Here is a 56,610-nt window from a genome sequence, read left to right on the forward strand (position 1 = left end):
AATACATCGAGTACTACAATACCAAACGTATAAAAGTGAAACTAAAAGGCCTGACTCCGATAGAATATCGAACTCAGGCCTTGAAAGCCGCTTAACAGAAATGTCCAACTTTACGGGGTCACTTCATAGGCATCGGCTTCGTGTTAGTTATTATTAGCTTAAGATGGTTGAACTAAAGTCAGAGCTTTACGAGAAACTTCGTGGGCTGCTTTCGTTAAGTTCTGTTTTTCTAACGCGTCGGATAGGTATCCGTAATCTGATACGTTTGAGCGAAGTGCCAATGCCTTTTCAAAATGGTTTTGTGCTTCCGCCCATTTCTGTTCTCTGAGGTAGAATTGAGCTAATGCGCTATGCGCTTCAGCATTGCTATCATCCTTACTGATAGCACGTTCTAACATCACTACTATTGGATGGTGATCGGCCAGGTTAAGCTCAGGTAAAAGCATGTAAAGCTCATTTGAACCATTCTTCGCAATGTTCTCTTTAATCACTGTGAACGCTTCTGAGTCAGCTTTACGAGCTATCAGTTGTTTAACAAAACATGACACTAAGTGTGAGCTTTGTTTCTGTTTTCTAGAAAGCCTATTCCAATGGCTGATTAAACCTTCGCTGCCTTGTTGTTGTGCGACATCGTGAAGCAAACCACACTGAGCTTTCTGTTCTAACTCAACTTGCTCATCAGCCGTAAGAAGCTTGTTTTTAGCTAGCTTAGGCGTTAACTCTAGTAATGGCTGCCAGAGTTTAAGCTGCGTGTAAGTGGCTTTTAGTAGGCCAAGTACAGCCGTGTTGTTTGGGTAGGAGCCTTTTAGGGTAGAAAGTGTATCGAATGCGGCTTCGTAGTTCGACTCACTGATCTGTTGTTTTGCTTTAGTTAGCTCAACGGCTAGTAGAGAGTCCTCTTGTTGGCTAGCAAGTTCGATGTACTTATCACGGTCACTGGTATTACCTTGTTCATGAGCAGCTTGAGATGCGACTAAATAACAAAGCAGAGGCATGTCGTGATGGTTAGCCCAACGAGTCACTTTTTTCTCTGCGCCTTTCCAGTCACCTTCCAGAAGTTTGATGATTCCTTCATTGGTATAACGACGAGAGCGTTTTAGCTTGCGTACGCTGAACCAGTTCCAAGTTGTTGAGCTTGCGTAAATTAGCTTTTTAAATAGGTACTCTAGGCCGAATAAAGCGGCTAAAAGAGCAATCACAAAAATAACCAGGGTCGTTACACTCATCTCGATAGTCTTATTAGCAATCGAGATCAATACATAACCTTGTTGACCTGAGAACTGGGTACCAACAAACAGACCTGCACCCAGTATGAGAAAAAGAAAAATCCAACGAATCATTATTTTTCCTCCGTGGTCATAACGGTCATTTCACGACGCAGACGTTCGCGTATTACATCTGACAACTCATTTTGAGACTCAAGTTTCACTGGGTATTTTACAGAGATGTTTTGTTCGCTTAACTGTTTGATAGCCTTCTCAAACTCGATTACCGACTGGTTGTCTTGGTTTAGGTAAGCCGTCGACCATTCGTTAGCCGTTTTAAGCGCTGCGTTATAAACATCACCTTGTTCTTTGTACACAGCACGAATAGCGGTTTCGAGTTTGCCTTTAATGTTTTCACGTAGGTAGAAGTGTTGTTCTGGAGACAGTAGTGGTATTACTTCGCCATCACGGCTACGAAACGTAATAAAGTTTTCTGAGAAGTCTTTCATCGACGTCATTAGGTTGTTTTGCCAATCATTAATATCACCTGATACCGCTTTTTTCTCAACAACGGCAGCCTCAGGCAGGATTGCATTGGCAAGCGGTAGGTGGTCGACTTGTTGTTGAAGACTTGTAATTCGCAATACTAGGCCATCACGATCGATCAGAGGGATCGTACGAAGCTTGGTAATGTCATTAGTCATTGATTGACGGAGAGATACTAAGCTAGGGTCATTTAACGCTGCGATACGTTGATCGGCACTTTCCATGAGTTTGGTTGCGCTAACGGCATCATGTTCGAGAAACAACTTGCGGCCAGCAAGTTTCACAAGGTAATCGGCTTCGGCAAGTAACCAGTCATTAGGGCGACGGCCTTTTACATCAGCAACGGCTAGTTGAAGGCTTTGAATGCTCTTTTGCTGTTGGGATTGCACTACCTGAGTTTTCTCTACTGCATGTGATGCTTCTTGGATGGTCTCTTGCTTGATAGTTTGGAGATCTTTATTTACTGCAGACTGAGTATTTTTCAGTTCAACTTGTAGGGCTGCAATTTCCGCCGAGTATTCAGCACTCTTTTGCTGCATTTGAAATGCGATACCGCCACTGAAAATAATAGAAATAGCGATCGCAATTGCGCCTAATTTGACACCGCGCTTACCTTGTTTCTCGGCTTTTTCTATTTGCTCTTGGTGCTCTGCTTGAGTCTCATCATTTTGAGCTACATTTGACACTGAGCCATCAAGCTTATCTTCTGGCTGTTTTGTCTCTTCAGATTCAGCTTTTTCGTTTTCAACAACTACTGTCTGAGTCTCTTGTTTCTTTTCAGGTTCAATATGCTCGTTATTTTTTTTGCTTGTCATGCTTATTTCCTGTTTCTAGCTAAGGCCGGAGAGCAGCCAGTAATATTTGGTTCGTAGCACTGTGAGTATTAGTTACGTCAGCGAAACCGAGTTGTTGTGCTCGTTCCACTATGCGCTGGCTTGGGACAAATAGTTGTCTTGTTGAAAGCCAAGCCAAATACTCATCAGGAGTAATTGAGCGGAGATATTCCAATTGCTCCTGACTAGTGATGACAACTTTGGATGTTTTTTCGTTTATCCATGCTTGATAGGTATTGTGGTCGCTAATAGGAATATATTCTCTACGGTAGGTCTCACAATAAGAGACTTGTGCGCCTCTGTTAAGTAAAGAGTCTCTAATGAGCTCGCGTCCACCATTACCACGCAGTATCAAAATGGATTTATTATTTACATCATTAAGTTCAGTAAGTTTAAGAAGATGTTCACTATCACTAACTTGAGGATAGTTTACTTTTTGTTTACAGACTTTGCTTAAAACGTGCGCAGTTTTTTGACCAACGCCAAGATAAAGCGGCGAAGATGGCCAAATAGATGCAGTTTTAGAAAGGATGTTTTGGGCCGCGGTCACAGCGTGATAGCTGACGGCGATTATAATATCGCTGTTCTTAAGCAGGGTGCTTAAATTCGATGAGGGTGGATTATCAACGATGCGAATAAGCGGATGGTGGATTGCTTGAATCCCTTCATCCGCTAGTTGTTGGCAAAGCGATTGTCCCTCTGGGCCGGGACGAGTTACCAACACTGTCATGGCTAATCTTGGTCTGCGTATAGTTTGGTTAAGATTTCTCTCGCACCGTCATCTAGCAATTGATTTGCCAGAGTAACGCCAAGTGCTTCTGCATCTTTGCGAAGGCCAGAGATCTCACCACGAACCATTTTAGAACCATCCGGTTCGCCAACTAACGCACGTAGCCAGATATTATCGCCATCTAGTAGTGAGTAGCTGCCAATAGGAACCTGACAACCACCTTCTAGGGTAAGGTTCATTGCACGTTCGCATAGTACGCGATCAGCGGTATCTTTGTGGTTTAGTGGTTCAAGAAGCTTAATTAGACGTTCATCATCAAGACGGCATTCAATACCGACAGCGCCTTGGCCTACTGCTGGTAAAGACTGCTCTGGTTCGATAAAGCTACGGATACGCTCTTCTAGCTCTAGTCGCTTAAGACCAGCTGCCGCTAGGACGATAGCATCGTATTGGCCGTCATCGAGTTTACCTAGACGAGTTCCTACGTTGCCGCGTAGTTCTTTGATGATCAAGTCAGGGCGGTATTCCAGTAGCTGACATTGACGACGCAGGCTGCACGTACCAACGACAGCGCCTTGTGGCAATTCATCAATGTTGTTGTATGTGTTTGATACGAAAGCGTCACGAGGATCTTCACGTTCACAAATCGTCACCAGACCTAGACCTTCAGGGAAGTCGACAGGCACATCTTTCATTGAGTGAACCGCTAGGTCAGCACGACCTTCTAGCATGGCTACTTCGAGTTCTTTAACGAACAACCCTTTACCACCTACTTTCGCAAGAGGAGTGTCTAGGATGATGTCACCTTTGGTCACCATAGTTACCAACTCAACCTCTAAACCAGGGTGAGCAGCTTGCAGTGCATCCCTTACAAAGTATGCCTGCCAAAGGGCAAGAGGGCTTTTTCTGGTTGCGATACGGATTGGTGCTGAATTTGTCATGGTGTTTCCGATATAGGTTCTGTAATAACCTAATCCTACCATTGTGAGGCGAAAATTCTTACTGTTTGATCGCTTCCCCCTTTTATAGCTGAGGGATTTTCACTAGTTCACCAAAATAGTGTGATTGGTATCTCATTTGAAACATGGGCTATTATTAGAAATAGTCAATACAGAGGACACTACGGCGCCGTGAGTTTAACTTTTTGTCATTAAAGAATTGGCCAGCATGACAAGCTCCTTTGCTTTACCATTAGGGGTAAAAGTGTTAAATTGATCACGTTTTGTTGCTCCTTTCGTTCAGTAACTAAACAGAAGTGCATTTAATCTCAAACCAAGGACTTACCTTGCAGGCTTACACTCAGACTTTGATTCAACGATTAGACAATCTAAATCAGCAGCGTATTGATCGTGCGTTGGCGTTGATGAATGTCCAAGGTCAGCGAGTTTTTAACCTTATTCCCACACTGCTTCATTTCAATCATCCCATGATGCCTGGTTATTACGACCAGCAAGTTCCTTTTGGAATTCATAGCTTCACGCTTAACTCATTCCAAAAGCAATTTGTCTCAGATACTGAATTAACACTTGGTGGCAAGCTGACCGAAGCGGCTGAACCTGCAATTCTTGGTCTTTACACCATGGGTAGCACTTCTTCTATTGGCCAAAGTACCTCAAGCGACCTCGATATCTGGGTTTGTGTTTCTCCAGATATGGACGGTGCATCGCGCGATAGCCTGACTAACAAATGTTTGCTTATTACCGATTGGGCTGAAACCTTAGGGGTTGAAGCAAACTTCTTCTTAATGGATGGAGAACGTTTTCGTTCAAATCATTCTGAAGAGATGACTGGCGATAACTGTGGTTCTTCACAACATTTGCTATTACTTGATGAGTTTTATCGCTCTGCAGTTCGTTTGGCTGGCCAGCGTTTGTTATGGCAGATCATTCCACCAGAAATGGAGGAGTGTTACGACCAATATGTTCAAGGTTTATGTCAGGATGGTTATCTTGATTGCTCGCAGTGGATCGACTTTGGTAAGTTGAATCGCATTCCTGCCGAAGAGTACTTTGGTTCAAACCTATGGCAACTTTATAAGAGTATCGACTCACCGTATAAATCGGTTTTGAAGGCTATTCTGTTAGAAGCTTATTCATGGGAGTACCCACATACTCAACTGCTTAGCATTGATACCAAGCGTCGCTTCTTTGCGGACGAACCTGATCTTTACGGCATGGATAGCTATTATCTGATGCTTGAGAAGGTAACGCGCTATTTAGAACGCATTAACGACCATACTCGATTGGATTTAGTTAGACGTTGTTTCTACCTCAAGACCCACGAAAAGTTGTCGCGCGAAGCAGGTAATGGTTCTGTTGCATGGCGTCGTGAAGCCTTGACCGAGATGACTAAATCTTGGAATTGGGGACATGAAACGATCGCTGAGCTCGACAACCGCCGTAACTGGAAAGTTGAGCAAGTTAAAGTGGTGCACCATGCACTGCTTGATGCCTTGATGTTGAGCTACCGTAACCTCATTCAATTTGCACGTCGCAATGACATTACTTCAGCTATCAGCCCACAAGACATCAGTATTTTAGCTCGCAAGCTCTATGCTGCGTTTGAAGTTTTACCTGGCAAAGTGACGCTATTGAACCCTCAAATTTCCCCTGATTTACATGAATCGGATTTGAGTTTTATTGAGGTGCGCCAAGGCCAGGCGAACAAAGCGGGCTGGTACTTGTATAAACAACCATTGATTGCACACCGCATTCTTGGTCAGCCATCTTTAGAGCATCATGAGTACTTGAGTAAGTTGGTTGCTTGGTCATTCTTTAATGGTTTGATTACCGAATCGACTCGTTTACATTCTGTTGTTCGTGATGCTCATATTGATATTGATAAGTTCTATCAAATGGTCAGTGACCTGAGAAATACTTTTTCTTTGCGTAAGCGCCGCCCAAGCATGCAAGCGCTGGCCAGTCCATGTGAAATAAGCCAGCTGGCGATGTTCATCAACTTTGAGAATGATCCGACTTCTGAGTTGAGTCCTCGTGAATTGAAGCTTGATCTTAAGAATGCCGATATCTTCAGTTTTGGTGAAGAAGGTAAGAGCTTGGTTGGGAGTGTTGATCTGGTTTATCGTAATTCTTGGCATGAAGTGCGTACGCTTCATTTTCAAGGTGATACCGCGATGTTGGACGCCCTTAAAACTGTACTGGGTAAAATGCACCAAGATGCTCTACCGCCAGAATCAGTTGATGTGTTCTGTTACAGCAAAAACCTACGTGGTGTGATGCGTAACATGGTGTATCAGTTGTTGGCTGAGTGCATTGATTTGCGATTGAAACCGATTGAGCCTGAAAAGCGTCGTCGTTTTAAGGCTATCCGTTTAGCTAACAAAATGTTTGGTCTGTTCTTTGAACGTCGTGGTGTCTCGGTACAGATGCTGGAAAACTCGGTTGATTTCTATCGTAGTATTTCAACCAACAAGCTGAAGGGCTCGCCTTTACAGATGCTAGATAAAGAGCAAGAGTATCAATTACCCGAAGTGGTTGATGGTTTTGCTAGTGAGGGTTTAATCCAGTTCTTTTTTGAAGACACGGATAAAGGCTTCAATATTTATGTATTGGATGAATCGAATCAAGTTGAGGTGTACCACCAATACAGTGGTGAAAAAGATGAGATGATCGCAAGCGTGAACTCTTTCTACACTTCAGTAAAAGATGAAACGAAGGTGTCCTCTAGGTTGATTAATTTCAATCTACCTCAGTACTATCAAATTGTTCATCCGGAAGAAGGCAACTCTTATGTCGTGCCTTATCGTAACGATGCTACTTTGTCTTCTCGTAGCTCGAAGATAGTCAATATCTAAGTTTTTGAGCCGACAGATATTAAAAAGGAGTGATTGATTCACTCCTTTTTCCTTTCGCTTACAAATGATTAGACCCAATTGATCTCTTCACCTGCATGTTTCACGCATTCTTCTTTCACCATCTCAAACAATTCCATGCCTGTTTTTGAGCATGTCCATTTGTCATCAATTAACTTGAAGTGAAAGCCACCAGATTTAGAGGCTAACCAGATTTCACGCATTGGTTCTTGGCGGTTGATAATAATTTGGCTGCGGTTTTCAAACTCTAGTGTCATCACGTTACCAGTCACTTCGTAATCAACATCTGCCTCTGATTCATCGATAGCTTCTTCGATGTTTTGCATCTGTATATCGACCAGTTGATGAAATTCAGTATCGTTCATCCTTTCTATCCTATTGCTTTTCCTGAGTGTGGTGCGATTATAGGGGGCATTGAGTTAATAATCACGATATGCAAAATGAAAAAATTAATTACCGCTCTGTTTATGGTGTCCGTTATTGGACTTTCTGGTTGTGGTCAAACGGGTCCGTTGTACGATCCTGAAGATGTTCAACAGACCGAACAACCACAATAAGTGAAAACACGCAGAAATCGTTATTTATAAGGGATAAGAACTTTGGATTACTTCAACTATCAGGAAGATGGCCAGCTTTGGGCTGAGGACGTCGCACTTTCACAACTAGCAGAGCAATATGGTACACCGCTGTATGTATATTCTCGTGCAACATTAGAACGCCACTGGAATGCGTTTGATTCATCGGTTGGTGAGCACCCACACTTAGTGTGTTATGCCGTTAAAGCTAACTCAAACCTCGGCGTATTGAATACTTTGGCTCGCTTGGGCTCTGGTTTTGATATTGTTTCTGGTGGTGAGTTAGAGCGTGTGGTTGCTGCAGGTGGCGATCCAGCTAAAGTTGTGTTCTCTGGTGTTGGTAAGACAGCCGCAGAAATGAAGCGTGCGCTTGAGTTAAACATTAAGTGTTTCAATGTAGAGTCTGAGCCAGAACTAGAGCGACTAAATAAAGTGGCAGGTGAACTTGGTGTTAAAGCGCCGATTTCTCTGCGTATCAACCCAGACGTTGATGCGAACACTCACCCTTACATTTCTACAGGTCTGCGTGACAACAAGTTTGGTATTGCGTTCGACCGTGCCCCTGCCGTCTATGCTTTTGCAAAAACACTCGATAACTTGTCTATCCATGGTATTGATTGTCACATCGGTTCTCAGTTAACCGATATCGAACCTTTTATCGATGCCACTGATCGCCTGCTCGCGCTGATTGATCAGCTGCGTTCTGATGGGATTAACATCAAACACCTTGATGTCGGCGGCGGCCTTGGTGTGGTTTATCGTGATGAATTACCACCACAGCCTTCAGATTACGCAAAAGCTTTATTGGCTCGCTTAGACAATCATTCTGATCTAGAGCTGATTTTCGAGCCTGGAAGAGCGATTGCTGCTAACGCTGGTGTATTATTGACGAAAGTCGAGTTCCTCAAGCCAACAGAGCATAAGAACTTTGCCATCATCGATGCGGCAATGAACGACCTGATGCGCCCCGCACTTTATCAAGCTTGGCAAGATATTGTGCCAGTCAGCCCTCGTCAGGGTGAAGCCGTGACTTACGACTTGGTTGGTCCGATCTGTGAAACGGGTGACTTCTTAGGTAAAGATCGTGACCTTGTTCTCGAAGAAGGCGACCTACTAGCAGTTCGTTCAGCTGGTGCTTATGGCTTCGCGATGTCATCTAACTACAACACTCGTTCGCGTGCGGCTGAAGTGATGGTGGATGGCGATAAAACTCACTTGGTTCGTCAGCGTGAAGAGCTTACGAGTTTGTGGGAACTTGAAAACATTCTTCCGGAGTAATTTTAAGCGTTATGCACTTCCATTTTTCTAAAATGCATGGTTTGGGCAATGATTTCATGGTCGTGGACTGCATTACTCAAAATATTTTCTTTTCTCCAGATTTGATCCGTCGTTTGGCGGATCGTCACACTGGTGTGGGGTTTGATCAGCTACTTGTGGTTGAGGCTCCTTATGACCCAGAAACTGACTTCCATTACCGCATATTCAATGCGGATGGCAGTGAAGTGGAGCAGTGTGGCAATGGTGCTCGTTGTTTTGCACGATTCGTTCGCATGAAAGGCTTAACGAATAAGTACAGCATCAACGTAAGCACTAAGAAAGGTAAAATGGTTCTTAAGATTGAAGACAATGACCAGATCACCGTAAACATGGGTGTTCCTGAGTTCGAACCAGGCAAGATTCCATTCAAGGCGAAACAGTCAGAGAAGACATACATCTTAAGAACGGATGCCCACACTTTATTCTGTGGTGCCGTTAGCATGGGTAATCCACATGTGGTTACCGTTGTTGATGATGTTGATACCGCTGACGTAGACACCTTGGGCCCACTTCTTGAATCGCATGAGCGTTTCCCAGAGCGAGTGAATGCTGGCTTTATGCAAGTGATCAGCCGTGATGAAATTCGTTTGCGTGTTTACGAACGTGGTGCGGGTGAAACTCAAGCATGCGGTAGCGGTGCATGTGGCGCCGTTGCGGTTGGTATCACTCAAGGCTTATTGGCTGAGAATGTGAAAGTTCGTCTGCCTGGAGGTGATTTACAGATCAGCTGGCAAGGTCCGGGTAAGCCTTTGTTTATGACTGGCCCTGCAACGCATGTGTTTGATGGTCAACTTTCTTGCTAAGAACGATTCATCACTCATCGATTCATAAAACATAAAGGATAGGTTTTGTCTTACGTTGAAGCCGACGCACTCACCGCAGAAGTGGTCGCGGAATATTTACGTGATAACCCAGATTTTTTTCAAGACAGGAAAGATTTGGTTGATCGCCTTGCTATCAATAACGTTGAGCAGGGGGCTGTTTCTCTGGTTGAGGTTCAGCTAAAACGCCAACGCCACAGAATCGAAGAGCTCGAAGAAGAGATCACCGGTTTGATGTCGTTGGCTGCAAATAACGATAAGACCTTCTATGAATTTATGGATCTGCAAGCGCAGGTGCTGAAATGCAGTGACTTCATGCAGGTGATAAAAGCTGTTGAGCAAAAAGCGTTAGATCTAGGGCTTAAGGCTCATGTTCGAATCCTTTCGCAATCAGGTTTTTATCAGCTCAATGAAGAGCGTTACTCTAAGTTCTCACTTAACCATTTCAATGGTAAAGATGCTTACTTAGGGCGTTTGAGAAAAACCGACAGACACGATTTGTTTGGTGATTTTCCCGTTCCAGAGCTAGGCTCTTATGTAGTACTACCGCTCGCTAAGCTGTCTCCATTGGGTTTGCTCGCCTTTTCTAGTGAAGATGGCGGACATTTCCAACCCCATATGGACACGCTCTTTTTACGCCATTTAGCGCTGGTAGTAGCTCATTTGGCGGATACCTTACCTTGGCAGATAAATAATGAGCCTAGAGCCCAAAACACCTCTTCCTAGCAGCCTTCAAAAGCCACTTTCTCGCTTCTATGAATATCTCAGAAGCGAGAAGGGACTCAGCCTACACACCCAACGTAATTACAAACAACAGCTTGAAACCATGGCCGCTCATTTAGTCACTCTTGGCCTAAAAGACTGGGGCCAAGTCGATGCGGCGTGGGTAAGACAACTTGCCAGTAAAGGCATGCGAGAGGGAATGAAGGCGAGCAGTATTGCGACGCGCTTATCTTCACTGCGCAGCTTCTTTGATTTCCTTGTGTTACGTGGTGAAATGAACGCTAACCCAGCAAAAGGGGTTTCAGCTCCACGTAAACAACGCCCTTTACCTAAGAACCTCGATGTTGATGAAGTGGGTCAACTGCTTGAAGTGAATGGAGATGACCCATTATCGATTCGTGATCGAGCGATGATGGAAGTGATGTATGGTGCAGGCTTGCGACTCGCTGAATTAGTCGGAATCAACCTTAAAGATGTATTAGGCCGGCAGGGTGAAATCCGAGTGATTGGTAAAGGTGACAAAGAACGTAAAGCGCCGTTTTCTGGTTTAGCTAAAGAGTGGGTCGATAAATGGCTTAAAGTTCGTGGTGAATTGGCTTCACCGGGTGAAACCGCCCTGTTTGTGTCAAAACTAGGGACCCGTATCTCTCATCGCAGCGTACAAAAGCGTATGGAAGAGTGGGGTAAGAAGCAATCCGTCGCGAGTCACATTAGCCCACATAAATTGCGTCACTCTTTTGCAACACATGTGCTTGAGTCGAGCCAAAATCTTCGCGCAGTTCAAGAGTTACTTGGACATGAAAATATCTCGACGACCCAAGTGTATACCCACTTAGATTTCCAGCACCTGGCACAAGCTTATGATCAGGCTCATCCGAGAGCTCGTAAGAAGAATAGAGATTAGATTAAAGGGTTTACTATGCGAATTTATCGAGGGTTAAAGCCCATCAAAGCCATGACCTTTGACTTAGATGACACCTTGTATGACAACTGGCCTGTGATCATGAAGGTTGAGAAGGAGATGGCACAGTGGCTTTATCAAAAGCACCCTGTGTCGGCTTCTTTATCGCTCGAAGAGTGGCAGGGCATCAAGCAGCAAGTCGCATCTGAAAATCCAACCTTAAAACATGATGTCACTGTGTGGCGTGAAACTCAGATTAAAATTGGTTTGCTGCAATTGGGCTATTCTCTGCGGCAAGCAGAACAAGCGGCTCGAGAGGGTATTGAGCATGCCTTGTGGTTGCGTAATCAAGTCGATGTGCCTCAAGAAACACACCGAGTGATGACAGAACTCAGCCAGTGTATTTCGCTCGTTGCGATTACTAATGGTAACGTCGATCCGCATAAAATAGGGTTAGGCCAGTACTTTCAGTTAATCCTCAAAGCTGGTCCTGACGGTAAAGCAAAGCCTTACCCTGATATGTTTGATACCGCTCAGCAGTACTTAGGGTTCGATGCTGAGAATATCCTTCATGTTGGTGATCATCTCAGAACTGACGTCTATGGGGCGAAGCGAAATGGCTTCCAAGCATGCTGGTTTAATGATACGGGTTCCAATTTATATCTATCTTCTAAGGCAAGTGTGTTACCTGATGTTGAAATAGATCAGCTCAGCGACCTTATGCGACTCATTTAATCGCCACTATAAGCTTATCGTGTCGCATTTATGATAATGAATTGTTACAGTAGTCGCCATTAAAAGCCGGTTTAGGCTAGGATAATTGGCGGCTATTTTTATAGATTCATTTCAGTCAAGCAGAGGTTGCGGGTTATTCAATTCACTCGATTTTGAACAAGGGTTGGCATGCAAACATTTACATTTCTCGCAAATACTGAGGAGTTATTTAAGTCTCAATTTAATCTGCGAGAGTGGAGTGACAACAAACAATACCTTATCCAGCTCTTTTCTGCTCAATCTTCTGATGTCGCTCGTGGAATCGCGAGTATTGCCTTAAAGCGTTTAAATCGTGCGACGCTAATTGGGCAAAGTGCACGCCATGTTATTTGTGACAACTGCCTTGAAAGTACGTGTACGTTAATCATTATCAGTGAATTTAACGAAACTCGTTTATCTACTGCTGTTCAGCCTTTTACTGGCAACCCTAGTCATGACAGCCAAGCGTTAACTGCTCAGTTAAACCTATCTGAAGATACCAAGACCGTGATCAGTCTATGTGATCAGGTTGAAGGTCGTGATTACCCTATCTATAACGCCTTTGAGAATCTGCCTTACGCTTTGCCGGTGGCTGGTGGGTTATGTCATGAGAATGAATTTGGTCGTTGGGTGATGCACAACGAAGAAATTTATCAGCACGCTTGTGTCGCTGTTGCTTTGAGTAACCCTAAATTAAAAGTTTGGTCAGATGCTTATTCTGAGTGGAACCCGATCGGGATGAAGCTGCGAGTAACGCGCGCTGAGGGTCATCGCTTATATGCATTAAATGATAAGCCTGCCATCGAGGTTTTCAAACATTACCTTGCCGATGGAAAAGATCTTCCCTTTAGTCAACTGATGAGCTTTCCACTTTATCGAGAACTTGGCAGAAAGAAGGGGATATCGACACCTTTGCGTATCAACGATGATGGAAGTATCGAGTTTGATAGCCCTTGGCATATCGGTGAAGAAGCGCAGTTCTGCTATAACCATCCGTCTTTGACCGCAGAAAAAGTTCGTCATGGCGCTGAGATGCTGGCCATCCATCAGCCTGAGTCTGTGATTATCTATAACTGCGTCTCTCGACTTGAATTCATCGATAGTAAACTTGAACTGAAGCCATTCGAAGGAATCGTGAATACGTGCGGAGCATACTGCATGGGTGAGCTATATCGCAATGAAGATCGCCAAGAGATACTTCATCATAGTCTTACTTATATTGCGATGAGAGAGTCGGACGAGATCGATGAGTTTCGCTGTGGGGGTTATCAGCGTGACTCTACAGTATCACCATTGCTTAATTTAGTAAGAAATGCCGTTGCTGATCTCGATAGCATGAATATTCAGATGGAGGAAAAACTTCATCAACAGGCACGTCGTTTAACGGAAAGTTATCGTATTGACTCTCGTACCGGGCTGCCTAATCGCATTGTATTAAAAGAACGCCTCAATATGATTCTCTTCACTGAGCACCTGTTGACGCTCAAACTGACCAATTTCCACCAAGTGAACGAGAAATATGGCTACCAAGTAGGGGATCAGTTATTACAGGATCTCTCTAATTACTTTGTAGAGCGATTGCACCTTCGCGTGGTTAAGGAATCCAAGGTAAAGGTAGAGCTGTTCAGTATTGGTGTTGGTGAGTGGGCTATCATCTTTAATGCAAGTGTTGATAGTACAAAGATAGAGCAACGTTTCGTCGAGTTCGCTGATGATATCGAACACACCAACTTTGAACCCTATGGACTCACTGATATTGATTATCTCTCAGTATCGTTATGCGGTGGTTTTGCGAGCCGTTGTGATTTCTTAAGCGACAGCGGTGATCAGATCTTATTAAAGGCCATTGAAGCTCGTCGTTATGGTGTGCGAAATAATACTCACATTACTAATGCTAAGAATATTCAAGTCAGCGAAGAAGATCGTAAGGAGCAACTTGGTTGGTTGAGTTGTGTAAGCCGAGCGATCTTAGATCAGAACATAATTACCTACTCACAACCTATTGTAGCGGCGGGGACTCATGAAATGATCGCTCAAGAGTGCTTGGTCAGAATCATGGAATCAGATGGCTCGATTATCCCTCCTGGTAAGTTCTTACCTATCATTGCTGATACGCATCTTTATACTCGTCTTAGCCGACATATGATTAAAAGCACCATCGGTTATATGGCGGATAAGCAGAGCTCGTTCTCTATCAATCTATCCCCGCAAGATTTATTGAGCGATAAGACGCTTGAGGTTCTTGAGGCGGCGATTAGCGGTATGAATGATCCGACTCGACTTGGTTTAGAGGTTTTAGAATCAGAGCAGATTAAAGACTATGGCCGAATGATTGAGGTATGTGATCACTTCCGTGCTCTAGGGACGAGAATCATTGTCGATGACTTTGGCTCAGGCTATTCCAATATTGATGAAATCATCAAGCTTGAACCGCAAGTCATTAAGTTGGACGGCAGTTTGATTCGCAACATTGATAAGGACGAAAAACAGAGAAATATCACCTCTCAACTGGTGCGTTTATGTCAGGTGTTTAATGCTAAAACAGTCGCTGAATTTGTTCATAACCAACAGGTTTGTGATATCGCGGAGCAAATGGGTGTCGACTACCTACAAGGTTATCACTTTGGTGAGCCTAAGCGATTGTTTTAAAATACAAAGGTCAGGCTGTTATACGATATATCTATTGAACGGCGCGCAATCACAGCTCACCGCCTGGTTTTATTGAAATGAATGATGTTTAACTAACGTCACATTATTAGTACGACGATCGTAATTATTCCGTGCAAGCTGTATTTATACTAAGCACAATGACGAATCATTAACGTAACGATTAATGTGAATATGCAGTCGACCTCTCTCCTGATACAAGACATAGAACAAACCCAACATGAATTGGACAAGATAGATTTTCATAAACATGAAAGTTTGCTGATTCAGGTGTTCTCTTCTTTCGAGAAAGGTTCGGTTTTGGCTGCCTGCCAAGTGATTAAATCGATTTTCCCCAACGCCAAACTCATTGGTTGTAGTGCAAACCACTACATCAGCCAAGGTGTCATCCTGCATCAAGGCCTTTATCTTATTGTCACTCGCTTTGACGCGACGTCTTACACTTGCGGTATTGTGGAGTACAGTGAGCAGCCTCTACTCGATAGTGGAATGATGGCGGAGCAACTGCAGTGTCATGCCGAAACTCAAAGTATCATCTGTTTCGCAGATCGCTTGCAGATAAACAACCGAGCTCTGTTTGCAGCGTTTGAGCAATCGAGATACTCATTACCTATTTGTGGTGGTGCCTCTACCATTACAGAGGGGGGCCGATGGGTAATGCTCAATGGTGTCTGTTATGAAAATGCCTATGTGATGGTGGCGTTGCACAGCTCAAAGCTTGCCATTACCAAAGGTTATTACACTGAGTGGAATCCAATCGGTCGAACCTTTCGAGTGACGGGCGCTCAAGATAATCGGTTAGCAGAATTGGATGGAATGCCGATTCGTGATCTTTATAATCGTTACCTTGCTGATGGTCTGGAGGTCCCTTTTGAACAGTTGCACAACTTCCCTTTGATGGTTGGCGACCCAAAAGAGCAAAATATTCACCTGCCACTTGAGGTCATGGAGTGCGGAGAGATAGAGTTCAGTGGTCAGTTTCAGGTGGGCGATGAGGTCAGATTTTGTTATGACCACCCCTCATTGACTTTAGAGCAAGTTAGGCTTGGCGTTCAACAAATTGCCTCACATAAACCAGAACAGCTCTTTATCTATAACTGCACTTCTCGAATCGACTTTATCGATGGTAACCAAGAGGTAGAGGTTTTCCAAAAGCTGGCGGATACTTACGGTGTTTATTGTATGGGCGAGCTTTATCAAGATACGGGTCAACAAAGAATCTTGCATCATAGCTTAACTTATCTCGCCCTAAGAGAAGGGGAAGGTAAGGCTGCGTTGCCACTCGAAACACAACCAGCAACCAATATATCCCCGCTATTTTCACTGATTCGAAACGCACTGCTTGATGTCGATGATATGAACAACAGTATGGCCAGTAAGATTCAACAGCAAGCGACTGCATTGACTGCGAGCTACCGAATTGATCGCCGTACTGGCCTACCCAATCGAAGTGTACTGCGTGAAGCATTGTCGACAATGAGTTTTGATAGCCATTTATTAACGCTGAAGGTCACCACCTTTGGTCAAATCAATGAGAAGTACGGTTATCGAGTAGGTGATAAGCTTCTGCATGACTTGAGTGAATACCTTCAAAAAGCACTTTTGAAGTTCTTTGATGAGAGTTGCCAACTTTATAGTATTGGCATTGGCGAGTGGGCCGTGGTTTTTGACAGTTGGGCTAGTCAAGAGCAAATCCACCAGCGTTTCTCTGAATTTGCAGATCAAACCGAGCATGTCAACTTTGAGCCAATGGGGTTACCGGATATCGATTATCTTTCGGTTTCAGTCTGTGCTGGTGTCGCGAGTCGTCGCGATTTCCCTACGACCTCCATTGATGATTTATTACTGAAAGCGATTGAAGCTCGACGCAGCGCGGTGAGTCAGAATAAACATCTGGTGAGTGCTAAGGCGTTAATCCAATTAGAGAAGCATCGCCAAGAACAACTCGGTTGGCTATCGTGTGTCAGCCGCGCGGTGCTCAACCAAAATATTGTTGCTTGCTCGCAACCCATTGTGTCGGCACATAGTCATCAAGTAGAAAGCTACGAGTGCTTGGTTCGAATCGAAGAAGATGGCCAGTTGATCGCACCGGGTAAGTTCTTACCTATTATTGAGGGTACCCACCTCTATACACGTTTAAGTCGCCAAATGATAACGCGCACCTTTGATTTCATGAGCCAGAGAACCGATTCGTTCTCCATTAACTTAGCGCCACAAGATTTCAGCAATGAGAAAACCATTTTACACCTTGAGCAAGCCATCAAAAAAATTAGCCACCCACAGCGTATTGGTTTAGAGGTGTTAGAAACTGAGCAAATTCAGGATTACGGTCGCTTGATCGAGGTGTGTAATCACTTTCGCGATCTTGGGGTGAATATCATTGTCGATGACTTTGGTTCTGGCTATTCGAACATCGATGAAATATTGAAACTGGAACCACAAGTGATAAAGCTCGATGGCAGCTTGATTCGCAATATCGATAAAGATAAGAAGCAACGCAAAATAGCTCAACAACTCGTCAGTCTGTGTCATATCTTAAACGCTAAGACGGTAGCGGAGTTCGTACATAATGAACAGGTATGTCGAATAGCAGAGGATATGGGGGTTGATTACTTGCAGGGGTATCATTTTGGTGAACCCAAGCGTCTGTTTTGATGGGGCGATTGACGTAGCCGATCGTTTCACGTGAAACACTCATTGGTTCAAAAACTAAAGTGCGATGTAAAAAGGGTGAGCTTATGGCTCACCCTTTGTTTTTAGCTATTTATCTCCAGCATCTGCACTCAACTATTTGAGTGAGTGGCCACACTTATCGGCTTGGAATACTTTTAGATAATGTTGGAAATAGTCATCAATCTGTCGCGCTTGCTCTTCTTCACCTAATGCCTTGAGCAGTTCAACGCCAACCTCACAGGTACACAAATGACCACTGTCTTGGTTGCGGCGCAGAGTGTATGAGGATTCACTGGTAATGTTGAGGTGAGCTTGTGGAATCGCTTGTAACCAAACACTCTTGTTGAGTATTTTCTTCGCTTCTTGCCATGTTCCATCCAAAATAATGAATAGCGGCTTACGATCTCCAGCTACAGATGACACGGCTTGCTGACATTCGATGCTTTTATCACTTGGAAACAATAGAAAAGGCTGTCGTGTTTCATCTTCAAGTAATGCCATTAGATCGGCAGGTGGCGTCTTTCGTTGCCACACGAACGCCTCGCACTTCTCAAGCGATTGTTGCAGCAGTTTCCCTGTATTAGTGTCTCGCGAAAACTCATTCTCGTGAGTCAACAGTACAAGGTCGACTTGGCTCTTAATACTTGGTATTAAATGACAAACGCATTGGTGAGTAAAACCACAACCACCACAAGCTTGTTGGTTACTCATGTTTATAACTTAACTCCGATTTTTGCTGGTGAGATACCATCCGCGAACAAAACCACATCGCTGATATTAGCATTATCTGCGACTGGCGCTACGCTTGGGTTAAGTGGGTAGCTGACACCAGAGTAAGACAGTGTATGTTTCGCCGGTGTTGCCCCACCTCCGCTGACATTGAAGATAAGATCGTGCCAGCCGTGGCTTTGTGATTTGCCAAGGCGGATATCCCCTTTGACCAATGTTACCCGGCTGTTGAAACGCCAGTTGTCTTGATGGTTTTCAAAAATGAGTAAAGTACAGCCTCCAGAGCCACACCAGTTGAGTTGAGCGAGTAACTCTTCTTTACCGTCACCGTTAAGATCGTAAGTCAGCCAACGATACTTAGTGTTGTCCGGTGAGGTGTTATTGATCTTGAAATACTCACGGATCGCTTGGTCGACTTTTTGATCAAGTTGATCGCTCGAGTTAACCTGTTTTGCGGTTAGATCCACGGCCGTGGTCGTGTTTACTTGCGCCTGTTCACTCTTGGCTTCAAATAACACCAAACCGCCATTGGCAATCGGGTAGACAACGTTGCCTACTTTCTCTTTTTCAGCGACCAGCTTGCCGTTGTCGAGCGTGAAGATACGTTCAGAGATTAAGTATTGTTGCTGGTGGCGAGTCATTACCACTTGTACTTGATTTTGGTTCAGTTGCTGCCAGAAGCCTTGTTCAACAATTGAAGGGTCGCCATTGCTGTACGAGTATGTGGTCACAGCGCTGTGATCATCGTTGAGTTCAAGGTTGATAGAGAACCCTGTGTTCTTCGTTGAACTTGCGAAGTAGAGCCCGCTCCAGTTCAGCGTTGGATCTTGATTTGATAATGTCGCACAGCCACTGTAGCTACTGTCATTGAGATTGAGCTTGGCTTCCAAGCCGTAGATTGAGTCGCTCATGCCATCGCTACAGCTTTCTTTTTTGAGATTGAGTTTTCCTTGCGCCGTTTTACCTTCTAATTGGTAATCACGACTGTTTGGTGTGGTGCGGCTTGATTCAATATTTAGGCGTTGTGGTTCTTCGCCCATCTGAGCGTATTTGAGTTGGTCTTTATCGAAGGCTGCGGACCAGAAAGGTTCATTGCCAAATACGCGTGTTGAACGTAGGGGTTGGTCACAACGGTTAGGGTTTTCTGCGGTTAGGATATTCACTTGATCAACCACGAAACGTGCCGTGAAATCTGCGTTATAACCCGTTTGGCTCGGCACAGTTAGGTATCCAATCAGCTCGCCATATAAAGCTTGGTAAGGTCGGGTTGCTAGCCCTTGAGCTTCCAGTGCTAATTCTGGTGATAAATCTAACCAGTATTGTTGTTGGCTACCGCAAGGAGTGAAGGTTCGGCTTTCATGGCCAACCACAACCTGACCACGCATGATGAAGGTTTGCGGTTGGATGCTCAGTGGCTCATCCAAGGTTGCTGGTGGTAGTTCTGGCTTTTGGGGGACATTTGGCGCTGTGACACAGCCTTGTAGAGCGAATGCGACTAGCCATGTCACTGGGTTTTTTATTACCTTCATGTTATATCTTCCTCGGAGCAACCGTTAATTGGATTTATTATGGCATATTGGTTATTTAAAACAGAACCTGACACCTTTTCTATTCAGACTCTGAGAGTACAAAAAACCTCTTGTTGGGAGGGTGTACGCAACTATCAGGCTCGAAACATGATGCGCGATGAAGTTAAGCTTGGAGACCTAGTGATGATATACCATTCATCATGTAAGAAAGTTGGCGTAGCAGGGATCGCCAAAGTAACCAGAGAAGCCTACCCAGACCACTTTCAGTTCGACCCAGAGAGTGATTACTACGATCCTAAGTCTTCACCAGATAACCCGCGCTGGATAATGGTGGATGTCGAGTTTGTTCGAGTGACTGAACGCTTGATTCCCTTAGCAACGCTTAAAGCCATGCCTGAACTATCAGAGATGCCATTGGTGAAGCGCGGTAATCGCTTATCTATCATGCCGGTTACCGAACAAGAGTGGCAGGCAATCTTAAGCAAAGAAGTGCTAGGTTCTCGATAGCGTTAGAGAGAGCTTTTTACGTAAGGTTCAAAAAGGCAGCCAGTTGGCTGCCTTTTTATTTATTAAGATGGCTTCGACGAGACAAGGTTAGAGCAGATGTTTTTCTAAGTAGTGTGCAACCGCATCGTCGGCGTTGCTGCCAATCACTTCATTGTGTGGCAAAGCTTTGAGGACCTTCTCATGCGATGTACCCATCACTAAGCCTTTTCCAGCCATTGAAAGGAGTTCGACATCGTTCATGCCATCACCAAAGGCAATACAGTTCTCAAGTTCTAGGTCTATAGATTGTGCAACGGCTTGTAGCGCATCACCCTTAGACACTTCTGCTGCCATCACTTCTAAACACCAAGGCGTTGAGAATGCGATATTCAGCTTGTCACCAAACTGCTCGTTCAATTTATCTTCGAACGGAACAAGGTGTTCATGTTCTTGATTTGGGTGAGTACAGAAGATTTTAGCAATGCCTTCGGTCGGCGCATTGTCGACGTCATACAGTCGGTATGTAAAACCAGTTTGATCGTGGAAATTCTTCATGGTTTCGTCTTCACGGTTTAGCAACCATTCGTCGTTCATGTAGATATGAATAAAGATCTCAGGGTCTTGTTTGAGAACATCAACTACGCTTTGTACAAGATCCACTGGCAGGTTTTTGGCATACATCAGGTTGTCGTCTTGATCATGCACACGCGCGCCGTTCGAGGTGATCATGTAAGCGGGGATGCCTGTTTGTTTACGAATGCCTGCAACATCAACATGGTGTCGGCCAGTAGCGAAGATAAAGGTATAACCTTGTCCATGTAACTTCGTGAGTGTCTGCTTAGTAAAGTCGCTGAGCTGATGGTTTGGCGCTAACAGCGTACCATCTAAATCGGAGGCAACAATTTTCACGGAATCTTTTAGTGCAGGAATAGTCATTTAACCCTCATTGCAAAATGCTTAACTAAAATCGACACTAGCTAACGCTAGTATTCTCTTTAACTACAATATCTGTACTTGGAAATTGTATGCCAAATTTGCGTAAGAAAAGAGGGCAAAGCTCGCCTACTTCTCTTCCTCTTTAGCACCTCAATTCTTAAAGGCTTGCCCTCTTAATCGTCCTCGTTAAGCAAAGAATTGATTGATGGCGTCTAGTGTTTGATTACGGTATTCATCTTGTTCAAACAATACTTCATGCCTAGATCCTTCAATGACCTTAAACATGCAATCTGAGTTGGTTTTCTTCAATTTATTGATGAATTTTACTTGAGCATCGTTACTGACAATTTTTTCTTCCCCTGCCTGAATCAATAACAGCGGGATTTTTATTTGACGAGTTTGTTGTATCGCCTGTTTAGCGGCCATTAACCCTTGCCATACCCAGCGTGTGCTTGGTCCGCCAACCTGCAAAGAGGGGGAGCCGTCATACAGGCAACGAAACCACTGATAACGCACCTTACTGTGGCTTAGTAGGTTGTTTTCAAAAGGCTTTGAATAATAGGCCTGTTGGCCCGGAGCATACGTTGGTTTAGCGTGAAAAGCCGTTAACGCTTGTCCAACGAGCATCGCGATAGGTTTAAAATACCACTCGGTGTTGATACCAAACATTGGAGCGCACAGGGTGACTTTGTCAAACGGGTGAGCTGGATGAGTTTGCAAGTATCGAGTAGCTATAGTGCTACCCATTGAGTGTGCGAGCAGGTAGCGATTGGAATATCGGCTAAGGTTAAAACTGTTAATGATGTCGGACATGTCTGAAACGTAATCATCAAACTCATGAATGTGACCAATGTCAGAGTCTGTTACCATGCGTTCAGACTGGCCTTGACCTTGGTGGTCAAATGAATAAACGTCATAGCCTTGCTGATAGAAATCATAAAAGAGTTCTTGGTATTTCAAGCAACATTCAATGCGGCCATTTGAAATAACAATGGCTTTGGTGTGCGTTGGTGAGGTTAAGCTACACCAGTACAGCTTCTTTTTGCCAGATGTTGTTAGATACCCATCTTTTCGTTGTTGCCAAAGGGTGGGGATAGGGTGTTTAATCGCTTGTTCGAACTGAGGTTCTTGCGTGTAAGAAAATGGGGCTTCACTGTGGTTTTCCATGGGAAATTACCTGAACTGATGCATGTGAGAGCTTTATTGCTACTAATGTTGTTAGATTAAAGAACTAGTAAGGAAATGCAAATGGATACTCATGTTTGGCTTGCTTATGTCGTCACTGCGATATTGTTTAGTTTGGCTCCGGGCTCAGGTACCGTTAACTCGATCAGTAATGGACTTAGTTATGGCACTAAGAAGTCACTTGCGTCGATCGCAGGCTTACAGCTTGGCCTTGCATTCCACATTTTGTTGGTGGGGGCGGGTATCGGTGCATTAGTGGCAAAATCAGCGTTGGCATTCACCATTATCAAATGGGTTGGTGTAGTTTACCTGGTTTGGTTAGGCATTCAAAAATGGCGTGATAACTCTAACTTGGTGGCTTCAGAAGAGAGCTCTATGCTATCGAGTAGTAAGTTACTTAGAAATGCTGTGCTTATTAATCTAACTAACCCGAAATCTATCGTGTTTTTAGTGGCTCTGTTTCCTCAGTTTATCGACCCGACACAACCTCAAGCACCACAACTGTTAGTCCTCGGTGTGACAACGGTATTCATTGATAGCGTTGTTATGTTGGGTTACACCTCATTAGCTTCACAAATGGGACGTTTTATTCGCTCTGATCGCATAATGGGTAAGATAAATAAAATATTTGGTGGTATGTTCATGGGTTGCGGCGCTTTGCTAGCTGCTGCCAAAGCTTAATGAAAGTAATAGAGTTATAGTTAAATCAATTAGAGTTATCAATAAATGACCGCTACGTACGTTGCTCGACAACCTATCTTAAATCGTAACAAGAACACGCTCGGTTATGAGCTGTTGTTTCGCGATGGAGAGAGGAATGCCTATCCAGCGCATATTGAGTCTAATCGAGCAACGTATCGTCTGATTGTTGAAAACTTTTTGTCGGTAGGGCTTAACCCTTCGATCTCATCTTCGCGCTGCTTTATCAATTTCCCATACCAAAGCCTGATTCGTCGACTTCCTTTAAGTTTACCGAAAGACAAGGTGGTGGTAGAGATCCTCGAGACCTGTAAACCAACCGATGAGTTATTAGATGCGGTAAAAGAGCTTTACCAAGCTGGCTACATGATTGCTCTTGATGATTTTACATCGACGCCTGAATGGGAACGCTTCCTGAGATATACGCACATCGTTAAGCTCGATATCATGCAAATGGGTTTGGATGAGGCGTGTGATTTGGTTAAAGCCCATCAAGGGAAGAAGTTTAGCTTTCTTGCTGAACGCGTTGAAACCGAACAAGAATTCAAGCAAGCGAAAGGGGCCGGTTTTAAGTTCTTCCAAGGCTACTTCTTTAGTAAGCCGCAAATCATCAAGACCAAGTATATTAGCCCAGAGCAAGTGATTGCCATGGAGTTATTTCAAGAGGTGTGTAAACCGGACGTCGACTTCCAACGTGTTGAAAGCATTGTCGCGAAAGATGTCGCTTTATCTTATAAGTTACTGCGGTTTGTAAACACCATGTCGCCTCGTCTTGAGGTGACTATTTCTTCGTTCCGTCAGGCCTTAGTGTATCTGGGGCAAGAAAAACTGAAAATGTTTGTCTCGTTGGCGGTGGCATCTTATGTCTCTGATAAAAAACCAAAAGAGTTGTATGGCCTGTCTTTACAGCGTGCTCAATTTTGCCAGCGCATGTCTCGTTACCAGGCATTTGCAGGGCACACTGAGCAGGCGTTTATGATTGGTTTGTTTTCATTGCTTGATGCGCTGCTTGATCTGTCGTTAGAGAATCTCGTAGAGCAGTTGCCGTTGTGTAAAAGTATCAAGGTTGCTTTGCTTCGAAGAGAAGGGCCATACGGGACTCTACTGGCACTTGAAGAGAGTTTTGAGCATGCAGATTGGCAACAAATTGATGAGCATTGCGCTGATCTAGGACTTAATGTCGAGCAAGTAAAAACAGAGCTTACCGAAGCGCGACGCTGGAGCCATAACGTTACTAACCAGCTTTGATTTATCTTTGTTAAACTTTAATGACAATTGAAACGCACGCCTTGACGTGCGTTTTTTTATAATTAAGATATATGCATATCCACATATGAGTATGTAATTATGCTTCCTCACCAATTTTTTAAATTACTGTCTGATGAAACGCGAGTGCGTTGCTTAATGCTGATTGTGCGCAATGAATGCCTTTCTGTTGGTGAGTTGACTCAAGCATTACAAGAAAGTCAGCCAAAGATTTCCCGTCACCTAGCGCAGTTGCGCTCAAATGGTATTTTGACGGATGTTCGCCAAGGGCAGTGGGTGTTTTATCGTCTGTCACAAGATTTACCCGGTTGGATGCTCAAGTTAATTGATGACCTTATCGCATCGAACTGTTTGAAAACGGAATACCAGCAAGATATTGAGCGTTTAGAAGCAATAACTTCACGCCCTCAATGTTGCGTTTAATTGAATATTTTTAGATTCACCACTGACTGAGAGAACACACAATGACAGTTAAAGTAGGTATTAATGGTTTTGGCCGTATCGGCCGTCTAGCACTTCGTGCCGCATTCGATTGGGCTGAGCTAGAGTTTGTTCAGATTAACGATGTTGCTGGCGATACATCGACATTGGCTCACTTGCTTGAGTTTGATTCTGTTCAAGGCCGCTGGAACCACGCAGTGAATGTTGAAGGCGATGAGATGATCGTCAATGGACAGCGTATCAAGACGACTCAAGAACGCGATATTGATGCTGTTGATTGGTCAGGTTGTGATGTTGTTCTTGAAGCGACTGGTGTTCACCGTAAAACCTCTTTCCTTAATAAATACCTTGAGCAAGGCGTGAAGCGTGTTGTGGTATCGGCTCCAGTGAAAGAAGACGGTGTCGCCAACATCGTAGTTGGTGTAAATGACGCTATCTTCGATCCAGCGGTACATAAGATTGTGACAGCTGCATCTTGTACTACTAACTGTCTTGCGCCTGTTGTGAAGGTGATTAACGAGAAGTTAGGCATCGAGAACGCAGCCTTTACCACTATTCATGATCTAACCAATACACAAACTATATTAGATGCGCCGCACAAAGACCTACGTCGTGCTCGTGCATGTGGTATGAGTCTTATCCCGACAACGACAGGCAGCGCTAAAGCGATTGTTGAGATCTTCCCAGAGCTTGAAAACCGCATCAACGGCCACGCGGTTCGTGTACCACTAGCGAATGCTTCTCTGACAGATATCATCTTTGAAGTGAAGCAAGACACCACAGCCGAAGATGTTAACGCGATGCTGAAAGAAGCGTCTGAGAATGAACTTAAAGGCATTCTTGGCTTTGAAGAGCGTCCACTGGTTTCTATCGATTACAAAGGTGACCAACGCTCAACCATCGTGGATGCACTATCAACTATGTTAGTGGGTAAGCGCATGGTCAAGATTTACGCTTGGTACGACAACGAGATGGGCTACGCAACACGTACTGCTGAGCTAGTTCGTACTGTTGGTCTGGCTTAATTTACAAGATTTTTAAGAGATAGATGACGATGACAAACTCTCAAGTACATCCAACATGGCAACTAGATTTAGAAACTGGTGCGTTAGTGCTTACTCCATGTCCAGGTACCAAAGGTGCTGACTTAGATGCATCTCTAGCGCAACTGAAAGCACAAGGCGTGGAAGCGATTGTGACGGCTCTAGACAGTGAAGAACTGGCGAGCAAGAACGTATCTGAGCTAGGCGAGAAAGCGCAAGTACTAGGCATGCAGTGGTTCCAAATCGAAATCGAAGACGATTGTGCTCCGGGTGCTGATTTTGCTGCGAAATGGCAGGCGGCTAGCCCTGCGCTACACCAAGTGGTGGATAACGGCGGCAAGGTAGCAATGCACTGCATGGGCGGTTCTGGCCGTACTGGCTTGCTTGCTGCACACTTGCTGTTAGAGAAGAGTTGGGGTCTGAGTAAGATTGTTCAAGAAGTACAATCACTTCGTCCGGGCGCCTTCACTAAACCGATCCAGATTGAGTACATTAATGGCGTAGCGAACGGCTAATAAGCCATGGTTGTTATACAAGGAGCTTTTGGTATCTGGAGTGTTGAACTTATCATGATCCAAAAGCTCTTTTTGTTTAGATTGCAGAGATAGCATTATGTTTTCAAACCTAAGTAAGAGCGTTCGCCAATATATGTTGGTGACATTCAACTATTGGAATTTCACCATTACGGATGGTGCACTTCGTATGCTGGTGGTTCTGTATTTCTATGACCTTGGCTACAGTTCGTTAGAGATCGCCTCACTGTTCCTTTTTTATGAATTCTTTGGTGTAGTGACTAATCTAATCGGTGGTTGGTTAGGGGCGCGTCTTGGCCTCAATAAAACCATGAATATCGGCTTAGGGATGCAGGTTGTCGCCTTGAGTATGCTCGCGGTGCCAAGCGCAATGTTGACCATCCCTTGGGTAATGGCGGCGCAGGCGTTGTCTGGTATCGCTAAAGACCTCAATAAGATGAGTGCCAAGAGCTCAATCAAAACTTTAGTCCCTGATGAACAGCAAGGTGCGCTTTATAAGTGGATTGCGGTTCTAACCGGATCTAAGAATGCACTGAAAGGTGCCGGGTTCTTTATCGGTGGTTTACTGCTTTCGATGATTGGTTTCCAATACGCTGTGCTCGCGATGGCTGCTGTGCTGACATTGGTCTTCATTGGCAGTTTGGTGAGCTTAGAAGCGGACATGGGGAAAGCGAAAACTAAACCCAAGTTCAAACAGATTTTCTCCAAATCTGAATCCATCAATATCTTATCGGCTGCGCGTATGTTCCTATTTGGTGCTCGTGATGTGTGGTTTGTGATTGCTCTGCCGATTTATCTAGGCAGCGTGTTTGGTTGGGATCACTCATGGGTTGGTGGCTTCTTAGCGGCTTGGACCATCGCTTACGGCTTTGTACAGGGCATTGCACCAAAGATTACCGGTAAAGCGCAAGGTAAGGTACCTGATGGCCATGCAGCGCTATTGTGGGCGGGGGCGTTGGCTATTGTGACCGCTGGTATTGCCTATGCGGTGCAAATTGGCTGGCAACCAGAGTTAGTGATCATCGGTGGCTTGATGGTGTTTGGTGCCGTTTTCGCGGTGAACTCATCATTGCACTCATACTTGATTGTGAGTTATGCGAAAGGCGATGGTGTGTCGCTTGATGTCGGCTTCTACTACATGGCGAATGCGATGGGCCGTTTGATTGGTACGATATTATCAGGCTTGGTTTTCCAAATGGCCGGCTTGTCTGCGTGTCTTTGGGTCTCCTTCGCGTTCTTAGCGATAACGACACTGATCTCTTTGCGTTTACCGAAAGTGCCACAAATCTCAGCGGCATAAGCTTCAGCCGCATGAGTCTTAGTCGTAAGAGCGAGGCTTGTATAGCCTAAAGTCGAATGAACTTAATTCGCGATAAGCCTCTCCTTTAACACTAAGCTGACTTGGTATTTATTCCGGTCAGCTTTTTTATTGCTATAGTAGAATGATTGAATATTAATCAGGCATTTACATGAAGCAGCGAATTCTCTTTTTTGATTTAGCACGATGTGTCGCGGCCGTAGCGGTTATCGCGATTCATGTTTTGGCTCCTTATCGTAATGAATTGAACACCATTCCTTTCGGCGAATGGCTTACCGCCATCACGGTGAACAGTTTCAGCCGCTGGGCGGTGCCGGTGTTCATCTTGATTACTGGTGCCCTGATGCTCAGTGACCAACGCCCGTTTGATGCGAAATACTACCTTAAGCGTCGATTGGGCAAGGTACTGATCCCTTTCATTGTCTGGTCGCTTTTCTATACCTACCTGTCTGGTTGGTCTGCGATGGGTTTTGATGCTGATGTGAGTTGGGATATTTTGCTCAATAGTTACCATCACTACACGTACTACCATCTTGGTTTCTTCTATTACTTTATCCCGCTCTACTTTGTGATTCCTTTCTTACAGATCATGGTTAGAAAGTATGGGGACAAAGCGGTTTATGGTTTCACTGCAGTGTGGCTATTTACCACTTTGTTGTTCTTACTCAGGATAGATGGCCCATGGAGTCACGAGCTGTGGCTTTACACTGGGTACCTACCTTTGGGGTATATGCTGTATAAAATCGTTCCGCTTAACAAGGTGACGGTCGGTGTGAGTGTTTTACTTGGTGGGTTAGCATTACTAACCACGGTCTACATGGTGGTTGATGCAAGCCTGATAGCTGAGGAATACACGGTAGGTCGTTGGTTATCTTACAAAACATTGAATACGGTATTAGCTGCAAGCATGGTGTTCATGCTGTGTCGTTATTACGGAGAGGGTTTATCTGATAAGAGCAATCAAGTGGTTGGTTTTATCAGTAAACACAGTTTAGGTATTTACCTGCTGCATCCTATCTTTTTGTGGCCAATGAAAGAGTTCGGTTGGTTCCAAGGACATCCTGCTTGGGTGATTCCATTATGGATCGTGGTTAGTGGTGCAGGGGCTTTATGGATGAGCTGGTTAGTATCTAAGTCAGAGAAGACACGTTGGCTTTTACCTTAGCGATTAGTACTAAGGCTATTCTTGCGAACTGTGTTTGGCTTGCTTTGATGACAGATGGTTGAGGCGGTTTATGACTAGCGTTTCAAAGCAAAGTGCAAAAATTTATCGCCTTGGTAAGTTAAGGTTCCTTTATCACCAGGATTAAGTGCGTGGAAATAGTGGATACCGACTTGGAATTCTCGCTTCGGACCAACAACCCCACGTTGAACGTAAATCCAGTATTCTTGATCTTCTTGGCCCGGTTCGGCGTCAGGAAGATCGATGGATTGTTTGTCTAACACAGTGACATTCACTTTCTTTTCTGGCGCATTTTCACCTTGCGTGTGTTTTCGATAGAAACCAAGAAATACCCAAGCTGCTAGACCGGCGAGTGCAAAGATGGCAAAAAAGAGTGAATTAGGCATATAACCTCCATGTAGTCGTGATGGTTATTCTAGTCTTTCAAGCAATAGGGATATGTGTTTGAAGCCGTTATTCGTGAAGTGTTGTAAGCCAAGCTGATTATTTTTCGGCTGATATCACATTTAATGGCTAGTTTGGGATAAAGCGTTGTTATTTATTGTCTCTTTCTCTCGTAAATAACAATGATTTTGTATAAGAATAAGGAAATGCTCGACTAGAATTATAGTGTGGAGTGGGAGGGCCAAGATGACCGATATTGAAAAAGTGGTGAATAGAACTCGCAATATAGAAAAATTATTGAGACTTCAATATCACGCTGAAGGCGAAGGATTGCATGAGCTTGTAACAAGCTGTGAAGAAAGGCTACCGCACGATATGGTAATCAAGCTGCGTTATATCGCAACGTGTCGTAACAAGGTAGTGAATGAACATGAGGCTCAGCTGGAAGACCAGCAAAAATTTATAATGATGTGTAACGACTGTGAGAAGGAACTGACACCTCGTAGCGGTCGTTTTATTTGGCGAGTTGCGATCTTACTGATGATGGTAATGACTTTGGCTGCTGCTGGTTTCTATTATGCGAACTGGGATGTATTAACATTACATTTGTTTTCGAAGTGAAAAATCTGAACAAAAAAAGGGACGCTCATGGCGTCCCTTTTTTTATCTGTAACTTGCTTAGTACATCATCGGTAGTGTCATTAGACCTACAACTACCGCGATCATTACAAGTCCTTGTCTTTGCGAAGATGAAATCATAACACTACTCCTAAATTTGGTTGTCTCTCGCTATGTTTAAAAGAATAGCACTACTTATGGCTTTAGATCAAGTATTACTTTCGAAAGCTTTAAAAGTAGAAGAAAAGTGCCAGTTTTTAAGTTGTAAATCTCGATTTAACTGTATTTTTTGGTGTGTTCTTATTTTGTTCGTTGTGATTCATGTTTGTTCTTATTGCATTTAAGTTGTTGTTTTTGTTGTGGTGTATTGTGTAATTGATATTGTTAAAAGTTGTTAAACTGTATTAATAGGGGTTGGGTATGTCCAGGTTGTTTTTGGCTGTGTTTTCTATTTTTTGTTAGGTTTTAAGTGGTAGTTTTTACATAGGTATAGGATTGTTCTGACAATTAGACGTTAAATCAAAGCAAACCTCTTACTTTAGTGGGCTAGTGCTACTTGGCCTTTTGTTTTTCTGTTTTATTTTTGTTTTTTTGTTTTAAGTTGCTGTTTTTGAATGCTTAATTTATTTTTGGTTTGTATTTAATATCATGATTTTAGCCGGTTTTTGCTCATTTTTGACAGTTTCGTTAGACTAGAATTGTCCAAATGACAAGTTGAAGGGCTGGAGTCGAGCTTTAAAGAGGTTTTGTATGAAAGTGTTCTGGTTTTAAACAAATATCAATGAGAGCTAAGGGATTTCTTATTGCTTGGGGGAAAGAGGTGCTTTTTTAGTGGAAGCGTAATCAAGATCCAATTTTGAAAGGCTTAGGCTTTACATCAACACTCGTGTGCCTAGACTGGCGACGTTTTAAAGCAATAGGGTAAATGATATGTGGAGTTGGTTAGCGGTTTCCTTGTCTGGTATTGGAGTAATAGCAGGAACGAAACATGGACATATCGGTCAGGCCTTATCGTATAAGGTTTTTACCTTTGTATTATTAGCGATCATTGCTTTAACTCAATCTGTTGTTGCTGATTTTACCTATTGGGTAGTGGCTGGGTTGGCTATCTCTGCGATTGCAGATGTTCTTCATACTTTCACTCAAAAACGTTCTCTACATTTTGTTTGTTTCTTGGTTGCTCAACTTTGTTATAGCAAAGCATTTTGGTTACAGTTGTCAGGAGAAATGGTCTGGTGGCTGTTCGCTTTGTTGTTAGCGGCATGTATTGTTGCTTTCTTCTTATTATTGCCTCGCTTAGATAAACTTGTCTTTCCTGTTGTTATCATGGGGATGGTGCTTATTCAGCTGGCATGGGCTTCTGGTGAGGTTTGGTTGCTTGATCCTAAACTGTCCCATGCGGTGGGCTTTGCTGGCTGTAGTGTGTTGCTGCTTTCTGCATTGGCTTATGCACTGAACTGTTATCGTAGCCCAATCAAAGGTGCTTACTTTTGGGTGACGGGCAGTTATTTATTTGCACATGCACTTATTGTGGCATCTCTGACCATTTAGGGTTGAGCTTACTCAATTCTGAGCTACATCAAGGCAGCCTTGTTGAAAGTCTGTACTCTACGCTTAATTCATTAAACATGAGATTGAGTTATGACTATCGAAATTCACGCACACAACGTTTTAAATTTGCTTAGTGAAAAACCACTGACTCGTGAAGAGCTGACACAAGAACTGGCTCTGACGTATGGAGCAAAAGCTCGCTTTCACACTTGTAAGCTAGACGGTCTAGATTTGGATGCTTTGTTGAAGTTTTTTCTGAAGATGGAAAAGGTCGTGATTGTTGATAACAAGCTTTGTACCAATCGCGAGCGCGTGTGTAATCATTGATCTTTAGTAGGTACTGAGTTTTAGATATTTTTGGTTTCAGAGCCTTTTGATCTTCAGATATTGGGCGAGTGGATGAGAGGTTTTGACTCCACTCCTATATTTATTTCCGTATCACTTCCCTCTGTAAATTCCCTCTTAACGATGCCAACTACTGTGTTCGAAAATCAATGTGAGGCTGTTATACTCCGCGCACCTTCGCTTTTCGAGACCAACTTATGGAAATCTTATCTGCAGCAACCATGCTGTTTCTTATTATGGACCCGCTTGGTAATCTACCAATTGTGCTCTCTATCCTTAAGCACCTCGATCCGAAGCGTCGCCGTATTGTTCTTGTTCGTGAACTGATGTTTGCACTGATTATCTTGCTGTTGTTCTTGTTTGCTGGACAAAGCATTATGAACTTCCTGCACGTACAACCTGAAACCTTGAGTATCTCAGGTGGTATTATTTTGTTTATCATCGCGATTAAGATGATTTTCCCAAGCGCAGGTAGTATTACAGGCCTCGCGGCAGGTGAAGAGCCGTTTATTGTGCCTATGGCGATTCCGATGATTGCAGGCCCGTCAGTGATTGCGGCATTGATTCTGTTGTCGACCCAGCATCCTGACAACATGCTAGAGCTCTCAGCTGCTGTGATGCTGGCTTGGGGCGCGACCTTCTTTATTCTGATGTTTAATGGCTTCTTCCTGCGAGTACTGGGAGAGAGAGGTCTTAAAGCCATCGAGCGCTTGATGGGCTTGTTGCTGGTTATGCTGTCGACGCAAATGTTCCTAGATGGTGTAAAGGGCTACATGGGCTAACATCAGTATCAACGATGAATAAAAAAACGCCGCTCAAATGAGCGGCGCTTTTGTATCGACTGTTTCTGTCATGATGTTTTCTGTAGTTCAGTATTTTGTATCTGAGCTTAAGCTTGATTACATCATGTGTTTGCGTCGGATATCGAGTAGGGCAAAGACTCCGAAAATCAGTATTGACCATTTCTCCCAACGTGACATTTCGATCTTATCGCCAAAAGCACCGATGAAAATCAGCATCTGCAGGCCGTGCATGAAGAACAAAAATGCTGTCATGATATAAAGCGCAATCGCAGCATTACCCGGGAATGGGTAGAAAATATTGGCGATTAAGATAAACCAAACAAAGGCGATGGCTGCTTTTGCTAGTGGAAGCAAGAACTTCATTCAATAACTCCTATTCTTCAGTGATTCGATTGAACAGTCGGTAGCTAGACTGGCCAGTGGTCTTATCGCGATGCAATTCCCAGTTATCTGGCATAGCTTCGAGTTTCAGTTCTTTCTCTGTTTCAACGTAAATGATCGCATTGTCTGCAAGCCAACCATTACTCTCAAGCAGTTGTACTGTTTCTGCCAGCAAGCCTTTACGAAATGGTGGATCAAGGAAAACCATATCGTAAGGAGTGCCAGGCTTCTTAAGGAAAGAGATAGCATCAGTATTCACGACATTGATGTTGTCTGCCTTAAGCTCTTTCGCGTTATCAGAAAGCTGTTTAGCTGCCTTTTGGTTCATTTCGAGCAGTGTCACCATTTTTGCTTGGCGAGAAGCTGCTTCAAAACCTAGACCACCAGAACCGGCAAATACATCCAAGCAAGTTGAATGTGGGATATCTTGAGCCACCCAGTTAAAGAGTGTCTCTTTTACTCGGTCAATGGTTGGGCGTAATCCTTCTAAATCATGAACGGGCAGTTTTCTACCTCTCCACGAGCCACTAATAATTCGAACAAAGCCTCCGGATGGCTTTTTTTGTGATGTGTTTTGCTGGCGACGTCTTACCATAGATTTTTTGACCGCTAATAAAGTGATACTATACCGAGCCCAATTTAAGTGGGTTCGTGTATTAAATAAATTTACAATGACAAAGTGTATCAAGCTAAAAGCAAACTTATCACTGCTTTGTCATTTTTCTTTACTATTCGTTTATACAAGCTTGTATTGTATAACAATAGCAAAGAGTCGACGTGTATTAAGTCAATACAGCTAATTAGTAGATCTAGGAAACTCCTCTGATGACGGAAAAAAAGAAGCGCGGATTATTATCGTGGCTTGGTTTTGGTGAAGAAGAACAAAGCCCAAAAACTCAGAATGAAGCGAACGTAGAAAACGTTGAAGATCAAACTGAAGTTGAATCACAAGTTGAGGCTGAACAGGTCGCGCCTGAAGCTGAACAAGCTAAGCCAATTGAATCTAAGTCAGTTGAACCTGAGCAAGCGCTTGAAGAGATTCAACAAGAGCAGCAACCTGTCGAAGTAGAAGCAGAGCAGGAAGAAGTGGCAGCTCCTCAAGCTAAGGTTGAAGAAGTACAAGAAAAGCCGACAGAAAGCTTTTTTGCACGCCTTAAGCGTAGCCTTAGTCGCACCAAAGCCAATATTGGTGCTGGCTTCTTTGGTTTATTTAAAGGTAAGCAAATCGATGAAGATCTATTTGAAGAGCTAGAAGAGCAACTTCTGATTGCTGACGTGGGTATGAATACCACCGTAAAAATCATTGAAAACCTAACAGAAAAAGCATCTCGCAATGACCTAAAAGATGGTGAAGCTCTATATGGTCTGCTCAAAGAAGAGATGGCCGATATCCTAAGCCAAGTTGAACAGCCTCTTGTGGTTGATACAACAAAAACACCTTACGTTATCTTAATGGTCGGTGTGAACGGTGTCGGTAAAACAACCACTATCGGCAAACTGGCTAAACAGTTCCAAGGTGAAGGCAAGAAAGTGATGCTTGCTGCGGGTGATACCTTCCGTGCAGCAGCGGTTGAGCAACTTCAAGTTTGGGGTCAGCGCAATGATGTTCCCGTTATCGCTCAACACACTGGTGCTGACAGTGCGTCTGTTATTTACGATGCGATTGAAGCAGCGAAAGCTCGTGGTGTTGATGTTGTGATTGCAGATACTGCAGGTCGTTTGCAGAATAAGAGCAACTTGATGGAAGAGCTACGCAAGATTGTTCGTGTAATGAAGAAGATTGATGATTCTGCACCACACGAAATCATGCTAACACTAGATGCCGGTACTGGTCAGAATGCTATCAGCCAAGCAAAGCTGTTCAGTGAAGTTGCACCAGTAACGGGTATTACGCTAACGAAGTTAGATGGCACTGCAAAAGGTGGTGTGATTTTCTCAATCGCGGATCAGTTCCAGATTCCAATCCGCTACATCGGTGTGGGTGAAGGTATTGACGACTTGCGTCCGTTTGAGTCGAAAGACTTTATTGAAGCACTATTTAGTCGTGAAGAGTAACGCGCGTAGCAAAGTGGTTTATCCTTAACCTGCTACCGTTTTAAATTTGATATGAGTGATCGTAAGAGGAATTTTCGGTGATCAAATTTCAGCAAGTGAGCAAAGCCTACCGAGGTGGGCGACAAGCGCTCCAAAAAGTGGATTTTCATCTTAAACGTGGAGAGATGGCTTTTTTGGGTGGTCACTCTGGAGCTGGTAAAAGTACCTTGCTGAAGTTGATCTGTGCTATTGAGCGTCCGACTGATGGCCGTGTTTGGTTCAATGATCACGATATCACTCGGATTCCAGCCAAAGACATTCCTTTTTTACGACGTAATATTGGGATTGTTTTTCAAGATCACCGCCTGCTGATGGATCGCTCGATTTTCGATAACGTCGCTCTGCCTATGCGTATTGAATCTATTTCTGAAAACGAAATAAAACGTCGAGTTAGTGCTGCGTTGGATAAAACCGGATTACTTGATAAGGCGCGTTGCCTACCAAGTCAGTTATCTGGTGGTGAACAGCAACGAGTAGGTATTGCTCGCGCCGTGGTTAACCGTCCAACGCTGCTGTTAGCGGATGAACCCACAGGTAACCTCGATCCTGAATTGTCTAACCGTGTGTTGCGACTCTTTGAAGAGTTTAACCGCGCGGGCGTCACCATTATCCTAGCGACGCACGATATCGGGTTAGTAAACACTCGCCCTCAATATCGTCACCTTGAATTAAACCAAGGATTTTTGAGCGAGGTTGAAGACTATGGCCGCGAATAAGCGTATCAAGAAACCTCAATCTAACCGAGCAGCAAACCGCGCTTCAAGTGACGGCTTTTTTGTTATTCATTGGAAGCAAGCAAAATCATCTTTCACGCAAATGTGGCAACGACCTTTGGGTAACTTGCTGACGCTTGCGGTTATTTCAATGGCTTTGGCGATGCCAGCTTGTTTATACCTACTGGGTAAAAATGTTGGTGAAGTAGCGCAAGATGTCACTAGCCCGTCACAAATAAGTGCTTATATAGAGGATGGCATTCCTGAGCCTAGAGTTATGGTGCTTAAGGATGAAATCGAAAGTTGGGATCAAGTTGAGCTGGTGGAGTACATCTCTCCGCAACAAGGGCTTGCAGACCTCAGCCAGTATTCTGGTTTTGAAGATGCCCTAACCATCCTCGACGATTATTCACTGCCAGGTGTGTTGGTGATTACACCAAGCGTACACAGCGATACCCTAATTAAAGAACTGGCAGGCACAGTTAAACAACAAGAATTAGTGACCGATGTTCGTTTAGACGAAGATTGGTTAGCGCGATTAGATGCGATCAAAGCATTAGCGGCTGTCATCGTGATTACCTTAACGGTATTGATGTTGGGCGCGGTGTTTTTAATTATCGGTAACACATTGCGATTTAATGTATTGGCGCATAAAGAAGAGATTCAAACCATGAAGCTGATTGGTGCGACCGACAGTTTTATTCTCCGACCATACCTTTATGCAGGGATGTGGTTTGGTGTTTTAGGTTCGATTAGTGCTTGGATCATGACGGCATTGATTACCATATTGCTCAACAGCGCAGTAGATGACTTAGCTCAGCTTTATGACAGCCACTTCCGCCTAATTGGCTTGAGTTGGGATGAATCCTTACTGCTTTTGATCGTTGGAACCCTGCTTGGTAGCGTGGCTGCGAAGCTTTCTGCGCAGCGTCACCTAAAAGAAATTGAACCTGTTTAGGTGAATAGAGTCATAATTAGACGAAAAATAGGCACTTCTTAACCAGTTTTAGCCTTGTATAGACGAATTGATTATGCATAATTACTTCCCCCTCCTTGAAACCTGTTCATTTTAGGTTCAAGATTGTTGGGTTTTAATAGATGTATTACTCCAGATCAGAGATTGATGAGGAACCGAATGGCAAACCAAGCGTATCAAATGGCTTTAGTCACACAAGATAGTTTAGATAGCTATATCCGATCAGCGAACAGCTACCCAATGCTGACCCCTGAAGAGGAACGTGGACTTGCAGAGCGATTACATTACAAAGGTGAGATCGATGCTGCGAAAGGCTTGATCCTTTCCCACTTACGATTCGTGGTACACGTTGCAAGAGGGTATTCTGGCTACGGGTTACCAATGGCTGATCTTGTCCAAGAAGGTAACATCGGCTTAATGAAGGCTGTTAAGCGCTTCAACCCAGAAGTTGGTGTTCGTCTAGTATCTTTTGCTGTTCACTGGATCAAAGCTGAGATTCATGAGTACGTATTGCGTAACTGGCGTATTGTTAAGATCGCAACGACTAAAGCACAGCGTAAATTGTTCTTTAACCTACGTAAGTCTAAAAAGCGTTTAGGTTGGTTCAATAATGGTGAAGTCGAGACTGTTGCTCGTGAATTAGGTGTCGAGCCTTCAGAGGTTCGTGAAATGGAATCTCGTTTAGCGGCTCAAGATGCTACGTTTGAAGCGCCTATGGATGATGACGACGGTGGCTCTGCTTATACTGCACCAGTTTATTACCTTGAAGACAAAGCATCAGATGTTGCTGAGACAGTTGAAGCCGCTAACTGGGAATCTCATACCAACAATCGTTTAGGTCTCGCATTGAAGAGCTTAGATGAGCGTAGCCAACACATTGTTCGCTCACGTTGGTTAGATGACAACAAAGCGACACTGCAAGACCTTGCCGATACTTACAGCATTTCTGCAGAACGTGTTCGTCAGTTAGAAAAGAATGCGATGAAGAAGTTGAAGCAAGCTGTTGGCGACTTTTAAAGGCAGATAAGCCAGAAGCGGTAAAATAAGCTGAATTTGAAAAGGCCGAGATCGAGAGATCTCGGCCTTTTTATTTTCGATCGATTTCTCAACTTTTGCGATCGAAATTTGCAAAATGATTTTGTGGATAACTCTGTGAGAAGTTTATTCGTCAGTTGTCTAAAAGCAGGGTGTAGTAAGGCTTTGTGAGGGTTTTTGATGTGGGGATATTTTTCATAACACCCACAGTTAGATCAGGATCATCACTACATGTTGTGGATCTATTTTAAAAAAAACACTTTATTCACGCAATCCACAGATTTATCCACAAACGGTGTAAAAGTGATCGCTGGTGGATAACCTTATTAAGTGGATGTGATTGTTAGCCTTGGGATAGGTTACAATGGCAGCAAAGTAAATCAGCATAAAAGAGAAAGTCATGGACCAGTTTAAACATATCGATGTTAAAAGCGCTCAAGCCCTTATAGAACAAGGCGAAGCAAGACTTGTCGATATTCGTGACCCGCAGTCTTTCGCGGTGGCTCACTCAAAGACAGCTTATCACCTTACCAATGATACGATGGTGTCGTTCATGGATGAGGTAGAGTTCGAACAACCTATTTTAGTCATGTGTTACCACGGCATTAGTAGCCAAGGTGCTGCACAATATTTAGTGAACCAAGGCTTTGAAGAGGTATATAGTGTTGATGGTGGCTTTGAAGCTTGGCATCGTGCTGAACTTCCAGTGATCGCTGGGTTATAGCCTTTAGCACTTTAGCCACTTCAAGCCTTTCTAATAGCATGAATAGGAAATAACAATGATTAGACTGATGGTGTTAGACAATCCTCGTCTTGCGCAAGCATTTATTGATTATATGGCTTCTCGTCAGATCCCTATTCAAATGTCTGCTGAGGGAGAGGGACGTTTTGCTCTTTGGCTGATAGACAGTCAATACCAGGTGGAAACTGAGGCGGAGCTGAATCGTTTTCTTGCGGAACCCAATCATAAACGCTATCAAGCGGCCTCTTGGGACATGGCAGAGACTAGAAAGAGCAACTTCCATTACCATACTCCAAGCTTTATGGGCATGATCAAAGCGAAAGCAGGCCCTGTGACACTAAGCCTGATGTTGGTGTGTGTTGTGATTTTTGTGCTGCAACAGATCGGTTTTGGCCAAGCTATTTTCAATGCTCTGCATTTTCCCGCAGTCGATGGGCAGCAATGGCAGCTATGGCGCTGGTTGAGTCATGCCGTTTTGCATTTCTCTGTTATGCACATCGCATTTAATATCTTGTGGTGGTGGCAGTTAGGTGGAGACATCGAGAAAAAGCTAGGTAGCCTCAAGCTACTTCAGATATTTGCTATATCTTCTGCGCTTTCTGGCGCTGGACAGTATTGGGTTGAAGGAGCAAACTTCGGCGGCTTGTCTGGTGTTGTTTATGCTCTGGTTGGCTACTTATGGATTTTAGGGTCGAAAGCCCCTCAGCTTGGTTTGAATATCCCAAGGCAGATCGTAGGCTTTATGCTGTTGTGGTTAGTGCTTGGTTACATGCAGCCGTTCATGGCTATCGCGAATACTGCTCATTTAGCCGGTTTGGCGGCAGGTTTAATTATTGGTTTAATTGATTCAATGAAAGCACCTCGCTCTGCAACAAGCTAACTCTTGTATCATCGAGAATAGACAAGTGCTAGAGACAAAAAAGCGGCCAGATGAGCCGCTTTTTTATTTGGATTCGTTTTCACATCTTCATTATTGATAAAGGTATTTGGTAAACAATAAGTCAGCAATGAGGGTTTTACCTGTCTCAGGAAGCAGAATCTTGTTGAGATGTTCAACTAAGGATTTTCTTAAATCTTCGCGACCAGACAGAGATTTGATGGTTTCTTCGTTTTGTTTGCCAAGCAATTCAATCACTGCATCGCGAATCAATGGTTGGTGATGCTCAATGGCCGCCAAGTCATCGCTATTCGCGACCATGATATCGAGGCGAACTTGAATATAGCCCAGCTTTTTACCTTTGGTGTAAAAATTAGTGGTCAGGTCTGGCTCTAGCGTGAAGTAGGCTAGTTTGGGCCCCGACTCCTCTTCTGCGAAGCTAGATGCTGAAAAGAGTAGAGTAATCGCAAGAAATATTTGGGCTACATAACGTTTGTGCATATTTGTGACTTTTCTTTAGTTTATTCGCGATATTCGAAACGCATTAGTCTTGTTACAATGAGCGGTCTAAATCTAAATACGTTTACGATTCGAAGAACGCTTTAATTTTGTTCGAAAGTTGAAGCTTTATTGTACGTGTAAAGTCACCTATTGAATACTAGTATGAATCAGCCAATATCGCTGTATCTTAATTCGTTAATGAATGTAGATTGGCAAAGTACAGAAACATTTGATTTTCCTAATAAAACCACCAAAGAGTGGCTTATGGAGCAAGGTTCTCTTTCCCGCAAGTTGGGGAAGTGTTGTCAGCACCTGTCTGTTGAGTTGCTTCATAATCAAGTTGTAGAACGCTCAATGTTGCAACAAGACGAGGAACATCTTTTATCATCATTTGATTGCTTGCTGCGTAAAGTGATTTTGAAGGGTGATGATGCCCCATGGGTGCTAGGTCGAACCTTGATTCCCCGTGTGACGTTAGAAGATCATCAACACTCCGACCTTTCTCAACAAGGAAATGTCCCGCTTGGACTAACGGTGTTTAGTGCTGAGAATGTCGAGCGGGATGCGCTGCAAGTCGGTTGGGTTATCGCAGGTGATGAGTGTTTACTCGCGCGTCGCTCTCGATTATGGATGAACCATAAACCGATGCTTGTGGCAGAACTGTTTTTACCAACATCACCCATTTACTCTAAGGAGAGTGTGTAAATGTTTGCCACCAAAGCGAAGGCGTACTGGCAATTAACGCGAATGAATCGCCCGATTGGTACTCTGTTACTCCTTTGGCCGACTTTGTGGTCGCTGATTATCGCCGCACAAGGTATGCCTGATTTTGATGTCTTGGTTGTTTTCGTACTCGGCGTCGTGTTGATGCGTTCAGCTGGCTGTGTGATCAATGATTTTGCGGACCGTAAAGTGGATGGCCATGTTAAACGCACCAAGCAGCGTCCATTACCCTCAGGTTTGGTTTCCAGTAAGGAAGCGATTCTGCTCTTTTTAGTGCTAGCCGTAGTTTCATTTTTGCTAGTACTCACCATGAATCCACTGACCATTAAGCTCTCATTTATTGGTGTGGGTCTGGCGTTCATTTACCCTTTCATGAAGCGTTTTACACATCTTCCACAGTTGTTCCTCGGCTTAGCGTTTAGTTGGGCGATACCAATGGCATGGGCTGCACAAACCAATGAACTACCAAGTATTGTTTGGTTTATCTTCGTTATTAATGCTTTGTGGACGGTTGCTTACGACACGCAATATGCGATGGTAGACCGAGATGATGACCTGAAGATTGGTATTAAATCGACGGCTATTTTATTTGGTCGCTTCGATAAGCTTATCGTCGGCTCTTTGCAACTTGTTACTCTAGCGATGCTGATTGTGTTAGGTATGCACTACCAATTGGGTGATACTTTCTATTGGGCATTGTTAGCCGCAGGCAGCTTGTTTGTGTACCAACAACATTTGATGCGGCATCGTGACCGAGACTTATGTTTTCAAGCTTTTCTAAATAACAACTATGTTGGTATGGCCGTAACGGTCGGTTTGTTCGTTACCTTCTGGTAAGCATCAGTTTTTATCAAACGAATATTCAAGAAAAAGGCACCCAGTGGGTGCCTTTTTTGATCGCGTTGAATCTGCTATCAGAGCCCTGCTATATACAGGAATTACTCGACTTGGTGAATACTCTCTTGAATAGTCAGACGGACTTCTGGGTAAAGCATCGAGTAAAGAAGCTTAGCGAATTGCTGAGTCTTCTCTAAATCGCAGTTGCCGTCGTTATCTAGGTACTGTTGCTGCTTCAACGTTGCGAACATAGAAGCAAACACACCTTTATCGAAGAATTCGGGAGCATTGATACCATGCAATCGACCAAGTCGCTGTGCGATGTCTTGGCTTTTCTGCTCAAGGTCAGATTTGTCCAGTTCCGGATTCTCTGCCAGCAAGTTTAGAGCAATAGAGTAGCGCTGTAGCGTTTCTGAAATCGTACGGCCTAACAGCATAAGAGCTTGGCTGTTCGATTGGTTGATCGTCACTTCATTGTCAGACACAACAATCATGCCCTGGCTAACAAGTTCATCAATGATGTTTGATACTACGCCTTCAAGCTGTGATTCGTCGTAGCTTAAGAACAGCTCTTTCTTTAAGAACGGATAAATTGCTGCAACATTCTTTTGAATCGCTTCAATCGATAAACCGCGCTGACGAATGGTCATCTGGGCAATTAAAGATGGCAGAGCGAACAAGTGAATGATGTTGTTTCGGTAGTAGGTCATCAGAATTGACTGGTGACGGTCTAGCGAAATAATGTCGCCCATTGAGTCTGATTCAATTAGGAACTTGTTCAGCGATTCAGCGTGTTTTACCAGATCTTCAGCACTGTCTTTTGGTACCGTAAATGTATCAGAGTAAGGTACGTTCTTAAGCAGAGACAGGTAGCAATTGATCTGAGAAACCAAAGAGTCACGAGACAATGCGCGCTGTCTTGAGGCTAATAGCGCGGTTGCACAAAGGGTCAATGCGTTGGTCGCCGCGGCATCGTTAATGTGCGTCATCATTTTGGTCGCCAGGTCATTAACCACTGGATTCATCCATTGTGGTTTACTGGTGCCCATTGGGTCGATGTCTTTGGTCCACTCAGGTGAGTGTTCATTCAGGTATTGGTTCAGTTGAATAGGCTCACCGAAGTTCACGTAGCCTTTACCAAAGTTACGTAGCTTACGAATGGTACGAATCACTAAGCTCGCGTTTTCTTTCTCTTTACGCTTGCCACGAAGTTCTTTCGCGTAAGTCGCCACTTCCATCACGTGTTCATAACCAATGTACACAGGGACCAAAGTAACAGGACGGTTCATACCACGTAGCATTGCCTGAATGGTCATCGCTAGCATGCCCGTTTTTGCCTGCAATAGACGACCTGTACGAGAACGACCACCTTCACTGAAGTACTCTACTGAGTAACCTTTAGCGAACAATTCCGCTAGGTATTCACGGAAAATCGTCGAGTACAGCTTGTTGCCTTTGAAGCTACGACGAATAAAGAATGCACCACCATGACGGAAAATAGGACCGGCAGGGAAGAAGTTGAGGTTGATACCCGCCGCGATATGCGGAGGCACCATGCCTTCGTGGTAAAGCACATAAGAAAGCAACAAGTAATCCATGTGGCTACGGTGACAAGGCACATAAACAATCTCGTGACCATCTTGAGCCAATTTACGAACCGTTGAAGCGTTGCTGATATGCAGGCCTTGGTAAAGCTTATTCCACAACCAACCCAGAATCTTCTCACCACGCTTGATCAGCGAGTAAGAGAAGTTTGCAGCAATCTCGTCCATGATGTCTTGAGCTTCTTTGCTCGCTTTCTCGATCGAGATGTTCTTTGCTTGTGCTTCGTCTTCAATTGCTTTCTTGATCGCTTCTGATTTGAGTAGGCGATCAAACAGCGCTTGGCGGCTGGGAAGGTTAGGGCCTGATGCAGCAAGTTTTTGGCGAGAGAAGTGGATACGCGCTACACGCGCCAGTTTGTGCGCGATGGTGCTGTCGGTACCGTGTGAGTTTGCCATGTAGCGAAGAGATACCACAGGACTAAAGCGAACCAGACAGTCACGACCTGCGAGCAATACCGCTTTTGATTTTTCTAAGCCATTCATTGCTTGTAGGTAAGGTTTCTGGTTAGTCTCTTTACCTGGTTTACGTCCCCAAAGCACAGTGGCAGGGATAACTTGAACATCGAGCTCAGAGTCTTCAGCATGCAGTGAAAGCAACTCAGAGAACACTTCAATTGAAGAGCTTGGTACATAATCATCGTCTTGAAGCAGAGTTTTGCGAGAAGAGATAAAAACGTAGCGTTGCAGTGATTTGCCGTTGATTTCAAGCTTGCTTAATGGATCAGGTAGACCTAATTCAAGTGCATGTTTTTGCAATGTAAGAATGTCGACACTTGAGCGAAACGGTAAGGCGTATACAATCGGTTTGCTCAAATCAATGTTCAAATCTTCAACAGGGTTTGAAGGAATTGATGTGCCCTTTACCAATACGGATAAAGGTAGCTTCATTAATGAACGTGAAAAAGATTGTCCAGAAGACATATAGGTTCACTGCCTCAATAGTTATTTCAATGTGCTCAAGCGTATCTCTATTTCTATGATGAAAAAGGATAAATCCTATGAGTGAAATAGGGATAAGCCTAGGCGTAAATTTAATCGATGCAAGAATACCAGAAACTGGTCTAACCTTTTAATGGAAATAGTCATATTGCCGTTAAGTTTGTGGAAAATCATTCATCGACTGATTGAGTATAGAGTTAAAAATGACCAAAAAATCAAACACCGGATTCAAACGCATCATAAAAGCAGCAGGCTTTTCATGGCAAGGCCTCACAAGTTCGTTTAAAGGCGAGGCTGCATTTCGGCAAGAAGTGTTCATGGCAGCAATACTGATTCCGTTGGCATTCTATTTGGACGTAAGCCAAGTTGAGCGAATCTTGATGATCTCAGCTGTTGTGTTAGTGATGGTTGTCGAGTTAATCAATACCGCGATTGAAGCAGTTGTTGATCGAATCGGTAGTGAGCATCATGAGCTTTCTGGGATGGCGAAAGATGTCGGCTCGGCGGCTGTTCTCATCTGTCTAATACTAGCGGGTTACGTGTGGCTAGAGATCCTATTTTTGTGATTCTTGAAAAATGAACTAAAAACAACCAATTGCTTTGCTTTTGTTCAGTTACTGGATATACTCACAGTCAACTGTATAAAAAGACAGGTGAATCATGAAGCCGTTAACGCCGCGCCAACAACAAGTTTTTGATCTTATCAAAAGTAAGATTGACGATTTCGGTATGCCACCGACACGTGCAGAAATTGCACGAGAACTAGGCTTCCGCTCTGCTAATGCTGCAGAAGAACATTTAAAAGCTCTTGCTCGTAAAGAAGCGATAGAGATTATCCCGGGTGCGTCTCGTGGTATTCGTATTTTGCTTGAAGATGCAGCAAATGAGGAACAAGGTTTACCATTAATCGGTCAGGTTGCCGCTGGTGAGCCTATTCTGGCTCAAGAACATGTAGAAATGCATTACCAAGTAGACCCAGGTATGTTTAAACCTCAGGCTGACTTCTTACTTCGTGTAAATGGCGAAAGTATGAAAAACATCGGTATTATGGATGGTGATCTACTGGCTGTTCATAAAACACAAGACGTACGCGACGGTCAGGTTGTTGTAGCTCGTGTTGATGATGATGTAACGGTAAAACGCCTAGAACGCAAAGGTTCAACGGTTCTGTTACATGCTGAAAATGAAGAGTTTTCTCCAATTCACGTCGATCTAGAATCTCAACATTTGTCTATTGAAGGGCTGGCTGTTGGTATTATTCGTAACACCGACTGGATGTAGTCATTGCAAAAAAGCTTATTGATATTTATTCTCAATAACTTGTTATTGTTATTGTAATTGATATTCATTATCATCTTCTTTGTCTAGATACAAGGAAGATGATGATGCCAAATCCAACCAAACCTCAAATGAAGCCGCTTATTCGTAAGCCGCGCTCCTCTGTTCAAAAGGCTTCTTCTAATCAAGGGTCTGCACATCAAGAATTCCAAGTTCCGACGAATCTCGTTCAACATCTTTGGTTTCGCAGCCGCGAAAGCCTTGCCGATGACGGCCTAGTCTATGACCCTATCGCAGCTCAAGCCTGCAAACGCTGCCAATTAGCACCAGAATGTCTTACTGGTGAACTCGACCAACAACAACTCCTTTACGCGACACTGACTCAACTTTGTGATTCTCAAGTTCAACAGTTTTTATCTCATAACCCAGATGCTTGGATTATTAACGTGGGAGCAGGGCTCGATACCCGTTTCTACCGTTTAGATAATGGCCGCTGTCATTGGGTTGAGCTGGATGTAACCGAGAATCTGCTTTGGCGACAACGCCTGTTCCACAAAAATGAACGCTATCGTTTAGAGTGTGGCTCTGTTGACGACTTAACTTGGTTAGATGAACTTAACATTCCAGAGCAAGCTTCTGTGATGGTGGTGTGTGAACATGCTCTGCTTGATTGTAATGAACAGCTGACGGCGCACTTTATTCAGTCATTGAGTCGTTACTTTACTCATGCACACGCGTGTTTAGTGTTAGCTGGAGACAAAAGCTCGAGTGCTCTTGGGCAAAAGCTCGGTTCTGGAAAGTATGCTCACGGGTTGTCTTCACCAATAGACAGTGTTCTCAATTGGTTGCCATGGGCGCAATGGGTTAAGTCATTTTCACCATTAGAGCAGCAATGTAATCGTTGGAAGTTGTGGCAGCGATTGTTGTGTAAGATTTCTCAGTTTAAAAAGCGTTTAACTCCTCAATTAGTACTCGTTAAATGGTAGCGTTAGCTTCTTCTATCAACACATAGTTTGGTAAAAGCTAACCAATACACAAAGTACACAACATAGTGAAAGCCCACCCACTAGGTTAAACTATCGCCTCTAAACTAAGAGGTGATCGTGAAGCTATTTAATCCCCAAATTATTTTTCAAACGCTATCCAATCAGGCGATGCACAAAAAAGTGTTGTTGCTCGCGATCCCGATGGTTCTCTCTAATATTACGGTTCCACTGCTGGGCTTAGTCGATGCGGCGGTTATTGGTCATCTAGAGCATTCTTGGTATTTAGGTGGTGTGGCATTAGGCGGCACTATGATCAGTGTGACCTTTTGGTTGCTTGGCTTCCTGCGTATGTCGACAACAGGGCTAGCCGCACAATCCTATGGTGCGAATGATGGCAAGCAACTTGGCTTAGTCTTTGTGCAAGGCGTGACTATGGCCTTAGGGTTTGCTGGTGTCTTTTTGCTTTTACACAGTCTAGTCGCCGATTTAGTTTTCTCATTGAGTAGCGCCAGTGATCAAGTTAAGCACTATGGTCAGCAATATTTCTCAATCCGCGCTTGGAGTGCACCTGCTGCGTTAACTAACTTTGTAATTTTAGGTTGGTTACTCGGAACTCAAAATGCCAAAGCGCCAATGTGGATGGTGATTATCACCAACATCACCAATATCATTTTGGATATCGTTTTTGTTATCGGTTTAGGGTGGCAAGTGGAAGGTGCTGCATTGGCATCTGTAATGGCGGATTATGCTGGTCTAACATTTGGCCTGATTTGTGTTTACCGAATCTGGGCGAAGAAACAGTTACCATCGTCATGGGATCTGCTTAAGAAAACTAGCCAAGGTTTGAGTCGTTTCGTGAAACTGAATCGCGATATCTTTCTTCGTTCATTGTGTCTACAAGCGACTTTCACTTTCATGACTTTCCAAGGTGCAAGCTTTGGCGATGATGTTGTTGCGGCCAATGCCGTGTTGATGAGTTTCTTGATGATCATCTCTTATGGGATGGATGGCTTTGCCTATGCAATGGAAGCTATGGTCGGTAAGGCGATTGGCGCGAAAGACAAAGATGAACTAAACCAGTCATTGATTGGTACTTTCTTCTGGAGCTTCAATACTTGTTTAGTACTGACCATAGCGTTCGTAATCGCTGGCTCTAGCTTAATCAATATGATCACCACAATCCCAGACGTGAAGAGCCAAGCCGAGGTGTATCTGCCATGGCTGATTGCGATGCCATTGGTATCTATGTGGTGCTTCTTGTTGGATGGTATTTTCGTTGGGGCCACTAAAGGCAAGGATATGCGCAATAGTATGTTTGTTGCGACTTGCAGTTTTTTCGCGATTTTCTACTTAGCATCAGGCTTAGAAAACCATGCACTGTGGCTAGCGATGCTGAGCTTTATGGCAATGCGCGGAATTGGTCTTGGTGTGTTGTTTGTTTCTCAGTGGAAAAAGGGTGAGTTTCTCGCTTAGCTTACTTAGATAGCTCAGTTCAGGGAGCAACAAATAGAGGCTGTACAGGAAAAGGGGTATTTAGAACATCATGATCTAATTACTATTAATGCTTTAATGTTCAATATCTTAAATAAAAACAGCAAGCGCGCTGCTTGCTGTTTTTGTATTTGGCCTATGGGTGGTCAAATACTCCTATTGGTGCTTTGTCTAGAATAAACGGTTAAGCCCGTTGAGTGCTGCAACACGATAAGCTTCTGCCATCGTTGGGTAGTTAAAGGTTGTATTTACAAAGTACTCGATGGTATTCGCTTCACCTTTCTGCTCCATAATCGCTTGTCCGATATGGATGATTTCAGCGGCACGCTCACCAAACACGTGGATACCTAAAATCTCTTTGGTTTCGCGATGGAACAGAATCTTCAAGCTACCAATGTCTTTACCCGCAATTTGAGCACGAGCTAGGTGCTTGAAGGAAGAACGTCCCACTTCATACGGTACTTTAGCTGCGGTAAGCTCTTGCTCAGTTTTACCAACAGAGCTGATCTCCGGGATGGTGTAGATACCTGTTGGAATGTCTTCGATAAGGTGGCGTTCAGCTTCACCTTTCACTATTGCTTGAGCCACAAATCGACCTTGGTCATAAGCAGCGCTTGCTAGGCTAGGGTAGCCAATCACATCCCCGACAGCATAAACATGATCAACATTGGTTTGGTAATTGGTATTTACTGAGACTTGCCCACGAGAGTCCGATTCTAGCCCAACAGCACCAAGGTTTAGTCTGTCTGTGTTACCTGTTCGGCCATTGGCATACAGTAGGCAATCAGCACGCATTTTCTTACCTGACTCTAGGTGAATGATTACACCGTCATCAGTGCCTTCAATTTTCTCAAAGGTTTCATCGTTACGAATGACTACGCCACTGTTCCAGAAGTGGTAAGAAAGCGCATCTGAGGTTTCATTGTCTAAGAATGACAGTAAGCGGTCTCGAGTATTGATGAGATCGGTTTTTACGCCCAAACCACGGAAAATCGACGCGTATTCACAGCCAATAACGCCAGCACCATAGATGATGATATGTTGCGGGTCGTGTTTAAGAGAAAGAATCGAGTCGCTGTCGTAAATACGTTCATGCAGAAAATCGACATTATCTGGTTGATAAGGACGAGAACCTGTCGCGATAACAAATTTGTCCGCACTGTAATGTTCTTCAGTACCATCACTTTGCATTACCGAGACAGTGTTAGTATCGATAAAACGTGCAGTACCAAACACTAGCGTACACTGGTTGCGGTCGTAGAATCCTTGGCGCAAGCGAGTCTGTTTGTCGATGACTGATTTAGCATGCCCCAAGATGTTAGAGAACGTTGAGTGAATGCTTTTGTTGTTCTGACAAAACAGCGGATTGCTGTTGAATTCGATAATACGACTAACAGCGTGACGCAGTGCTTTTGACGGAATGGTTCCCCAGTGAGTACAACCACCACCAACGCTGCTTTCTTTCTCAATGATTGCAACGTTCAACCCGGCTTTGGTTAATCCCATCGCTGCCCCTTCTCCTCCGGGGCCACTACCAATTACGATTACATCAAAGTGGTTGGAGTGTGGCATAGCTATCTTCCTTGTTATATTTGATTAACATTGCTTTAGCGAGATTTTAACTGATTCTGTTCTTGGGTACATGAAAAGGGTATCAGAGAGTCGGTGAGATCACGCCGAGTCATCGAAAAAAGAATATTTGGTATGTCGTATGTCTCCAAATGACAGTGTGGATATTGAAATTTTTTCTTCGAACGTATTTACTTCGGTACGTGAACAAAGAGGTGTGTTTAGTGTCTTATATAATCAGAGTGCCTTATATAAAGAAGTGATTCGCGTTATATTAACCAGAGAATCAGACATGCCTGTTTAGGCTGTAAAAGAAGAAATTGATAAAGTATGAAACCAATGGGCATTCGCGCACAGCAAAAAGAAAAAACTCGTCGTAGCTTAATTGATGCAGCATTTAGCCAACTCAGCGCCGATCGTAGTTTTTCCAACCTAAGCTTGAGAGAAGTCGCTCGTGAGGCTGGAATAGCACCGACTTCCTTTTATCGTCACTTTAAAGATATGGATGAGCTCGGCTTAACCATGGTTGATGAAGGTGGTTTATTATTACGCCAATTAATGCGTCAAGCTCGTCAGCGTATAGTAAAAGAAGGCAGTGTGATTCGCACATCGGTTGAAACCTTTATGGAATTCATTGAAAGCAGCCCAAACGTATTCAGACTGTTATTACGCGAGCGCTCAGGAACTTCATTTGAGTTTCGTGCAGCGGTAGCTCGTGAGATACAACACTTCTCTGCTGAATTAACCGAATACCTGATAACGACAGGCATGACAAGAGATGAAGCTTTTACTCAAGCAGAAGCCTCGGTCATATTGGTTTTCAACTCAGGGGCAGAAGCATTAGATTTAGATCGACGTCAGCGAGATGAATTGGCTGAACGCTTGATCATGCAATTACGAATGATGGCCAAAGGGGCTTTTTGGTATCGTAAAGAACGTGAACGTAACCGATTAAAAGGCGGGATTGAATAATGTCGAATGAAAATAATACTGTAAACCGTGGTTCTGAAAGAAAGACACTCGTACTTGCTGTTGTTGCAGGTGTGTGTGGTGATGCACTGTTATCTTGGGTAACAATGAGCGAAGTGGGCTTCTCTATTTTCCCGTTGATTGCTTTAGTTTTGGCTGTACAAGCGCTTTACCAAGAATACCTAACTAATCCAGTATCTGAAGATATTCCGTTAGTGGGTTTGGCTTGTTTCTTTGTAGGTGCATTTGGCCACTCGGCTTTTGTGAAAGCACAGCACCCTGATGCAGGTTCAAACTTCTTTGCGATTATTGTCGCGATGCTGCTTTTAGCTTGGGTAGGTAAGAAGTTAGGCTTTATCGGCAAGACAGCTTAAGCCAACCTATAAATAAAAAAACGAGCCGATTGGCTCGTTTTTTTGTATCTGCTGTTTGTCTTAGGTCGAGAAAGCGTGTTTTATGCTTTACGTTCTAAGAACACACCTGCTTCCATGTGGTGCGTGTAAGGGAACTGGTCGAACAGAGCAAAACGAGTGATATCGTGGGTTTCGCTTAAGATCTCTAGGTTCTCTTTCAGTGTTTCAGGGTTACAAGAGATGTACATGATGCGCTCGTAGCCTTGCACCATCTTACAAGTATCAACGTCCATACCTGAACGCGGTGGATCAACAAAGATAGTGTTGCAGTTGTAGCTCTTTAGATCGATGTTTGCTTGCTGTAGGCGGCGGAACTCACGTTTGCCTTCCATTGCTACGGTAAAATCTTCCGCAGACATACGAATGATCTGAACATTATCAATCTTGTTCGCCGCAATGTTGTATTGAGCAGATTCTACAGATGGCTTCGCTAGCTCTGTTGCAAGTACACGCTCAAAGTTTTGTGCCAGAGCTAATGAGAAGTTACCGTTACCACAGTAAAGCTCAAGCAAGTCACCTTTGCTGTCTTGAGTACAGTCGACAGCCCATTCCAACATTTTCTCTGCTACTTTGCCGTTTGGTTGAGTAAAGCTGTTCTCTACTTGCTGGTATATATAGCTATCACCATTCACATCTAGCTTTTCAATGACGTAGTCGCGATCCAGTACGATTTTCATCTTACGCGCACGGCCAATCAGGTTTAGGTTAAAGCCTTCATCATTTAATTGCTGCTTAAGCGCTTTAGCATCTTGAATCCACTGTTCACCTAATTGACGGTGGTAAAGCAGTGACACCAAAATCTCACCGCTTAACGTAGAAAGGAAGTCTACTTGGAATAGCTTGTGGCGTAGAGAGTGGTTGCTCTTCATTGCATCCGTTAATAGAGGCATTAGATCGTTGATAAGACGACTAGCCGCAGGAAACTGGTCTACGCGGTATTTTTCTTTGGTCTCTTGATTGAACATGACGTAATACATATCGTCACCTTCATGCCACACGCGGAATTCAGCACGCATGCGGTAGTGTTGTTCTGGAGATTCATACACTTCCAGCTCAGGCACATTGTATTGTGAGAACATTTCAGTAAGACGTTCAGTCTTTTCTGCGAGCTGTTCTTGGTAGCGTTGCGGGTTTACATCTAAATTCGCCATTGTTATGCCTTTTGCTGTCGTGCTTTTAAATCAAGAGCGCAGATTTTATTCAATCACAGGCGCTTGTCCAGTGTTGAGAGCTATTCAATGTAAATCGACCTTGAAAACTATAGCTTATAACTATCTTAGACTAGACAAATGATTCATAGGTTAATACTATCTCCGACAAGCTGGTGCCATTTGGATGTATAGATGGCTGAAGAGGGAATCTGGTGTGAATCCAGAACTGACGCGCAGCGGTAAAAGAGAACGAATATTCATAAGACACTGCAAATAGCTTTTTGTGGGAAGTCGAATATTAGGTAACCATAAGGTTGTGCTCTTGAGTCCGAATACCTGCCAGCGGCTAAGCCACACAATGTGGTTTGGTAGGACTTTACGCGATTTAGGATCACAACATGAACAAATCCCTTTTAGCGGTTGCTGTAGCATCGCTGCTTTCACCTATCTCCAATTTACATGCCCAAGAAGCCACTGCCGACGAAACCATGGTCGTTACAGCTAACCGTTTTGAGCAACCTCTCAGTGATGTTATTGCATCAACGACTGTTGTATCAAAACAAGAAATAGAAGAAACCCAAGCTAAATCTCTAGTGGATGTTTTGAAACGAGTACCTGGCGTTGAAGTTTCTCAAAATGGCGGACGTGGACACAGCGCATCTGTTTTTATGCGCGGCTACAATAGTGATCAAGTATTATTTCTAGTTGATGGTGTTCGTATTGACTCTGCTGCTGGCGGTATTAATTTTAACCACATCCCAGTAGGCATTATTGAGAGAGTTGAAGTGATTCGTGGTTCTGGCGGTGCTCTTTATGGTTCTGATGCTGTAGCGGGTGTAATTAATATTATTACAGCCTCTGGTAGTTCAAGTGAATCGACAAGGATTTCTGTTGGAGCTGGTAGCGACGCTCAAAAGGAAGCTAACTTTTCAACGACCCGTAATTTGTCTAATGGCGGAACATTAAAGCTCGCTGGTGGTTTTGATGAGACTGAAGGTTACGATATCAAAGATCCTGCTACTGGACTTAATTATGGCTATGAAAGCCAAAATCTCTTTGCATCGTATTCTCAACCTATTAATGAGGCCTTTTCAGGCAGTGCTTCAGTTCGTTGGTTTGATAGTTTAACTGAGTACGACTCTAGTGGTAAGAACTATGGCTACTCTGAGAATCTGAGTGTTACAGCTGCTCTTGATTATAAAGGTGATAATTTAAGCTCGACTCTTAGGGCTAATCAACAAGCGATCGAGAACCTAGACTATTCACAAACTCAGGGCAAAGATAATGCTGGTACTAAAAAGAAAATAGACCTAACGAACTTACAGTTCTTAAATCAGTATTACATCAACGAGAACGTTTCTGTTGGTGCTGGCGCAGATTGGCGTAGAGAAAAGCTTGATGATGATGCTTTGTCATATGGGTTTCCTGATGCTCTAGCTGGCGAGTCACGAGACACGACGGGTGTTTACGCTTCTTCTGAACTTAGGTTTGGTGATGTGCAAATCGTAGGTAGTGTGCGTAACGATAAACACGATACATACGACAATCATACGACTTGGTCTTTAGGTACTCGTTATTACCTAACGGAGAAGCACTCGTTAAGAGCTGCCGCGGGTACATCATTTAAAGCTCCGAGCTATTCTGATCTGACAACAAACTCAGACCTGAAGCCTGAAGAAGCTGAAAATCGCGAAATTGGATACACCGGTGAATTCGATTTATTCAAACTGGACATAACAGCATATGATAATGAAGTCGATAACTTGATTATTTGGTATGAAGGTAGCCCATTTTGGTACCCTCAAAACGTAGATGCAAAACTGAAAGGGTTAGAAATTACAGGTAATTTCGACACGTGGTTCATCCATCATACGGTTGTTGCTGAATTTAAAGATCATAAAGACTCAGCTGGCAACAAGTTAGCGAAGCGTGCTGATGAAAACTACAAGTGGTTGATGGATGCTTCATATGAAGATTTCGATGTAAATCTTACTTATACATATACAGGTGATAGAGCGGGTAACCCAAAAGAAACCACCGACCCAGATAATATCTTGCCATCAGTGAGCTTGTGGGATGTTTCTGTGGGGTATTGGATTTCCCCTGAGTTGGTTGTTCGTGGCCGAGTTGATAATCTAACTAATGAAAAATACCAGACAACGCTAGGATATAACGCACCTGAGCGCAGGTATTTTGCGAATCTAGCTTACCAATTCTAATTTACACCTAAACCGCCTCCGGGCGGTTTTTTCTTATTGGGTATATCAATGAAAAAGAAAGTCGTCATAAGCTGGTCGTCAGGTAAAGACTCGACATTAACGCTAGAGCGTCTACTTGAAAGCTCCGAATATGAAGTTGTTGCTCTCTATACGACATATGTTGGAGATGAGGTTCCTTTCCAAGTGACTCCGATTGATGTTGTTGCCATGCAGGCGCAATTAGTCGGGTTGCCATTAATCACGATTGAGCTTCCAGAAGTGTTCCCTAGTAATGAGATTTATCAAAGTACCATTGTCTCCGCACTTAAAGGTTCTGGCTTATCAATCGATGCAGTCGCGTTTGGAGACATGTTTTGTAATGGTATTGCCGACTATCGAAGAAGCTATATAGAACCAGCGGGTTGGGAGTGTGTGTTTCCTCTTATGGGAGAGAGCAGTCAGGCACTTGCTAGTGAAATAATAGACAGAGGAATCGAAACCTTTCTCGTCACGGTCGATAGCGATGCATTAGACATGAGCTATTGCGGGAAAAAATACACGCTTGAACTAATAGACAGCTTACCGAGTCATGTTGATCCATGTGGCGAAGATGGCGAGTTCCATACCTTAGTGACATCAGCGCCATGCTTTAAAGGTAAGCTCAAGATAGATCAAGAAAATGTGGAGCAAGGTAAGCGCTTTGTTCATCAACGTTATCAAGCTTGCATTATATAGGGTGAGGATTGGCGAAAACTAAGCGAAGGAGTATCATTGCAGCGAAACTTATTATAGGTAATCGTTGTGTCGGATAGTCTACAAAAAAATATATTGGTCTTTGATTCTGGAGTGGGTGGCCTGTCTGTATATAAAGAGATAAGTCAGTTACTACCAAATCACAATTATATCTATGTATTCGATAACGAGGCTTACCCATATGGCGAGCTCGATCAGCAAGTTCTTATTCAGCGAGTCCAAAGTATCGTCGCTAGCTTTGTGGTGAGTCACGCTATTGATATTGTAGTGATAGCTTGTAATACGGCCAGTACGATAGTCTTGCCTACACTTCGCGTTAATAATCTAATCCCAATTGTTGGCGTTGTTCCGGCAATCAAGCCTGCATCCCTACTTGCCAATAAAGCGGTGGGTCTCATTGCTACTCCTGCAACGATTACGCGAGAGTACACACACGAGCTCATCAACAATTTTTCGAGTAATAAAAGAGTCGAACTTTTAGGTTCTACTCGGCTGGTGGATATGGCCGAAGATAAACTCAGAGGTGAGGCGATTGATCTTGAAGAGTTGCAACTCATCCTTCAACCGATGATCAACACAATTGATGTGGCCGTTTTAGGGTGTACACATTTCCCTTTAATAAAATCAGAGATTCAACAAGTCCTAGGTAAGAGTGTTTTATTGGTTGATTCCGGTAAAGCGATTGCGAAGCGAGTTCAAGATTTATTGGATTTGGAGAGTAGTGATAAAGAAGGGGGAGTGCGTGAGGTTTTTTGTAGTGCACTTCCTAAGAAAGAAAGTGCACTAAATAGCATGTTGAAGCAGTTAGGATTTAGCTCAGTTCAGCTTCGTCCGTTTCTGGATGTTTAGGATCATTTGCAACTCGCACTTTTAAAGTTCGTTGCATGTAATCTTTATCGTTAAGTTCTGAAATAGCATGATTCACATCATTGCTAGCCATTACGACAAATCCAAAGCCTCTTCTTTTACCAGTACGTTTATCTTTCATTAAGCGTACTGCAAATACTTCACCATACTCCGAGAATAATTCACGTACGTGTGACTCATTCGCTTTGTATGGAAGGTTACCTACATAAAGTGTTTTTGTTGATGCCTTCGGTTCTGAATCTGATTTTGAGTCGGTGCTTGAAAAGTTAACAACAAAAGCGGAAGCCAAGACACCAAGGATAAAGGTAATTGCAGGCGATATATCTACCTGAGAGAAAACAATGCCGCCTAATACAGCCAGTGCGACAATTAACAACATCGATTTTTTTGAGTTCATATCGGAATACTACATATTAATAAACGAAATAGACGCATCTACTATTAACAAAATAGACACATGAATCTTACGTTCATGGCTTCCATATTTCCAATGTATTGCTGTGATACGTCTCAAATGTTTAGTTTTTATTCGAAAAATGCGAATCTGGTGGCTTTTTAGACGAACGAAATTTTTATTTGAAAAAGTCCTTGTGCTCCATATCAATCTCTCTATAATGCCGCCTCACCGACACGGAGTGAGACGAGAGTCACACAGCGAAATCGGTAGAGGAAAAGAGTTTGAAAATAACCCTTGACTCTCAAAGTGGTGCAGGTATAGTACGCACCCCTAGCGACTGAGATGTGAATCACAAAACGCTAGCGCTCTTTAACAATTTAAACCTATCAATCTGTGTGGGCACTCGTTGATGAATATCAAAACGTTTTATCCTTTTGGATAAAACAGTTACTTCGGTAACAAACTTGATTTCAATGAACTGAGTGACCAAT

56 protein-coding genes and 1 riboswitch are annotated in these 56,610 nt (G+C 43.7%); of the genes, 39 read left to right on the forward strand and 17 right to left on the reverse strand.

Going from position 1 to position 56,610, the window contains the following annotated elements:
• Nucleotides 1-95, forward strand: a 95-nt coding sequence (locus tag L8S15_RS20195; protein WP_133146159.1) for an IS3 family transposase, incomplete at its 5' end; no start/stop codon positions are given.
• 63 nt (nt 96-158) lie between these two features.
• Here the strand turns inward: L8S15_RS20195 and L8S15_RS20200 are convergent.
• The 4 genes from L8S15_RS20200 to hemC are packed head-to-tail and all read right to left on the reverse strand — an operon-like array spanning nt 159 to nt 4,255.
• Nucleotides 159-1,340 (reverse strand): heme biosynthesis HemY N-terminal domain-containing protein, encoded by a 1,182-nt coding sequence (locus L8S15_RS20200; RefSeq protein ID WP_010438807.1) that lies wholly within the window; start codon nt 1,338-1,340, stop codon nt 159-161.
• On the reverse strand, nt 1,340-2,566 hold the full coding sequence (locus L8S15_RS20205; RefSeq protein ID WP_016784011.1) for a uroporphyrinogen-III C-methyltransferase: 1,227 nt from the start codon (nt 2,564-2,566) through the stop codon (nt 1,340-1,342). The genes L8S15_RS20200 and L8S15_RS20205 overlap by 1 nt, the downstream gene beginning before the upstream one ends.
• A 19-nt stretch (nt 2,567-2,585) precedes the next feature.
• Entirely contained in the window at nt 2,586-3,314 is a 729-nt protein-coding gene (locus L8S15_RS20210; RefSeq protein ID WP_010438803.1) for a uroporphyrinogen-III synthase, read from the reverse strand.
• Nucleotides 3,315-3,316: 2 nt separating this feature from the next.
• Nucleotides 3,317-4,255 carry a hydroxymethylbilane synthase gene (gene hemC, locus L8S15_RS20215; RefSeq protein WP_010438801.1) on the reverse strand — a complete coding sequence of 313 codons (939 nt, stop codon included), beginning with the start codon at nt 4,253-4,255 and terminating at the stop codon, nt 3,317-3,319.
• Nucleotides 4,256-4,599: 344 nt separating this feature from the next.
• On the opposite strand from hemC, the gene L8S15_RS20220 reads away from it, so the two are divergent.
• Nucleotides 4,600-7,128, forward strand: coding sequence for a class I adenylate cyclase (locus tag L8S15_RS20220; RefSeq protein WP_016784010.1), 2,529 nt, complete (start codon nt 4,600-4,602; stop codon nt 7,126-7,128).
• A gap of 68 nt (nt 7,129-7,196) precedes the next feature.
• Here the strand turns inward: L8S15_RS20220 and cyaY are convergent, their stop codons facing one another.
• Nucleotides 7,197-7,511, reverse strand: coding sequence for an iron donor protein CyaY (cyaY, locus tag L8S15_RS20225; protein WP_010438796.1), 315 nt, complete (start codon nt 7,509-7,511; stop codon nt 7,197-7,199).
• Between cyaY and L8S15_RS20230 the strand changes: the two genes are divergently transcribed.
• The 8 genes from L8S15_RS20230 (at nt 7,491) to L8S15_RS20265 (ending at nt 17,558) form a co-directional block, all read left to right on the forward strand.
• Nucleotides 7,491-7,703: a lipoprotein gene (locus tag L8S15_RS20230; protein WP_016768428.1), complete on the forward strand. Its 213-nt coding sequence runs from the start codon at nt 7,491-7,493 to the stop codon at nt 7,701-7,703. The genes cyaY and L8S15_RS20230 overlap by 21 nt on opposite strands.
• Before the next feature lie 42 nt (nt 7,704-7,745).
• A complete protein-coding gene (gene lysA / locus L8S15_RS20235; RefSeq protein ID WP_010438789.1) occupies nt 7,746-8,999 on the forward strand; it encodes a diaminopimelate decarboxylase in 1,254 nt (417 codons plus the stop codon).
• Nucleotides 9,000-9,010: 11 nt separating this feature from the next.
• A complete protein-coding gene (gene dapF / locus L8S15_RS20240) occupies nt 9,011-9,841 on the forward strand; it encodes a diaminopimelate epimerase (RefSeq protein ID WP_016784009.1) in 831 nt (276 codons plus the stop codon).
• 45 nt (nt 9,842-9,886) lie between these two features.
• Entirely contained in the window at nt 9,887-10,585 is a 699-nt protein-coding gene (locus tag L8S15_RS20245; RefSeq protein ID WP_010438784.1) for a DUF484 family protein, read from the forward strand.
• Nucleotides 10,554-11,486: a tyrosine recombinase XerC gene (xerC, locus tag L8S15_RS20250; protein ID WP_010438782.1), complete on the forward strand. Its 933-nt coding sequence runs from the start codon at nt 10,554-10,556 to the stop codon at nt 11,484-11,486. Before L8S15_RS20245 ends, xerC begins: the two co-directional genes overlap by 32 nt.
• A gap of 15 nt (nt 11,487-11,501) precedes the next feature.
• Complete coding sequence (gene yigB / locus L8S15_RS20255) at nt 11,502-12,218, forward strand: 5-amino-6-(5-phospho-D-ribitylamino)uracil phosphatase YigB (RefSeq protein WP_010438778.1); 717 nt, start codon at nt 11,502-11,504, stop codon at nt 12,216-12,218.
• A 168-nt stretch (nt 12,219-12,386) separates the two neighbouring features.
• Nucleotides 12,387-14,885, forward strand: coding sequence for an EAL domain-containing protein (locus L8S15_RS20260; protein ID WP_016794753.1), 2,499 nt, complete (start codon nt 12,387-12,389; stop codon nt 14,883-14,885).
• Between the two features lie 192 nt (nt 14,886-15,077).
• Nucleotides 15,078-17,558 carry an EAL domain-containing protein gene (locus L8S15_RS20265; protein WP_016768432.1) on the forward strand — a complete coding sequence of 827 codons (2,481 nt, stop codon included), beginning with the start codon at nt 15,078-15,080 and terminating at the stop codon, nt 17,556-17,558.
• 132 nt (nt 17,559-17,690) lie between these two features.
• Here L8S15_RS20265 and L8S15_RS20270 read toward each other — a convergent pair whose 3' ends face one another.
• A complete protein-coding gene (locus L8S15_RS20270) occupies nt 17,691-18,287 on the reverse strand; it encodes a DTW domain-containing protein (protein WP_010438769.1) in 597 nt (198 codons plus the stop codon).
• A 2-nt stretch (nt 18,288-18,289) separates the two neighbouring features.
• Entirely contained in the window at nt 18,290-19,834 is a 1,545-nt protein-coding gene (locus L8S15_RS20275) for a membrane protein (protein ID WP_010438767.1), read from the reverse strand.
• 39 nt (nt 19,835-19,873) lie between these two features.
• Here L8S15_RS20275 and L8S15_RS20280 point away from each other — a divergent pair, with 39 nt between their 5' ends.
• Nucleotides 19,874-20,341: an EVE domain-containing protein gene (locus L8S15_RS20280; RefSeq protein WP_004740480.1), complete on the forward strand. Its 468-nt coding sequence runs from the start codon at nt 19,874-19,876 to the stop codon at nt 20,339-20,341.
• An 87-nt stretch (nt 20,342-20,428) separates the two neighbouring features.
• On the opposite strand, the gene L8S15_RS20285 is transcribed toward L8S15_RS20280, so the two are convergent.
• Together L8S15_RS20285 and L8S15_RS20290 are read right to left on the reverse strand one after the other, a co-directional pair.
• A complete protein-coding gene (locus tag L8S15_RS20285; RefSeq protein ID WP_010438760.1) occupies nt 20,429-21,256 on the reverse strand; it encodes a Cof-type HAD-IIB family hydrolase in 828 nt (275 codons plus the stop codon).
• A 186-nt stretch (nt 21,257-21,442) separates the two neighbouring features.
• Nucleotides 21,443-22,423 (reverse strand): alpha/beta fold hydrolase, encoded by a 981-nt coding sequence (locus L8S15_RS20290; RefSeq protein ID WP_280574891.1) that lies wholly within the window; start codon nt 22,421-22,423, stop codon nt 21,443-21,445.
• An 81-nt stretch (nt 22,424-22,504) separates the two neighbouring features.
• Here L8S15_RS20290 and rhtB point away from each other — a divergent pair, with 81 nt between their 5' ends.
• The 7 genes from rhtB (at nt 22,505) to L8S15_RS20325 (ending at nt 28,906) form a co-directional block, all read left to right on the forward strand.
• Nucleotides 22,505-23,122: a homoserine/homoserine lactone efflux protein gene (rhtB, locus tag L8S15_RS20295; protein WP_010438755.1), complete on the forward strand. Its 618-nt coding sequence runs from the start codon at nt 22,505-22,507 to the stop codon at nt 23,120-23,122.
• A gap of 45 nt (nt 23,123-23,167) precedes the next feature.
• Nucleotides 23,168-24,388, forward strand: a complete 1,221-nt coding sequence (locus L8S15_RS20300; RefSeq protein ID WP_280574894.1) for an EAL and HDOD domain-containing protein — start codon at nt 23,168-23,170, stop codon at nt 24,386-24,388.
• 99 nt (nt 24,389-24,487) lie between these two features.
• On the forward strand, nt 24,488-24,829 hold the full coding sequence (locus L8S15_RS20305) for a metalloregulator ArsR/SmtB family transcription factor (protein WP_010438748.1): 342 nt from the start codon (nt 24,488-24,490) through the stop codon (nt 24,827-24,829).
• Nucleotides 24,830-24,870: 41 nt separating this feature from the next.
• Nucleotides 24,871-25,872 (forward strand): ArsJ-associated glyceraldehyde-3-phosphate dehydrogenase, encoded by a 1,002-nt coding sequence (locus tag L8S15_RS20310; protein WP_016768437.1) that lies wholly within the window; start codon nt 24,871-24,873, stop codon nt 25,870-25,872.
• Between the two features lie 23 nt (nt 25,873-25,895).
• Complete coding sequence (locus L8S15_RS20315) at nt 25,896-26,405, forward strand: cyclin-dependent kinase inhibitor 3 family protein (protein WP_280574897.1); 510 nt, start codon at nt 25,896-25,898, stop codon at nt 26,403-26,405.
• Nucleotides 26,406-26,502: 97 nt separating this feature from the next.
• The gene (gene arsJ, locus L8S15_RS20320; protein WP_010438743.1) at nt 26,503-27,723 is read left to right on the forward strand and encodes an organoarsenical effux MFS transporter ArsJ; all 1,221 of its coding nucleotides are present in this window, start codon (nt 26,503-26,505) and stop codon (nt 27,721-27,723) included.
• A gap of 169 nt (nt 27,724-27,892) precedes the next feature.
• Nucleotides 27,893-28,906 (forward strand): acyltransferase, encoded by a 1,014-nt coding sequence (locus L8S15_RS20325; protein ID WP_010438741.1) that lies wholly within the window; start codon nt 27,893-27,895, stop codon nt 28,904-28,906.
• 74 nt (nt 28,907-28,980) lie between these two features.
• Here the strand turns inward: L8S15_RS20325 and L8S15_RS20330 are convergent, their stop codons facing one another.
• Nucleotides 28,981-29,310, reverse strand: coding sequence for a DUF2500 domain-containing protein (locus tag L8S15_RS20330; RefSeq protein ID WP_010438739.1), 330 nt, complete (start codon nt 29,308-29,310; stop codon nt 28,981-28,983).
• 244 nt (nt 29,311-29,554) lie between these two features.
• Between L8S15_RS20330 and L8S15_RS20335 the strand changes: the two genes are divergently transcribed.
• The 4 genes from L8S15_RS20335 (at nt 29,555) to L8S15_RS20350 (ending at nt 32,604) form a co-directional block, all read left to right on the forward strand.
• Entirely contained in the window at nt 29,555-29,929 is a 375-nt protein-coding gene (locus tag L8S15_RS20335; RefSeq protein WP_010438737.1) for a hypothetical protein, read from the forward strand.
• 927 nt (nt 29,930-30,856) lie between these two features.
• Nucleotides 30,857-31,477 carry a lysoplasmalogenase gene (locus L8S15_RS20340; protein WP_010438734.1) on the forward strand — a complete coding sequence of 207 codons (621 nt, stop codon included), beginning with the start codon at nt 30,857-30,859 and terminating at the stop codon, nt 31,475-31,477.
• Nucleotides 31,478-31,567: 90 nt separating this feature from the next.
• Complete coding sequence (locus L8S15_RS20345) at nt 31,568-31,804, forward strand: YecH family metal-binding protein (protein ID WP_010438731.1); 237 nt, start codon at nt 31,568-31,570, stop codon at nt 31,802-31,804.
• A gap of 215 nt (nt 31,805-32,019) precedes the next feature.
• Nucleotides 32,020-32,604 carry a YhgN family NAAT transporter gene (locus tag L8S15_RS20350; RefSeq protein ID WP_010438728.1) on the forward strand — a complete coding sequence of 195 codons (585 nt, stop codon included), beginning with the start codon at nt 32,020-32,022 and terminating at the stop codon, nt 32,602-32,604.
• Nucleotides 32,605-32,721: 117 nt separating this feature from the next.
• On the opposite strand, the gene L8S15_RS20355 is transcribed toward L8S15_RS20350, so the two are convergent.
• The gene (locus L8S15_RS20355) at nt 32,722-32,988 is read right to left on the reverse strand and encodes a DUF1145 domain-containing protein (protein ID WP_009848233.1); all 267 of its coding nucleotides are present in this window, start codon (nt 32,986-32,988) and stop codon (nt 32,722-32,724) included.
• A 10-nt stretch (nt 32,989-32,998) separates the two neighbouring features.
• Complete coding sequence (gene rsmD, locus L8S15_RS20360; protein ID WP_016787986.1) at nt 32,999-33,601, reverse strand: 16S rRNA (guanine(966)-N(2))-methyltransferase RsmD; 603 nt, start codon at nt 33,599-33,601, stop codon at nt 32,999-33,001.
• Between the two features lie 230 nt (nt 33,602-33,831).
• On the opposite strand from rsmD, the gene ftsY reads away from it, so the two are divergent.
• The 6 genes from ftsY to glpG all read left to right on the forward strand — a co-directional run bounded on the left by ftsY (nt 33,832) and on the right by glpG (nt 39,446).
• Complete coding sequence (gene ftsY / locus L8S15_RS20365) at nt 33,832-35,061, forward strand: signal recognition particle-docking protein FtsY (protein ID WP_016783998.1); 1,230 nt, start codon at nt 33,832-33,834, stop codon at nt 35,059-35,061.
• Nucleotides 35,062-35,138: 77 nt separating this feature from the next.
• Nucleotides 35,139-35,816: a cell division ATP-binding protein FtsE gene (gene ftsE / locus L8S15_RS20370; protein WP_004736585.1), complete on the forward strand. Its 678-nt coding sequence runs from the start codon at nt 35,139-35,141 to the stop codon at nt 35,814-35,816.
• Nucleotides 35,803-36,771 carry a permease-like cell division protein FtsX gene (ftsX, locus tag L8S15_RS20375; protein ID WP_010438718.1) on the forward strand — a complete coding sequence of 323 codons (969 nt, stop codon included), beginning with the start codon at nt 35,803-35,805 and terminating at the stop codon, nt 36,769-36,771. The genes ftsE and ftsX overlap by 14 nt, the downstream gene beginning before the upstream one ends.
• Before the next feature lie 177 nt (nt 36,772-36,948).
• The gene (rpoH, locus tag L8S15_RS20380) at nt 36,949-37,806 is read left to right on the forward strand and encodes an RNA polymerase sigma factor RpoH (RefSeq protein WP_010438716.1); all 858 of its coding nucleotides are present in this window, start codon (nt 36,949-36,951) and stop codon (nt 37,804-37,806) included.
• A 418-nt stretch (nt 37,807-38,224) separates the two neighbouring features.
• Nucleotides 38,225-38,548, forward strand: coding sequence for a thiosulfate sulfurtransferase GlpE (gene glpE / locus L8S15_RS20385; protein WP_010438714.1), 324 nt, complete (start codon nt 38,225-38,227; stop codon nt 38,546-38,548).
• Between the two features lie 55 nt (nt 38,549-38,603).
• The gene (gene glpG / locus L8S15_RS20390; RefSeq protein ID WP_010438711.1) at nt 38,604-39,446 is read left to right on the forward strand and encodes a rhomboid family intramembrane serine protease GlpG; all 843 of its coding nucleotides are present in this window, start codon (nt 38,604-38,606) and stop codon (nt 39,444-39,446) included.
• A gap of 90 nt (nt 39,447-39,536) precedes the next feature.
• Here glpG and L8S15_RS20395 read toward each other — a convergent pair whose 3' ends face one another.
• Complete coding sequence (locus tag L8S15_RS20395; RefSeq protein ID WP_010438708.1) at nt 39,537-39,944, reverse strand: flagellar basal body-associated protein FliL; 408 nt, start codon at nt 39,942-39,944, stop codon at nt 39,537-39,539.
• A 162-nt stretch (nt 39,945-40,106) separates the two neighbouring features.
• Between L8S15_RS20395 and L8S15_RS20400 the strand changes: the two genes are divergently transcribed.
• The gene (locus tag L8S15_RS20400) at nt 40,107-40,649 is read left to right on the forward strand and encodes a chorismate lyase (protein ID WP_010438706.1); all 543 of its coding nucleotides are present in this window, start codon (nt 40,107-40,109) and stop codon (nt 40,647-40,649) included.
• Complete coding sequence (gene ubiA / locus L8S15_RS20405; RefSeq protein ID WP_010438705.1) at nt 40,650-41,504, forward strand: 4-hydroxybenzoate octaprenyltransferase; 855 nt, start codon at nt 40,650-40,652, stop codon at nt 41,502-41,504.
• 101 nt (nt 41,505-41,605) lie between these two features.
• On the opposite strand, the gene plsB is transcribed toward ubiA, so the two are convergent.
• The gene (plsB, locus tag L8S15_RS20410) at nt 41,606-44,029 is read right to left on the reverse strand and encodes a glycerol-3-phosphate 1-O-acyltransferase PlsB (RefSeq protein ID WP_010438703.1); all 2,424 of its coding nucleotides are present in this window, start codon (nt 44,027-44,029) and stop codon (nt 41,606-41,608) included.
• Between the two features lie 221 nt (nt 44,030-44,250).
• Here plsB and L8S15_RS20415 point away from each other — a divergent pair, with 221 nt between their 5' ends.
• The 4 genes from L8S15_RS20415 to dinF all read left to right on the forward strand — a co-directional run bounded on the left by L8S15_RS20415 (nt 44,251) and on the right by dinF (nt 47,784).
• Nucleotides 44,251-44,613 carry a diacylglycerol kinase gene (locus L8S15_RS20415; protein ID WP_016798924.1) on the forward strand — a complete coding sequence of 121 codons (363 nt, stop codon included), beginning with the start codon at nt 44,251-44,253 and terminating at the stop codon, nt 44,611-44,613.
• 94 nt (nt 44,614-44,707) lie between these two features.
• Nucleotides 44,708-45,328, forward strand: a complete 621-nt coding sequence (gene lexA / locus L8S15_RS20420) for a transcriptional repressor LexA (RefSeq protein WP_022570862.1) — start codon at nt 44,708-44,710, stop codon at nt 45,326-45,328.
• Between the two features lie 104 nt (nt 45,329-45,432).
• Nucleotides 45,433-46,311, forward strand: coding sequence for a class I SAM-dependent methyltransferase (locus tag L8S15_RS20425; protein WP_016768444.1), 879 nt, complete (start codon nt 45,433-45,435; stop codon nt 46,309-46,311).
• A 117-nt stretch (nt 46,312-46,428) separates the two neighbouring features.
• Nucleotides 46,429-47,784 (forward strand): MATE family efflux transporter DinF, encoded by a 1,356-nt coding sequence (gene dinF, locus L8S15_RS20430; protein WP_016798925.1) that lies wholly within the window; start codon nt 46,429-46,431, stop codon nt 47,782-47,784.
• 189 nt (nt 47,785-47,973) lie between these two features.
• On the opposite strand, the gene sthA is transcribed toward dinF, so the two are convergent.
• Nucleotides 47,974-49,374, reverse strand: a complete 1,401-nt coding sequence (sthA, locus tag L8S15_RS20435) for a Si-specific NAD(P)(+) transhydrogenase (RefSeq protein ID WP_010438694.1) — start codon at nt 49,372-49,374, stop codon at nt 47,974-47,976.
• 327 nt (nt 49,375-49,701) lie between these two features.
• Here sthA and fabR point away from each other — a divergent pair, with 327 nt between their 5' ends.
• Nucleotides 49,702-50,343, forward strand: coding sequence for an HTH-type transcriptional repressor FabR (fabR, locus tag L8S15_RS20440; protein ID WP_010438693.1), 642 nt, complete (start codon nt 49,702-49,704; stop codon nt 50,341-50,343).
• Nucleotides 50,343-50,714, forward strand: coding sequence for a YijD family membrane protein (locus L8S15_RS20445; protein ID WP_004736696.1), 372 nt, complete (start codon nt 50,343-50,345; stop codon nt 50,712-50,714). The genes fabR and L8S15_RS20445 overlap by 1 nt, the downstream gene beginning before the upstream one ends.
• A gap of 80 nt (nt 50,715-50,794) precedes the next feature.
• On the opposite strand, the gene trmA is transcribed toward L8S15_RS20445, so the two are convergent.
• On the reverse strand, nt 50,795-51,904 hold the full coding sequence (gene trmA, locus L8S15_RS20450; protein ID WP_016783992.1) for a tRNA (uridine(54)-C5)-methyltransferase TrmA: 1,110 nt from the start codon (nt 51,902-51,904) through the stop codon (nt 50,795-50,797).
• 154 nt (nt 51,905-52,058) lie between these two features.
• Nucleotides 52,059-52,263: riboswitch (cobalamin riboswitch) on the forward strand.
• A 39-nt stretch (nt 52,264-52,302) separates the two neighbouring features.
• Between trmA and L8S15_RS20455 the strand changes: the two genes are divergently transcribed.
• From L8S15_RS20455 to murI, 3 genes are read left to right on the forward strand one after another with little or no spacing between them, the layout of a single operon-like run.
• Nucleotides 52,303-54,123 (forward strand): TonB-dependent receptor, encoded by a 1,821-nt coding sequence (locus L8S15_RS20455; protein WP_010438683.1) that lies wholly within the window; start codon nt 52,303-52,305, stop codon nt 54,121-54,123.
• A gap of 48 nt (nt 54,124-54,171) precedes the next feature.
• Nucleotides 54,172-54,837, forward strand: coding sequence for an ATPase (locus tag L8S15_RS20460; RefSeq protein WP_016783990.1), 666 nt, complete (start codon nt 54,172-54,174; stop codon nt 54,835-54,837).
• Between the two features lie 60 nt (nt 54,838-54,897).
• Nucleotides 54,898-55,704, forward strand: a complete 807-nt coding sequence (murI, locus tag L8S15_RS20465; RefSeq protein WP_029189139.1) for a glutamate racemase — start codon at nt 54,898-54,900, stop codon at nt 55,702-55,704.
• On the opposite strand, the gene L8S15_RS20470 is transcribed toward murI, so the two are convergent.
• On the reverse strand, nt 55,667-56,119 hold the full coding sequence (locus L8S15_RS20470) for an RNA-binding protein (RefSeq protein ID WP_004736687.1): 453 nt from the start codon (nt 56,117-56,119) through the stop codon (nt 55,667-55,669). The two genes, murI and L8S15_RS20470, sit on opposite strands and share 38 nt — an antisense overlap.
• Between the last annotated feature and the right edge of the window lie 491 nt (nt 56,120-56,610).

The organism is Vibrio sp. S/42/10 (genome assembly GCF_029890535.1).
In the GTDB taxonomy this organism is placed as follows: Bacteria; Pseudomonadota; Gammaproteobacteria; order Enterobacterales; family Vibrionaceae; genus Vibrio; species Vibrio cyclitrophicus.

What these genes read in the sequence shown, in the direction of transcription:
- L8S15_RS20200 (WP_010438807.1), bottom strand. Translation starts at nt 1,340, where the DNA reads ATGATTCGTTGGATTTTTCTTTTTCTCATACTGGGTGCAGGTCTGTTT.
- L8S15_RS20205 (WP_016784011.1), bottom strand. Translation starts at nt 2,566, where the DNA reads ATGACAAGCAAAAAAAATAACGAGCATATTGAACCTGAAAAGAAACAA.
- L8S15_RS20210 (WP_010438803.1), bottom strand. Translation starts at nt 3,314, where the DNA reads ATGACAGTGTTGGTAACTCGTCCCGGCCCAGAGGGACAATCGCTTTGC.
- hemC (WP_010438801.1), bottom strand. Translation starts at nt 4,255, where the DNA reads ATGACAAATTCAGCACCAATCCGTATCGCAACCAGAAAAAGCCCTCTT.
- L8S15_RS20230 (WP_016768428.1), top strand. Translation starts at nt 7,491, where the DNA reads ATGAAATTCAGTATCGTTCATCCTTTCTATCCTATTGCTTTTCCTGAG.
- cyaY (WP_010438796.1), bottom strand. Translation starts at nt 7,511, where the DNA reads ATGAACGATACTGAATTTCATCAACTGGTCGATATACAGATGCAAAAC.
- dapF (WP_016784009.1), top strand. Translation starts at nt 9,011, where the DNA reads ATGCACTTCCATTTTTCTAAAATGCATGGTTTGGGCAATGATTTCATG.
- xerC (WP_010438782.1), top strand. Translation starts at nt 10,554, where the DNA reads ATGAGCCTAGAGCCCAAAACACCTCTTCCTAGCAGCCTTCAAAAGCCA.
- yigB (WP_010438778.1), top strand. Translation starts at nt 11,502, where the DNA reads ATGCGAATTTATCGAGGGTTAAAGCCCATCAAAGCCATGACCTTTGAC.
- L8S15_RS20260 (WP_016794753.1), top strand. Translation starts at nt 12,387, where the DNA reads ATGCAAACATTTACATTTCTCGCAAATACTGAGGAGTTATTTAAGTCT.
- L8S15_RS20265 (WP_016768432.1), top strand. Translation starts at nt 15,078, where the DNA reads ATGCAGTCGACCTCTCTCCTGATACAAGACATAGAACAAACCCAACAT.
- L8S15_RS20270 (WP_010438769.1), bottom strand. Translation starts at nt 18,287, where the DNA reads ATGAGTAACCAACAAGCTTGTGGTGGTTGTGGTTTTACTCACCAATGC.
- L8S15_RS20275 (WP_010438767.1), bottom strand. Translation starts at nt 19,834, where the DNA reads ATGAAGGTAATAAAAAACCCAGTGACATGGCTAGTCGCATTCGCTCTA.
- L8S15_RS20280 (WP_004740480.1), top strand. Translation starts at nt 19,874, where the DNA reads ATGGCATATTGGTTATTTAAAACAGAACCTGACACCTTTTCTATTCAG.
- L8S15_RS20285 (WP_010438760.1), bottom strand. Translation starts at nt 21,256, where the DNA reads ATGACTATTCCTGCACTAAAAGATTCCGTGAAAATTGTTGCCTCCGAT.
- L8S15_RS20290 (WP_280574891.1), bottom strand. Translation starts at nt 22,423, where the DNA reads ATGGAAAACCACAGTGAAGCCCCATTTTCTTACACGCAAGAACCTCAG.
- rhtB (WP_010438755.1), top strand. Translation starts at nt 22,505, where the DNA reads ATGGATACTCATGTTTGGCTTGCTTATGTCGTCACTGCGATATTGTTT.
- L8S15_RS20300 (WP_280574894.1), top strand. Translation starts at nt 23,168, where the DNA reads ATGACCGCTACGTACGTTGCTCGACAACCTATCTTAAATCGTAACAAG.
- L8S15_RS20305 (WP_010438748.1), top strand. Translation starts at nt 24,488, where the DNA reads ATGCTTCCTCACCAATTTTTTAAATTACTGTCTGATGAAACGCGAGTG.
- L8S15_RS20310 (WP_016768437.1), top strand. Translation starts at nt 24,871, where the DNA reads ATGACAGTTAAAGTAGGTATTAATGGTTTTGGCCGTATCGGCCGTCTA.
- L8S15_RS20315 (WP_280574897.1), top strand. Translation starts at nt 25,896, where the DNA reads ATGACGATGACAAACTCTCAAGTACATCCAACATGGCAACTAGATTTA.
- arsJ (WP_010438743.1), top strand. Translation starts at nt 26,503, where the DNA reads ATGTTTTCAAACCTAAGTAAGAGCGTTCGCCAATATATGTTGGTGACA.
- L8S15_RS20325 (WP_010438741.1), top strand. Translation starts at nt 27,893, where the DNA reads ATGAAGCAGCGAATTCTCTTTTTTGATTTAGCACGATGTGTCGCGGCC.
- L8S15_RS20330 (WP_010438739.1), bottom strand. Translation starts at nt 29,310, where the DNA reads ATGCCTAATTCACTCTTTTTTGCCATCTTTGCACTCGCCGGTCTAGCA.
- L8S15_RS20335 (WP_010438737.1), top strand. Translation starts at nt 29,555, where the DNA reads ATGACCGATATTGAAAAAGTGGTGAATAGAACTCGCAATATAGAAAAA.
- L8S15_RS20340 (WP_010438734.1), top strand. Translation starts at nt 30,857, where the DNA reads ATGTGGAGTTGGTTAGCGGTTTCCTTGTCTGGTATTGGAGTAATAGCA.
- L8S15_RS20345 (WP_010438731.1), top strand. Translation starts at nt 31,568, where the DNA reads ATGACTATCGAAATTCACGCACACAACGTTTTAAATTTGCTTAGTGAA.
- L8S15_RS20350 (WP_010438728.1), top strand. Translation starts at nt 32,020, where the DNA reads ATGGAAATCTTATCTGCAGCAACCATGCTGTTTCTTATTATGGACCCG.
- L8S15_RS20355 (WP_009848233.1), bottom strand. Translation starts at nt 32,988, where the DNA reads ATGAAGTTCTTGCTTCCACTAGCAAAAGCAGCCATCGCCTTTGTTTGG.
- rsmD (WP_016787986.1), bottom strand. Translation starts at nt 33,601, where the DNA reads ATGGTAAGACGTCGCCAGCAAAACACATCACAAAAAAAGCCATCCGGA.
- ftsY (WP_016783998.1), top strand. Translation starts at nt 33,832, where the DNA reads ATGACGGAAAAAAAGAAGCGCGGATTATTATCGTGGCTTGGTTTTGGT.
- ftsX (WP_010438718.1), top strand. Translation starts at nt 35,803, where the DNA reads ATGGCCGCGAATAAGCGTATCAAGAAACCTCAATCTAACCGAGCAGCA.
- rpoH (WP_010438716.1), top strand. Translation starts at nt 36,949, where the DNA reads ATGGCAAACCAAGCGTATCAAATGGCTTTAGTCACACAAGATAGTTTA.
- glpE (WP_010438714.1), top strand. Translation starts at nt 38,225, where the DNA reads ATGGACCAGTTTAAACATATCGATGTTAAAAGCGCTCAAGCCCTTATA.
- glpG (WP_010438711.1), top strand. Translation starts at nt 38,604, where the DNA reads ATGATTAGACTGATGGTGTTAGACAATCCTCGTCTTGCGCAAGCATTT.
- L8S15_RS20395 (WP_010438708.1), bottom strand. Translation starts at nt 39,944, where the DNA reads ATGCACAAACGTTATGTAGCCCAAATATTTCTTGCGATTACTCTACTC.
- L8S15_RS20400 (WP_010438706.1), top strand. Translation starts at nt 40,107, where the DNA reads ATGAATCAGCCAATATCGCTGTATCTTAATTCGTTAATGAATGTAGAT.
- ubiA (WP_010438705.1), top strand. Translation starts at nt 40,650, where the DNA reads ATGTTTGCCACCAAAGCGAAGGCGTACTGGCAATTAACGCGAATGAAT.
- plsB (WP_010438703.1), bottom strand. Translation starts at nt 44,029, where the DNA reads ATGTCTTCTGGACAATCTTTTTCACGTTCATTAATGAAGCTACCTTTA.
- L8S15_RS20415 (WP_016798924.1), top strand. Translation starts at nt 44,251, where the DNA reads ATGACCAAAAAATCAAACACCGGATTCAAACGCATCATAAAAGCAGCA.
- lexA (WP_022570862.1), top strand. Translation starts at nt 44,708, where the DNA reads ATGAAGCCGTTAACGCCGCGCCAACAACAAGTTTTTGATCTTATCAAA.
- L8S15_RS20425 (WP_016768444.1), top strand. Translation starts at nt 45,433, where the DNA reads ATGCCAAATCCAACCAAACCTCAAATGAAGCCGCTTATTCGTAAGCCG.
- sthA (WP_010438694.1), bottom strand. Translation starts at nt 49,374, where the DNA reads ATGCCACACTCCAACCACTTTGATGTAATCGTAATTGGTAGTGGCCCC.
- fabR (WP_010438693.1), top strand. Translation starts at nt 49,702, where the DNA reads ATGAAACCAATGGGCATTCGCGCACAGCAAAAAGAAAAAACTCGTCGT.
- L8S15_RS20445 (WP_004736696.1), top strand. Translation starts at nt 50,343, where the DNA reads ATGTCGAATGAAAATAATACTGTAAACCGTGGTTCTGAAAGAAAGACA.
- trmA (WP_016783992.1), bottom strand. Translation starts at nt 51,904, where the DNA reads ATGGCGAATTTAGATGTAAACCCGCAACGCTACCAAGAACAGCTCGCA.
- L8S15_RS20455 (WP_010438683.1), top strand. Translation starts at nt 52,303, where the DNA reads ATGAACAAATCCCTTTTAGCGGTTGCTGTAGCATCGCTGCTTTCACCT.
- L8S15_RS20460 (WP_016783990.1), top strand. Translation starts at nt 54,172, where the DNA reads ATGAAAAAGAAAGTCGTCATAAGCTGGTCGTCAGGTAAAGACTCGACA.
- L8S15_RS20470 (WP_004736687.1), bottom strand. Translation starts at nt 56,119, where the DNA reads ATGAACTCAAAAAAATCGATGTTGTTAATTGTCGCACTGGCTGTATTA.